The organism is Pseudomonas trivialis (genome assembly GCF_001439805.1).
Classification (GTDB): domain Bacteria; phylum Pseudomonadota; class Gammaproteobacteria; order Pseudomonadales; family Pseudomonadaceae; genus Aquipseudomonas; species Aquipseudomonas trivialis.
The window spans coordinates 227656-285326 of record NZ_JYLK01000002.1; the positions used below are offsets into that span (position 1 = coordinate 227656).

The 57671-nt window shown below is 59.8% G+C and carries 52 protein-coding genes (2 of these 52 only partly in view); 32 read left to right on the top strand and 20 right to left on the bottom strand.

All coding sequences use genetic code 11. The annotated features are described in order from the left end of the window. From TU79_RS04430 to rplM, 11 genes are all read right to left on the bottom strand, one after another. On the bottom strand, positions 1-987 hold the 5' portion of the coding sequence (locus tag TU79_RS04430) for an MFS transporter (protein ID WP_057006891.1). The gene continues 378 nt to the left of window position 1, outside the view; the window shows 987 of its 1365 coding nt (coding positions 1-987); it begins with the start codon at positions 985-987; its stop codon lies beyond the left edge, outside the window. A 179-nt stretch (positions 988-1166) separates the two neighbouring features. After that, the gene (locus TU79_RS04435; RefSeq protein WP_057006892.1) at positions 1167-2612 is read right to left on the bottom strand and encodes an aldehyde dehydrogenase family protein; all 1446 of its coding nucleotides are present in this window, start codon (positions 2610-2612) and stop codon (positions 1167-1169) included. A 54-nt stretch (positions 2613-2666) separates the two neighbouring features. Then, positions 2667-3578, bottom strand: a complete 912-nt coding sequence (gene kdgD / locus TU79_RS04440; RefSeq protein ID WP_057006893.1) for a 5-dehydro-4-deoxyglucarate dehydratase — start codon at positions 3576-3578, stop codon at positions 2667-2669. Positions 3579-3781: 203 nt separating this feature from the next. Next, on the bottom strand, positions 3782-4531 hold the full coding sequence (locus TU79_RS04445) for a FadR/GntR family transcriptional regulator (RefSeq protein ID WP_004372242.1): 750 nt from the start codon (positions 4529-4531) through the stop codon (positions 3782-3784). A gap of 158 nt (positions 4532-4689) precedes the next feature. After that, the gene (locus tag TU79_RS04450; protein WP_057006894.1) at positions 4690-5109 is read right to left on the bottom strand and encodes a ClpXP protease specificity-enhancing factor; all 420 of its coding nucleotides are present in this window, start codon (positions 5107-5109) and stop codon (positions 4690-4692) included. A gap of 17 nt (positions 5110-5126) precedes the next feature. Then, the gene (locus TU79_RS04455) at positions 5127-5744 is read right to left on the bottom strand and encodes a glutathione S-transferase N-terminal domain-containing protein (RefSeq protein ID WP_057006895.1); all 618 of its coding nucleotides are present in this window, start codon (positions 5742-5744) and stop codon (positions 5127-5129) included. A 149-nt stretch (positions 5745-5893) separates the two neighbouring features. Continuing rightward, the gene (locus TU79_RS04460; RefSeq protein WP_057006896.1) at positions 5894-6673 is read right to left on the bottom strand and encodes a cytochrome c1; all 780 of its coding nucleotides are present in this window, start codon (positions 6671-6673) and stop codon (positions 5894-5896) included. After that, a complete protein-coding gene (locus tag TU79_RS04465; protein ID WP_057006897.1) occupies positions 6673-7884 on the bottom strand; it encodes a cytochrome b in 1212 nt (403 codons plus the stop codon). Before TU79_RS04465 ends, TU79_RS04460 begins: the two co-directional genes overlap by 1 nt. After that, positions 7884-8477 (bottom strand): ubiquinol-cytochrome c reductase iron-sulfur subunit, encoded by a 594-nt coding sequence (gene petA / locus TU79_RS04470; protein WP_057006898.1) that lies wholly within the window; start codon positions 8475-8477, stop codon positions 7884-7886. The genes TU79_RS04465 and petA overlap by 1 nt, the downstream gene beginning before the upstream one ends. Before the next feature lie 268 nt (positions 8478-8745). Continuing rightward, a complete protein-coding gene (rpsI, locus tag TU79_RS04475) occupies positions 8746-9138 on the bottom strand; it encodes a 30S ribosomal protein S9 (RefSeq protein ID WP_057006899.1) in 393 nt (130 codons plus the stop codon). 14 nt (positions 9139-9152) lie between these two features. Further along, on the bottom strand, positions 9153-9581 hold the full coding sequence (gene rplM, locus TU79_RS04480; protein WP_003171742.1) for a 50S ribosomal protein L13: 429 nt from the start codon (positions 9579-9581) through the stop codon (positions 9153-9155). Between the two features lie 249 nt (positions 9582-9830). Here rplM and TU79_RS04485 point away from each other — a divergent pair, with 249 nt between their 5' ends. Together TU79_RS04485 and TU79_RS04490 are read left to right on the top strand one after the other, a co-directional pair. After that, entirely contained in the window at positions 9831-10871 is a 1041-nt protein-coding gene (locus TU79_RS04485) for an NADP(H)-dependent aldo-keto reductase (RefSeq protein ID WP_057006900.1), read from the top strand. 241 nt (positions 10872-11112) lie between these two features. Next, a complete protein-coding gene (locus tag TU79_RS04490; RefSeq protein WP_173670284.1) occupies positions 11113-12033 on the top strand; it encodes a GlxA family transcriptional regulator in 921 nt (306 codons plus the stop codon). Positions 12034-12110: 77 nt separating this feature from the next. On the opposite strand, the gene zapE is transcribed toward TU79_RS04490, so the two are convergent. From zapE to TU79_RS04505, 3 genes are all read right to left on the bottom strand, one after another. Further along, positions 12111-13205: a cell division protein ZapE gene (gene zapE / locus TU79_RS04495; RefSeq protein WP_057006902.1), complete on the bottom strand. Its 1095-nt coding sequence runs from the start codon at positions 13203-13205 to the stop codon at positions 12111-12113. A 79-nt stretch (positions 13206-13284) separates the two neighbouring features. After that, positions 13285-14637: a tryptophan--tRNA ligase gene (locus tag TU79_RS04500; RefSeq protein ID WP_057006903.1), complete on the bottom strand. Its 1353-nt coding sequence runs from the start codon at positions 14635-14637 to the stop codon at positions 13285-13287. A 24-nt stretch (positions 14638-14661) separates the two neighbouring features. Beyond that, the gene (locus TU79_RS04505; RefSeq protein WP_057007061.1) at positions 14662-15291 is read right to left on the bottom strand and encodes an alpha/beta hydrolase; all 630 of its coding nucleotides are present in this window, start codon (positions 15289-15291) and stop codon (positions 14662-14664) included. Between the two features lie 147 nt (positions 15292-15438). On the opposite strand from TU79_RS04505, the gene TU79_RS04510 reads away from it, so the two are divergent. Beyond that, positions 15439-15876: a Z-ring associated ZapG family protein gene (locus TU79_RS04510; RefSeq protein WP_004372274.1), complete on the top strand. Its 438-nt coding sequence runs from the start codon at positions 15439-15441 to the stop codon at positions 15874-15876. A 197-nt stretch (positions 15877-16073) separates the two neighbouring features. Here the strand turns inward: TU79_RS04510 and TU79_RS04515 are convergent, their stop codons facing one another. The 3 genes from TU79_RS04515 to TU79_RS04525 all read right to left on the bottom strand — a co-directional run bounded on the left by TU79_RS04515 (position 16074) and on the right by TU79_RS04525 (position 19712). Further along, positions 16074-17798, bottom strand: a complete 1725-nt coding sequence (locus TU79_RS04515) for an ABC transporter ATP-binding protein/permease (protein WP_057006904.1) — start codon at positions 17796-17798, stop codon at positions 16074-16076. 98 nt (positions 17799-17896) lie between these two features. Continuing rightward, a complete protein-coding gene (locus TU79_RS04520; protein ID WP_004372278.1) occupies positions 17897-18457 on the bottom strand; it encodes a response regulator transcription factor in 561 nt (186 codons plus the stop codon). Next, positions 18450-19712 carry an ATP-binding protein gene (locus TU79_RS04525; RefSeq protein WP_057006905.1) on the bottom strand — a complete coding sequence of 421 codons (1263 nt, stop codon included), beginning with the start codon at positions 19710-19712 and terminating at the stop codon, positions 18450-18452. The genes TU79_RS04520 and TU79_RS04525 overlap by 8 nt, the downstream gene beginning before the upstream one ends. 203 nt (positions 19713-19915) lie before the next feature. Here TU79_RS04525 and TU79_RS04530 point away from each other — a divergent pair, with 203 nt between their 5' ends. The 23 genes from TU79_RS04530 (at position 19916) to TU79_RS04645 (ending at position 47180) form a co-directional block, all read left to right on the top strand. After that, on the top strand, positions 19916-20626 hold the full coding sequence (locus TU79_RS04530; protein ID WP_057006906.1) for an SIMPL domain-containing protein: 711 nt from the start codon (positions 19916-19918) through the stop codon (positions 20624-20626). A gap of 193 nt (positions 20627-20819) precedes the next feature. Beyond that, positions 20820-23720, top strand: coding sequence for a dermonecrotic toxin domain-containing protein (locus TU79_RS04535; protein WP_057006907.1), 2901 nt, complete (start codon positions 20820-20822; stop codon positions 23718-23720). A 109-nt stretch (positions 23721-23829) separates the two neighbouring features. Further along, complete coding sequence (locus tag TU79_RS04540; protein WP_057006908.1) at positions 23830-25431, top strand: ABC transporter substrate-binding protein; 1602 nt, start codon at positions 23830-23832, stop codon at positions 25429-25431. 258 nt (positions 25432-25689) lie between these two features. Further along, entirely contained in the window at positions 25690-27318 is a 1629-nt protein-coding gene (locus tag TU79_RS04545) for an ABC transporter substrate-binding protein (RefSeq protein WP_057006909.1), read from the top strand. Between the two features lie 305 nt (positions 27319-27623). After that, positions 27624-29228, top strand: coding sequence for an ABC transporter substrate-binding protein (locus tag TU79_RS04550; protein WP_057006910.1), 1605 nt, complete (start codon positions 27624-27626; stop codon positions 29226-29228). Positions 29229-29399: 171 nt separating this feature from the next. Further along, positions 29400-30815: an OprD family outer membrane porin gene (locus TU79_RS04555; RefSeq protein ID WP_057006911.1), complete on the top strand. Its 1416-nt coding sequence runs from the start codon at positions 29400-29402 to the stop codon at positions 30813-30815. 79 nt (positions 30816-30894) lie between these two features. Continuing rightward, positions 30895-32490, top strand: coding sequence for an ABC transporter substrate-binding protein (locus tag TU79_RS04560; RefSeq protein WP_057006912.1), 1596 nt, complete (start codon positions 30895-30897; stop codon positions 32488-32490). 76 nt (positions 32491-32566) lie between these two features. Then, positions 32567-33577: an ABC transporter permease subunit gene (locus tag TU79_RS04565; RefSeq protein ID WP_003171721.1), complete on the top strand. Its 1011-nt coding sequence runs from the start codon at positions 32567-32569 to the stop codon at positions 33575-33577. 10 nt (positions 33578-33587) lie between these two features. Further along, on the top strand, positions 33588-34499 hold the full coding sequence (locus tag TU79_RS04570; protein WP_004372295.1) for an ABC transporter permease subunit: 912 nt from the start codon (positions 33588-33590) through the stop codon (positions 34497-34499). Between the two features lie 10 nt (positions 34500-34509). Then, positions 34510-35478 carry an ABC transporter ATP-binding protein gene (locus TU79_RS04575; RefSeq protein WP_057006913.1) on the top strand — a complete coding sequence of 323 codons (969 nt, stop codon included), beginning with the start codon at positions 34510-34512 and terminating at the stop codon, positions 35476-35478. After that, positions 35478-36449, top strand: a complete 972-nt coding sequence (locus TU79_RS04580; protein ID WP_057006914.1) for a peptide ABC transporter ATP-binding protein — start codon at positions 35478-35480, stop codon at positions 36447-36449. Before TU79_RS04575 ends, TU79_RS04580 begins: the two co-directional genes overlap by 1 nt. 268 nt (positions 36450-36717) lie before the next feature. Then, complete coding sequence (locus tag TU79_RS04585; RefSeq protein WP_057006915.1) at positions 36718-37692, top strand: glycoside hydrolase family 68 protein; 975 nt, start codon at positions 36718-36720, stop codon at positions 37690-37692. 104 nt (positions 37693-37796) lie between these two features. Further along, complete coding sequence (locus TU79_RS25025; protein ID WP_082638362.1) at positions 37797-38588, top strand: energy transducer TonB; 792 nt, start codon at positions 37797-37799, stop codon at positions 38586-38588. Between the two features lie 9 nt (positions 38589-38597). Beyond that, positions 38598-39287 (top strand): MotA/TolQ/ExbB proton channel family protein, encoded by a 690-nt coding sequence (locus tag TU79_RS04600; RefSeq protein ID WP_057006918.1) that lies wholly within the window; start codon positions 38598-38600, stop codon positions 39285-39287. A gap of 1 nt (position 39288) precedes the next feature. Continuing rightward, positions 39289-39693 carry an ExbD/TolR family protein gene (locus TU79_RS04605; protein WP_057006919.1) on the top strand — a complete coding sequence of 135 codons (405 nt, stop codon included), beginning with the start codon at positions 39289-39291 and terminating at the stop codon, positions 39691-39693. 66 nt (positions 39694-39759) lie between these two features. Further along, entirely contained in the window at positions 39760-41067 is a 1308-nt protein-coding gene (locus tag TU79_RS04610) for an extracellular solute-binding protein (RefSeq protein ID WP_069665387.1), read from the top strand. Next, a complete protein-coding gene (locus TU79_RS04615; RefSeq protein WP_057006920.1) occupies positions 41064-41960 on the top strand; it encodes a carbohydrate ABC transporter permease in 897 nt (298 codons plus the stop codon). The genes TU79_RS04610 and TU79_RS04615 overlap by 4 nt, the downstream gene beginning before the upstream one ends. Continuing rightward, entirely contained in the window at positions 41953-42846 is an 894-nt protein-coding gene (locus TU79_RS04620; protein WP_057006921.1) for an ABC transporter permease subunit, read from the top strand. Before TU79_RS04615 ends, TU79_RS04620 begins: the two co-directional genes overlap by 8 nt. Then, a complete protein-coding gene (locus tag TU79_RS04625; protein WP_057006922.1) occupies positions 42843-43964 on the top strand; it encodes an ABC transporter ATP-binding protein in 1122 nt (373 codons plus the stop codon). Before TU79_RS04620 ends, TU79_RS04625 begins: the two co-directional genes overlap by 4 nt. Beyond that, positions 43961-44722, top strand: a complete 762-nt coding sequence (locus tag TU79_RS04630) for a glycerophosphodiester phosphodiesterase family protein (protein WP_057006923.1) — start codon at positions 43961-43963, stop codon at positions 44720-44722. Before TU79_RS04625 ends, TU79_RS04630 begins: the two co-directional genes overlap by 4 nt. A 17-nt stretch (positions 44723-44739) precedes the next feature. After that, positions 44740-45492, top strand: coding sequence for an inositol monophosphatase family protein (locus TU79_RS04635; RefSeq protein WP_231986893.1), 753 nt, complete (start codon positions 44740-44742; stop codon positions 45490-45492). A 19-nt stretch (positions 45493-45511) separates the two neighbouring features. Then, on the top strand, positions 45512-45796 hold the full coding sequence (locus tag TU79_RS04640; RefSeq protein ID WP_057006925.1) for a hypothetical protein: 285 nt from the start codon (positions 45512-45514) through the stop codon (positions 45794-45796). 259 nt (positions 45797-46055) lie between these two features. Continuing rightward, positions 46056-47180, top strand: a complete 1125-nt coding sequence (locus tag TU79_RS04645) for an ROK family transcriptional regulator (protein ID WP_057006926.1) — start codon at positions 46056-46058, stop codon at positions 47178-47180. 166 nt (positions 47181-47346) lie between these two features. On the opposite strand, the gene TU79_RS04650 is transcribed toward TU79_RS04645, so the two are convergent. From TU79_RS04650 to TU79_RS04660, 3 genes are all read right to left on the bottom strand, one after another. Further along, a complete protein-coding gene (locus tag TU79_RS04650; protein ID WP_082638352.1) occupies positions 47347-49632 on the bottom strand; it encodes a TonB-dependent receptor domain-containing protein in 2286 nt (761 codons plus the stop codon). Positions 49633-49925: 293 nt separating this feature from the next. Further along, a complete protein-coding gene (locus tag TU79_RS04655) occupies positions 49926-50171 on the bottom strand; it encodes a hypothetical protein (RefSeq protein WP_057006927.1) in 246 nt (81 codons plus the stop codon). A 136-nt stretch (positions 50172-50307) separates the two neighbouring features. Then, positions 50308-51891 (bottom strand): peptide chain release factor 3, encoded by a 1584-nt coding sequence (locus tag TU79_RS04660; RefSeq protein WP_057006928.1) that lies wholly within the window; start codon positions 51889-51891, stop codon positions 50308-50310. A gap of 293 nt (positions 51892-52184) precedes the next feature. Between TU79_RS04660 and TU79_RS04665 the strand changes: the two genes are divergently transcribed. The 6 genes from TU79_RS04665 to TU79_RS04690 all read left to right on the top strand — a co-directional run. Continuing rightward, on the top strand, positions 52185-52937 hold the full coding sequence (locus TU79_RS04665; RefSeq protein WP_234454787.1) for an ABC transporter permease: 753 nt from the start codon (positions 52185-52187) through the stop codon (positions 52935-52937). 20 nt (positions 52938-52957) lie between these two features. Next, the gene (locus TU79_RS04670) at positions 52958-53851 is read left to right on the top strand and encodes a glycine betaine ABC transporter substrate-binding protein (protein WP_057006929.1); all 894 of its coding nucleotides are present in this window, start codon (positions 52958-52960) and stop codon (positions 53849-53851) included. A gap of 12 nt (positions 53852-53863) precedes the next feature. After that, positions 53864-54517: an ABC transporter permease gene (locus TU79_RS04675; RefSeq protein ID WP_057006930.1), complete on the top strand. Its 654-nt coding sequence runs from the start codon at positions 53864-53866 to the stop codon at positions 54515-54517. Further along, positions 54514-55671, top strand: a complete 1158-nt coding sequence (locus tag TU79_RS04680; protein WP_057006931.1) for an osmoprotectant ABC transporter ATP-binding protein OsmV — start codon at positions 54514-54516, stop codon at positions 55669-55671. Before TU79_RS04675 ends, TU79_RS04680 begins: the two co-directional genes overlap by 4 nt. Before the next feature lie 471 nt (positions 55672-56142). Continuing rightward, positions 56143-57306 (top strand): type III PLP-dependent enzyme, encoded by a 1164-nt coding sequence (locus TU79_RS04685; protein ID WP_032861941.1) that lies wholly within the window; start codon positions 56143-56145, stop codon positions 57304-57306. Between the two features lie 127 nt (positions 57307-57433). Beyond that, positions 57434-57671, top strand: the 5' portion of a protein-coding gene (locus TU79_RS04690; protein ID WP_057007063.1) for a PepSY domain-containing protein. It continues 2288 nt past the right edge of the window; only the first 238 of its 2526 coding nucleotides appear in the window; it begins with the start codon at positions 57434-57436; its stop codon lies beyond the right edge, outside the window.

Below are 57671 nucleotides of genomic sequence, written 5' to 3' on the forward strand. Positions count from 1 at the left end.
GGAAATCAGCAGGCCGCCAATGATCGGCGCCTTGCGTGCGAAGGTCAGCGAATGCCCCTTGCGCAGCAGGTAGTCGGAAATCACCCCGCCCAGCACACCGCCGATAAAGCCGCAGATGGCCGGCAACGAGGCGATGAAACCGGCCTTGAGGATGGTCATGCCACGGTCCTGCACCAGGTACACCGGAAACCAGGTCAGGAAGAAGTAGGTGATGCCGTTGATGCAGTACTGGCCCAGGTACACGCCGAGCATCATGCGGTTGGTCAGCAACTGGCGGATGTAATCCCACTTCGGGCCGTCGGTTTTCTTGCCCTTGCCCTTGTCCTGATCCATGTCGACCATCGCGCCATTGGCCGCAATGTAATCGAGCTCGGCAGCGTTGATCATCGGGTGCTGGCGCGGGCTGTGGATCACTTTCAGCCAGACCAGCGAGAAGACGATGCCGATCACGCCCATCACGATAAACACGTGCTGCCAGCCGAAGCTGTAGACGATCCAGCCCATCAGCGGCGCGAACAGCACCGTGGCAAAGTACTGCGCCGAGTTGAAAATCGCCGACGCCGTGCCGCGCTCGGCCGTGGGAAACCACGCCGCGACGATACGGGCATTGCCGGGGAACGACGGTGCTTCGGCCAAGCCCACCATGAAGCGCAGCATGAACAGCGCGACCACGGCGGTGGAGATACCGAATTCACCGACATAGCCTTGCAGCACGGTGAACAGCGACCAGGTAAAGATGCTCAGCGCATAGACTTTCTTCGAGCCGAACCGGTCGAGCAACCAGCCACCGGGTATTTGTCCGGCCACGTAGGCCCAACCGAATGCAGAGAAGATATAACCGAGGGTGACCGCGTCGATACCGAGGTCTTTTTGCAGGCTGGAGCCGGCGATGGCGATGGTGGCCCGGTCGGCGTAGTTGATCGTGGTCACCAAAAACAGCATGAACAGGATCAAATAGCGGACATGGGTCGGCTTGGTCGCTTGCATGTAGAAGTACTCCCACTAATTATTTTTTTTGCGGGTAATCAAGTTGTGCTGCGGACACGGCCTCATGTAGGAGCTGGCTTGCCCGCGATACAGGCACTGCGGTGTGTCAGGCACACACCGGTGATGCTATCGCAGGCAAGTCAGCTCCCACACAAAGCAGGCGCCACAGGTGTTGCGTATTACGAACCGATGTAGCTGGTCTTGACCACGGTGTAGAACTCTTGCGCATAGCGGCCCTGCTCGCGCGAACCATAGGATGAGCCTTTACGGCCACCGAACGGCACGTGATAGTCCACGCCGGCGGTGGGCAGGTTGACCATCACCATCCCGGCCTGGGAGTGGCGCTTGAAGTGGTTGGCGTATTTCAGGGACGTGGTGGCAATGCCCGCCGACAAACCGAACTCGGTGTCGTTGGCCATCGCCAGCGCTGCCTCGTAGTCCGCCACACGTACCACGTTGGCGACTGGGCCGAAGATTTCTTCACGGCTGATGCGCATGGCGGCTTCGCTGTCGGCAAACAGCGTCGGCGCCAGGTAGTAGCCTTCAGTGTCGCAGGTCACCAGGCCGCCACCGCTCACCAGCCGCGCACCTTCGCTTTGGCCGATGTCGATGTATTTCAAGTCCTGGTCCAACTGGGCCTGGGACACTACCGGGCCGATGTCGGTGCCGCTGTTGAGGGCGTGGCCGACCTTGATCGATTTCATGCGCTCAGCCATCGCCGCGACGAACTGGTCGTGAATACCGGCGGTGACGATCAGGCGGCTGGACGCGGTGCAACGCTGGCCGGTGGAGTAGAACGCGCTCTGCACGGACAGCTCGACGGCCTGCTTGAGGTCGGCGTCATCGAGAATGATCTGCGGGTTTTTGCCGCCCATTTCCAATTGCACCTTGGCCTGGCGCGACACGCAACTGACGGCGATCTGGCGCCCGACACCCACGGAGCCGGTGAAGCTGATGCCATCGACTTTCGGGCTGTTGACCAGCACGTCACCGACCACGCGACCGCTGCCCATCACCAGGTTGAACACACCGGCAGGGAAGCCCGCGCGCGAGATGATCTCGGCCAGGGCCCAGGCGCAGCCGGGTACCAGTTCAGCCGGCTTGATCACCACGCAGTTGCCATAGGCCAGGGCCGGGGCGATTTTCCAGGCGGGGATGGCAATCGGGAAATTCCACGGGGTGATCAGGCCGACCACGCCCAGGGCTTCGCGAGTCACTTCAACGTTGACGCCCGGGCGTACCGAGGGCACGTAGTCGCCGGACAGGCGCAGGCATTCACCAGCAAAAAATTTGAAGATATTGCCGGCGCGGGTCACTTCACCGATGGCCTCGGGCAGGGTCTTGCCCTCTTCCCGGGCCAGCAGGGTACCGAGTTCTTCACGGCGCGCGAGGATTTCGCTGCCGACCTTGTCCAGCGCGTCATGGCGAGCCTGGATGCCGGAGGTGGACCAGGCCGGGAACGCAGCGCGGGCAGCGTCGATAGCGGCGTTGACCTGAGCGACATCGGCCTTGGCGTATTCACCAATGACATCGGACAACTCCGACGGGTTGAGGTTGATGCAGTAGTCGGCACCGGCTACCCATTGGCCATTGATGTAGTTTTCAAAACGCTTTGCTTGGGACACGAATCTTCTCCTGACGCAAAAGGCCGCTGATTGCTCAGCGGCCTTGTTGATAAGTTATTGCGGGCCTTGCTTGTCGATCAGCGCGGCCAGGGCTTCGTATTCTTCCGGCAGCAGGTCGGTCAGCGGCGTGCGCACCGGGCCTGCGTCGTAGCCGGCGATTTTCGCACCCGCCTTGACGATGCTCACGGCGTAGCCGGCCTTGCGGTTACGGATATCAAGGTACGGCAGGAAGAAGTCGTCGATGATTTTGCCAACGGTGGCGTGATCGTCCCTGGCAATCGCATGGTAGAAGTCCATCGCGGTTTTCGGGATGAAGTTGAACACCGCCGAGGAGTACACCGGCACGCCCAAAGCCTTGTAGGCCGCGGCGTAAACCTCGGCAGTCGGCAGGCCGCCGAGGTAGCTGAAACGGTCGCCCAGACGACGGCGGATCGACACCATCAACTCGATGTCACCCAGGCCGTCCTTGTAGCCGATCAGGTTCGGGCAGCGCTCGGCCAGGCGTTCCAGCAGCGGCGCAGTCAGGCGGCAGACGTTGCGGTTGTACACCACAACACCAATCTTGACCGATTTGCACACGGCTTCAACGTGGGCGGCAACCCCGTCCTGGCTGGCTTCGGTGAGGTAATGCGGCAGCAGCAGCAGGCCTTTGGCACCGAGGCGCTCGGCCTCTTGGGCGTATTCGATGGCTTGGCGCGTCGCACCGCCCACACCGGCGAGAATCGGCACGCTGGAGGCGCAGGTATCGACGGCGGTTTTCACCACCTGGGAGTATTCGCTGGCGGCCAGGGAGAAAAACTCACCGGTGCCGCCGGCTGCGAACAGCGCGGTGGCGCCGTAGGGGGCCAACCACTCGAGACGCTTGATGTAGCCCGCCTGGTGGAAATCACCCTGGGCGTTGAAATCGGTCACCGGGAAAGACAGCAGACCGTGGGAGAGGATGGACTTCAGTTCTTGTGGATTCATTATTCGAACACCCTGGGCGAAGACTTTCTGTCGAAAGGTTATTGTTGGTTGTAATGATGTCGTACGTCATCGTACAACTATAAAAGGATTCGTCAACTGCAATTCATCGCAACAGATGTGCTACGGGATTTTCCAGACCATGGAAATCAATGTGGGAGGGGGACAAGCCCCCTCCCACATGTTGACCGAGTGCAGCCTTCGGTTTAGTTGCGCTGCGCCTCTGCCTCTTCATGGGCATGACGCAGGCGTTCGCGGCTGTTGGTCAGGTGCAGGCGCATCGCGGCGCGTGCTGCGTCCGAATCCTGGCGGGCGATGGCGTCGTAGATTTCTTCGTGTTCGCGGCTCAGGCGGACCATGTAATGCTGCTGGTCGTCATGGGCCAGACGCGCCGAATTCAGGCGGGTTCGCGGAATGATGCTGGTGCCCAGGTGGGTCATGATGTCGGTGAAATAACGGTTGCCGGTGGACAGGGCGATTTCCAGGTGAAACGCAAAGTCCGAGGCCACCGCATCGCCGGCGTGGGCGGCGCTTTCGTTGAGCGCGTCGAGGGCGGCGCGCATGGCCGCCAGTTGCTCATCGCTACGGCGCAAGGCCGCCAGGCCCGCCGACTCCACTTCTAGGCTGATACGCAACTCGAGGATCGCCAGTACGTCACGCAAGGTCACCACGGTGGCCGGGTCAATGCGAAAGCCGCTGGGGCTTGGCGTATCCAGCACAAAGGTGCCGATGCCGTGGCGAGTCTCCACCTGCCCCGCCGCCTGCAGGCGCGAGATAGCTTCGCGCACCACCGTGCGGCTGACCCCATGGGCGTCCATGATCGCCGACTCGGTGGGCAACTTGTCACCACGCTTGAGCTGGCCGTCACGGATCTGCTCGGACAACACCGTGACCAATTCCTGGGCAAGGCTGCGGCGCTTGCGGGGAAGACGAGGGGCGGTGCTGGCGTTTTCCATGATGAATCATCTTTCTCGGTGAGCTTGAGCACGCATCATAGCCCATGGCGGTTGTACGATCACCGTCCAGGCGCGACTTTCACCCCTGTGCTGCGCGCAAAAAAATGCCCCGACACAGGCCGGGGCATTGATTCACAGCGTCCGCAAGGACAAACCGTTTACTTCACCACTTTCAAGCTCGGCCGGCCGCTGGGGCGCGGCGGCTCCGAATCCGGTGGCGGCAGATCATTACCGCCCTTGCCTTCGATGGACGGCTCGTCCTCGAAAGGCGATTCCAGATCGAAGACCATGCCCTGGCCATTTTCCCGGGCGTAAATGCCGAGGATGGCGCCAATCGGCACGAACAGCGTATGCGGCACACCGCCGAAACGCCCTTCGAAACTGACGGCTTCGTTGTCCATGTGCAGGTGGCGCACGGCACTGGGTGATACGTTCAGCACAATTTGTCCGTCACTGGCAAACCCCTGCGGCACATCCACCTTGGGGAATTCGGAATTGACCAGCATGTGCGGGGTGAAATCGTTGTCCACAATCCACTCGTAGAGCGCGCGGACCAAATAGGGTCGACTGGAGTTCATCAACGGCTCCTTAGGCCTTAGCGCATGTCGCGTTCGACACCAGACAGACTCGCCTGGAAAGCCTCACGCGCAAATTGGCGCTCCATGTAATCAAGCAACGGCTTGGCCGGCCGTGGCAGTTCAATGCCCAGAACCGGCAAGCGCCAGAGTATGGGTAATAGGCAGCAATCCACCAAACTTTGTTCCTCACTGAGGAAAAAAGGTTTATCCGCGAACAACGGCGAAACGCCTGTCAGGCTCTCGCGCAACTCCTTGCGCGCCACGACACGGGCTGCCTCTTTGCTGCGCGAATCGAGGATCACATCCACCAGCCCGCACCAATCGCGCTGGATCCGATGAATCAGCAGCCGGCTGTTGGCACGCGCCACCGGATACACCGGCAGCAAAGGCGGATGCGGGTAACGCTCATCCAGGTATTCCATCACCACGGTCGACTCCCACAACGCCAGGTCACGATCGACCAGGGTGGGCAAGCTGCCGTAAGGGTTCACTTCGATCAGCTTCGGCGGATGACGACCCGCTTCCACACTGATGATCTCGGCGCTGACACCCTTCTCTGCGAGCACGATGCGTACTCGGTGGGAATAGTGGTCGGCGGGGTCGGAGTAACAGGCCAACCGGTTGGTCACGCCCATGGCGGTCCTCCTCGCTTGTTGAAATTATCGAAAGCTCAAAAACGAGCGCGCCCAGGAGGCTTCTCTGCAGCACCCGGTTCAACCAGGTCGCCGTGTAGTCAGAGAAGTCGCTGGGCGCGCAAGATTAACAGCAATTGCTTACGGTTGGATCAATGCACATCCTTCCAGTATTCACGTTTGAGCAGATAGGCGAATACAAGGAAGAAAGCCAGGTAAAGCAAGACGTACGTACCGATGCGCTGATGCTGCAATTTGACCGGGTTGGCCGAGTAGGCCAGGAAGGTCACCAGGTTTCTGACCTTCTCGTCAAACTGCTCTTCGCTCAACGTACCGGTGTTGGGCACGATGGTCAGTTGATCACACGCTTGATGGGTCAGCGGCGTGCCGGTCAACGGATCAAATTGCTTCTTGCCGTCTTCAACGACCTGAACCTGCTTGCATCCTACCACCTGGCGGCCCTGCAGGCCGACCAGAACGTTCGGCATGCCCACATTCGGGAAAACCTTGTTGTTCACGCCCCATGGCCGGGCCGGGTCTTCGTAGAACGACGTGAGGTAGCCGTACAGCCAATCGGTGCCACGAACCCGGGCCACCAGCGTCAGGTCGGGCGGTACTGCGCCGAACCAGGCCTTGGCGTCCGCAGGCTGCATGCCAATGTCCATGGGGTCGCCGATTTTGGCGCCGGTGAACACCAGCTTCTCCAGCATCAGCGCGTGAGGGATGCCCAGGTCGTCCGCCACGCGCTCATAGCGCTGGTACTTGGCGCTGTGGCAGCCCATGCAATAGTTGACGAAGGTGCGCGCGCCGTCCTGCATGGCAGCCTTGTCGGACACGTCGATGTCGACGTGCTCCAGCGGCGCGTCATGCTCGGCGGCGCAGGACAGGAGTGGCAGCGCCGCCAGCATCAATGCCACGAACAGTTTTTTCATTAGCCCGTCACCCTTTCCGGTACCGGCCTGGTCTTCTCGAACCGGGTATAGAACGGCATCAGCATGAAGTAAGCGAAGTACAGGAAGGTGCAGACCTGCGACAGCACTGTGCGCCCAGGCGTCGGCGCCAGTAGCCCGAGCACGCCCAGGGTCACGAACGAAATACAGAACAGCCACAGCCAGATCCTGCTCAGCCAGCCCTTGTAGCGCATGGACTTGACCGGGCTGCGGTCGAGCCAGGGCAGCACGAACAGCAACGCAATGGCTGCGCCCATGGCGATCACGCCCATGAGTTTGTCGGGGATGGCGCGCAGGATCGCGTAAAACGGCGTGAAGTACCAGATCGGACCAATGTGCTCGGGTGTCTTGAAAGGGTTGGCGGGCTCGAAGTTGGGTTTCTCCAGGAAATACCCGCCCATTTCCGGGAAAAAGAACACGATCGAGCAGAACACGAATAGAAATACCACCACGCCGACAAGGTCTTTCACGGTGTAGTAAGGGTGGAACGGAATACCATCCAGCGGGATGCCGTGCTCATCCTTGTGCTGCTTGATGTCCACACCATCCGGGTTGTTGGACCCCACTTCGTGCAGCGCCAGGATGTGCAGCACCACCAGGCCCAGGATCACGATCGGCAGGGCCACTACGTGCAAGGCGAAGAAACGGTTCAGGGTGATGCCGGAGACCAGGTAGTCGCCACGGATCCACTGGGCCAGGTCGTTGCCGATCACCGGAATTGCGCCGAACAGCGAGATGATCACCTGAGCGCCCCAGTACGACATCTGCCCCCATGGCAGCAGATAGCCCATGAAGGCTTCCGCCATGAGCGCCAGGTAGATCAGCATGCCGAACACCCACACCAGCTCGCGGGGCTTCTGATAGGAACCGTAGAGCAGGCCACGAAACATGTGCAGGTAGATGACGATGAAAAACATCGACGCGCCTACGGCATGCAGCGTTCGAAGGATTGCTCCGTGGTTGACGTCACGCATGATGCCCTCGACGGAGGCGAACGCCTCTTCGGCGGTGGGCGTGTAGCTCATGGTCAGCCAGACGCCGGTGATGATCTGGTTGAACAGCACCAGCAAGGCCAGGGAGCCGAAGAAGTAAAAGAAGTTGAAGTTCTTCGGCACGTAGTACTTGCTTAGGTGGCCTTCCCACATTTTGGTGGCGGGAAAGCGCGCATCGATCCAGTCCATGAACTTGCTCATCACCCATTTTCCTTGTCGAGGCCAATGACAATCAGGTCGTCCGTTTCGTAGGAATGCGGCGGCACGGGCAAGTTCAGCGGCGCGGGCTGGGATTTGTAGACGCGCCCGGCGAGGTCGTAGCGGGAACCGTGGCACGGACAGAAGTAGCCGCCAATCCAGTCCTTGCCCAGGTCGACCGGTGCTACTTCAGGGCGAAAGGTCGGTGAGCAGCCCAGGTGAGTACACAGACCGACCAGCAGCAGAATCTCGGGCTTGATCGAACGCACTTCATTCCTGGCGTAAGGGGGCTGGTCGGAGTTCTCGGAGCCGGGGTCAGACAGACGGCCTTCGAGGTTTTTCAGGTTCCTGAGGATTTCCTCGGTACGGCGCACAATGAACACCGGCTGGCCGCGCCACTCGGCAATCATCTGCTGCCCCGGCTCGATCTTGCTGACATTCACCTTCACCGGCGCGCCCGCAGCTTTCGCCTTGGCACTGGGAGACCATGACCCCACGAACGGGACCGCAGCCCCCACCGCTCCCGCAGCACCCACCACGGAGGTGGCTGCTACCAGGAAGCGACGCCGGCCTGCATTCACGCCGTCATTGCTCATTCAGTCCTCTCCCCATCGGCTCTATAGCCTGCTAAATCAGGCGCTCGCTCAGCGTTGAATCTCTGCCTGTAAAAAAATGTCGTCGGATGCTGGTTAAAAGCCACGCAGTGAAAAGGGAGTTACCCTGAGCCTGACCATCAGCCTTTGAAGTATAAGGGCTCTACAGACGTCGCAGGTTGTCTCGGTGGAAAATGCGCATAAATCCCGGGCAATAAAAAACGCCCAGCTCCGTGAGGAGACTGGGCGTTTTTGTGGAACGTAAAGCGAATTAACGCTTCGAGTACTGCGGACGCTTACGCGCTTTACGCAGACCGACTTTCTTACGTTCAACTTCACGGGCATCGCGAGTCACGAAGCCAGCTTTGCGCAGAGCGCCACGCAGGGTTTCGTCGTACTGCATCAGAGCGCGAGTGATACCGTGGCGGATTGCGCCAGCCTGACCACTTACACCGCCACCGACAACAGTGACGTAGATGTCGAACTTTTCAACGGTCTCGGTCAGTTCCAGCGGCTGACGAACTACCATGCGGGCAGTTTCGCGACCGAAGAAATTTTCCAGAGTGCGGTTGTTGATCGAGATGTTACCAGTGCCCGGACGCAGGAAAACGCGTGCGGTTGCGGTTTTGCGACGGCCAGTGCCGTAATTTTGAGTCGCCGACATAATGAACTATTCCGTTAAAACTTCAGTTCTTGGGGCTGCTGAGCAGCATGAGGGTGTACAGCGCCCGCATAGACTTTCAGCTTGCGAAACATATCGCGACCCAGTGGGCCCTTCGGCAGCATGCCTTTGACCGCGATTTCGATCGGGGCTTCAGGCTTCTTGGAGATCAGGCCTTCAAAGTTGGAAGACTTGATACCGCCTGGGAAACCGGAGTGACGGTAGTACATTTTGTCTTGCGCTTTGTTGCCGGTAACACGTACCTGCTCAGCGTTGATGATCACGATGTAGTCACCGGTATCAACGTGAGGGGTGTACTCAGGCTTGTGCTTGCCACGCAGACGGCTGGCGACTTCAGTGGCCAGACGACCCAGGGTCTGACCAGCGGCGTCGACGACAAACCAGTCGCGCTGAACTGTTTCCGGTTTTGCAGTAAAAGTTGTCATTCTTTAATAGCCTCAGGGGCCGCCCTGTAAATTAGACGGCGGATCTTACTGAATAGTGCGTACTTTGACAAGTCAAAGGCAGCCGGATACAGACGCTATCGGGGGCTCGGGTCGGCGCGTCCGTTCAACGGCAAGATTCTTCGGCAGACGGCGCATCACTTCCACTGCAGAAAGAGGTGGGCAATTATGCAGATTGCGAAAAAAAATTCAACCTGCTTTTATGATTGTTTTCCCTGCAAGGAGTACCCGATGGATTATCGACAGCTGGGCCGTACGGATCTGAACGTGAGCGCGATAGCCTTGGGCACCATGACCTGGGGTGAGCAGAACAGCGAGGCAGAGGCTTTCGCACAGATCGAGCGGGCCAAGGCGGCCGGGATCAACTTCCTCGATACCGCCGAAATGTACCCGGTGCCGCCCAAGGCCGACACCTATGCCACCACCGAGCGGTATATCGGCAACTACTTCCAAAGCCGCGGCGACCGGGCCGACTGGATCCTCGCCAGCAAGATCGCCGGCCCCGGCAACGGTATCGACTATATCCGTGACCGTAACCTCAAACACAACCGCACCCACATCGTGCAGGCGCTGGACGCCAGCCTCAAGCGCCTGCAAACCGACTGGATCGACCTGTATCAACTGCACTGGCCGGAGCGCAACACCAACTTCTTCGGCAAGCTGAGCTACCAGCACGAGGATCAGCCGGACCTCACCCCGCTGGAGGAAACCCTCGAAGCGCTGGACGAGCAGGTCAAGGCCGGCAAGATCCGCCACATCGGCCTGTCCAACGAAACCCCCTGGGGCACCATGAAATTCCTCGCCCTGGCCGAAGCCCGTGGCTGGCCGCGCGCGGTGTCGATCCAGAACCCCTACAACCTGCTCAACCGCAGCTTTGAAGTGGGCCTGGCGGAAGTCGCCATTCGCGAACAGTGCGGCCTGCTGGCCTACTCGCCGCTGGCGTTCGGCATGCTCAGCGGCAAATACGAAGGCGGCGCGCGCCCGGCCAAGGCTCGCCTGACCGAATACAGCCGCTTCAGCCGCTATTTCAATCCGCAGTCGGAAGCCGCGTGCAGTCGCTATGTGGCGTTGGCGCGGGAGCACGGCCTGGACCCGGCCCAAATGGCCCTGGCGTTCGTCACGCAGCAGCCGTTCGTGACCAGCAATATCATCGGCGCTACAAGCCTTGCGCAACTGGACAGCAACATTGCCAGTGCCGAGCTGAAGCTGTCGAAGGAGGTACTGGAAGGAATTGAAGCGATTCAGAAAGAGCACCCCAACCCTGCACCTTGATTGATCTGTAGACCGCCATCGCAAGCAAGCCCCTCTCCACACGTGATGTGTGAACGCGCAGGGAACCTGCTTTCGATGGCGTCACGGGGCACTGGACACACACGACGAAAAATAAGACGATCCAGCCGTCTGGTGACCACTTTCCCCTATAAGAATAAATGAAATCATGTCCAACCAAGCCTCCACGCCGTTGCGGCGCGTCAGCATCCTGGCCATTGACCGGGTGTTCGCGTCCACGCTCATGCAAGCCAAGGATTTCTTTCACCTCGCCAGCCTGCGCTACGGCAAACAGCAGGGCCTGGGCCTGACCCCGGGCTTCGAAACCCGCCTGGTCAGCCCCGACGGCCAACCGGTGCGCAGCTTCAGCGACGTGATCATGCCGGTGGACGGCGGCCTGGAAGACGCCGACATCATCGTGTTGCCGGCCTTTTGGGATGACTTCCAGACCCTGTGCACCCGCTACCCGCAAGTGCTGCCATGGCTGCGCGAACAACACGCCCGCGGCGCCGTACTCTGCGGCGAAGCCACCGGGGTATTCTGGCTGGCCGAAGCCGGCCTGCTCGATGGCAAGGAGGCGACCACCTATTGGCGCTTCTTCACGGCCTTCAGCGAGCGCTTCCCCCAGGTGCACCTCAATCAGGACAAGCACCTGACCGACGCCGACAACCTGTATTGCGCCGGCGGCACCACCTCGGCCTGCGACCTCTACATCTACCTGATCGAACGTTTCTGCGGCGCCAATATCGCCCAGGCGGTGGCCCGCGACATCCTCTATGAGGTGCAGCGCAGTTATTCGCCGGGACGCATCGGCTTTGGCGGGCAGAAGCTGCACCAGGACGTGATCATCCTGCAGATCCAGCACTGGCTCGAAGAGCATTTCGCCGACAAGTTTCGCTTCGAAGACGTGGCCCGCGAGCACGGCATGAGCATTCGCAATTTCATGCGCCGCTTCCAGACCGCCACCGGCGACAAGCCGCTGCACTACCTGCAGCGCCTGCGTATCGAGACGGCCAAGGGCCTGCTCTCGGGCAGCCGCAAGAGCATCAAGACCATCAGCTATGAGGTGGGGTATGACGATGCGAGTTTCTTTGCGCGGTTGTTCAGGCAGCACACCGAACTGTCACCGAACCAATACCGCCAGCAGTTCCAGCAAGCGGCTTAACCGGGGATATACACAAAACCAATGTGGGAGGGGGCAAGCCCCCTCCCACATTAAAACTCCACAGCGCTGGAAACTGCTTACGGCTTGTGCCCGCGCGACAGAAACTCGTGGGACTGCATCTCCAGCAAACGACTCAAGGTGCGCTGGAACTCGAAGTTCAAGCGTCCGCCGGTATACAGGTCCTTGAGCTCGACTTCCGCCGAGATGATCAGCTTGACGTTACGGTCATAGAACTCATCGACCATGTTGATGAACCGCCGTGCAATATCGTCAGTGGTCACACTCATCTGCTCCACGCCGCTGAGGATCACCGCGTGGAAGATCTTGCCCAGTTCGATGTAGTCGTTCTGGCTGCGCGGGCCGTCGCACAGTTGACGGAATTCGAACCAGGCCACGTCGTCGCAGGTACGCAAGGCGATGATTTCGCGGTTCTCGATCATCAGCTTGTCGTTTTCCACCGCCTGGGTGCATTCCGGCGTCAGCGCGCGGAAGCTTTTCTTCAGACTTTCCTGGGCCGCCTCGTTCAACGGGAAGTGGAACAGCTCCGCCTGTTCGAGATGGCGCAGGCGGTAATCGACGCCGCTGTCGACGTTGACGATCTCGGTGTTCTGCTTGATCAACGCAATCGCAGGCAGGAAGCGCGCACGCTGCAGGCCGTCCTTGTACAAGCCGTCTGGCACAATGTTCGAGGTGGCGACCAGGGTCACGCCGTTCTTGAACAGCTCTTCCATCAAGGTGCCGAGGATCATCGCGTCGGTGATGTCGGAGACGAAGAACTCATCGAAACAAATCACCTTGGCTTCGTCGGAAAAGCGCTTGGCGATGATGGTCAGCGGGTTTTTCTCGCCCGGCAGGGTTTTCATCTCTTCGTGCACGCGCTTCATGAAGCGGTGAAAGTGCGTGCGCACCTTTTCCTTGAACGGCAGCGCTTCGAAGAAGGTGTCCACCAGGTAGGTCTTGCCCCGGCCGACGCCGCCCCAGAAGTACAGGCCCTTGACCGGCGTCTGGTCTTTCTTGCCAAACAGCTTGCTGAACATCCCGGGCTTGTTCTGCGAAGCCGCGACGAGGTCGTCGTACAAGCGCTGCAAATGACGCACGGCGTTTTCCTGCGCCGCGTCATGGAAGAATTCAGGGCGTTTCAGATCAGCTTGATATCGTTCTAGGGGCGTCATAATTTCGTTAGCAAGGCAACAAAAACGGGCCGTCACTGTAACGACGGCCCTGGATAATGGCAATCAACCCTTGGTCGGGTTAATCCTCGAGGGGGGTCAACGCAATGCGCAAGGCGGCGATGGCGGCATCGCGCGACGCTTCGTCGGCGAACTCGGCACTGTCGGCCACCGGGTTGCCGTCCAGCCATACGCTGAAGGCCAGGCCTTCGTGGCGCAGGTCCAGCGCTTCGCCGCTTTGCAGTTGTTTGGTCACCGCGCCCGCCGCTTTGCCATCGGCGAAACTGCGCGACAGCAGCAGTTGCTCGCCATCGGCGGCCAGGAGACGAAAGCGAAAACTGTCGTCTTCGCGAAAGCTCACAAAACGCGCGGTTTTCGCGGCTTTCTTTTTCGTGGCGACCGGCGCCGCAGCCTGTTCGACGAACGAACGCAGGCCAACCGCCTCGCGCAGTTCAGCCAGAAACGGTGCGACCAAGGCGCGGGCTTTCTTCGCGCCCACCAGCAGCAAGTCTTCCATGTCCGACGGGCGCGACATCAGCGTGTGATAACGCTCGCGGGCTTCGCCAAGCTGGCCGTCGAGCAGTTGGAACAGGCGGTTCTTCGCCTCGCCCCAGCCCAGGCCCTCTAATAACTCAGCGCGGAACTGTTCTTCCTCGGCCTTGCTGGCAAACGCCTGGTACAGGGTGAACAGGTGTGAATTGTCCGGGGCCTTGGCTTCGCCCGGTGCGCGGGAATCGGTGACGATGCGCGAGATCGCGTCCTTCATGTCCCTGGCGCTGGTGAACAAGGGGATAGTGTTGTCGTAGCTCTTGGACATCTTGCGGCCATCCAGGCCCGGCAAGGTGGCGACGCTTTCTTCGATCAGCGCCTCGGGCATGGTGAAAAACTCCTTGCCCTTACCGAACAGGTGGTTGAAACGCTGGCCGATATCCCGGGCCATTTCCACGTGCTGGATCTGATCGCGACCGACCGGCACCTTGTGCGCGTTGAACATCAGGATGTCCGCTGCCATCAGCACCGGGTAGCTGTACAGGCCCATGCTGATGCCCGCATCCGGGTCTTCGCCGGCCTCCACGTTCTTGTCCACCGAAGCCTTGTAGGCATGCGCGCGGTTGAGCAGGCCCTTGGCCGCCACGCAGGTCAGCAGCCAGGTCAGCTCGGGGATTTCCGGGATGTCGGACTGGCGATAGAACGTCACCCGGTTCACATCCAGGCCACCGGCCAGCCAGGTCGCGGCGATTTCCATGCGCGAGCGCTGGATGCGCTGCGGGTCATCGCACTTGATCAGGGCGTGGTAGTCGGCCAGGAAGTAGAAGGAGTCGGCATTGGCGTCCTGGCTGGCGAGGATCGCCGGGCGAATCGCACCGGCGTAGTTGCCCAGGTGCGGCGTGCCGGTGGTGGTAATGCCGGTGAGGATACGGGTACGAGTCGTCATGGGTAATCGCTTGTCAGACTGCTGTCAATTCGAGAGGCGCGGCAGCACCAGATCCTTCAGATCGGTGAGCTTGCCATGAAAAAAGTGCCCGCATTCTGCCACTTTCAGCAGCTCATGGGGGCGATTCAAGGCGACGGACCAGTCGTAGACGAGTTGCGGGTCGACCACTTCGTCGGTTTCCGGCTGGATCACGGTCAGCGGGCAGCCCAGCGGCAGCACATCGGTATCGCGCAGGCGCATCACCGCAGCCGCGACCATGAACAAATGCGCGAGGTGTTCGCCCCTGGCTTCCAGGCGCCCGCCGAGGCTGGCGGCCACATAACCGCCGAACGAAAACCCCAGCAGGGTGATCGGCAGGTCGGGGTGTTTTTCTCGCAGCCAGGTGGCGGCCGCCTCGGCATCGTCGACTTCACCGGCGGCCATGTCATGGGTGCCAGCACTGGCGCCGACGCCACGGTAATTAAAACGCAGCGTAATCAAACCGGCATCGCGCGCGGTGCGCTGCAGGGTCGAAACGACTTTATTGAGCATGGTCCCGCCCTGCACCGGGTTGGGATGGCAGATCAGCGCCAGGCCGCGTGGCTCGGGGTGATCCAGGTACAGGGCTTCCAATTGGCCCACCGGGCCATCGATCAAAACGGGGGTTTCACGCATGAGCAAGAGATGAACTCCGTGACCTCTCAAAGGGTCGACTCGTCTAGCTAAAAGTCTGTGCATGGCATCATTGCGAGCTTAATCGCGGTATACAGCGCAGGTCCGAGCCGTTAACGTAAAGCAAAGCCGTTTATAGAGGAAGGACTCGTGGAACACTCGCTCTTAGTTTGGTTGTTGCCGACTCTTGCCCTGGTTGCCGGTGTCGCCATTGGATTCCTGGTTGCTCGCCTGCTGCCGAATGCCGCGCCTAACCGCACGCAGCGTCAGTTGGATGACATTCAGGAACGTTTTGACAGTTATCAGAACGAGGTTGTTACCCACTTCAACAGCACCGCGACCCTGGTCAAGAAACTCACCCAGAGCTACCAGGATGTACAGGACCATCTCGCCGATGGCGCCAACCGTCTGGCCCTGGATGACATCACCCGCCAGCGCCTGCTGGCCGCGCTGCATTCCGATGCACCGCAAGCGCCACGGGAACGCCTGACCCCACCTCGGGAAAACCAGGAGCCACCACGGGACTACGCGCCAAAAACGCCGAACGCCCCCGGCATGCTGGATGAGCATTACGGCTTGAAGAAGTAAGTCTTTTCAGGCACGACAAAAAGCCCGGCTGATCGATGATCAGCCGGGCTTTTTGTTTGAGACTCACGTCTCCAAAACAACAAACATCAAATGTGGGAGGGGGCTTGCTCCCGATAGCAATGCATCAGTCAGCTCACCTGTAACTGACACACCGCTATCGAGAGCAAGCCCCCTCCCACACTGACCGCATCCAGGGTTCAGGAAACGGATTGCTCCTGCAACCAGCCACCCTCAATCCGCACATGCCGCCCATGGAAGCGCTTGAGGCTGCTGCGATGGCCGACGCTGACGATGCTCAGCCCCGGCAGCTCATCGATCAAGGCTTGATACAGGCTGGCCTCATCCTCCTCATCCATGGCCGACGTCGCCTCGTCCATGTACAGCCACTGCGGCGCGAACAACAAGGCGCGGGCAAAGGCCAGACGCTGCTGCTCGCCGGGCGAAAGCATGCGCTGCCAGTGGTTGGCCTCGTCCAGGCGCGCAACCAGTTGCGGCAGGCGGCAGGTTTCCAGCACCTGTGCATAACGTTCGGCCGTGTAGGCGCTGTCGTCCTGTGGATAACTCAACACCGCCTTCAACGTGCCGATCGGCAGGTAAGGCTTTTGCGGCAGGAACAGATAACGTGCCGCCGGCAGGCGGATGCTGCCGTGCCCCGCCGGCCACAAGCGGCCCATGGCACGCAGCAGGGTGCTCTTGCCGCTGCCGGAGCGACCGCTGAGCATCAGGCGCTGGCCCGGCTCGACAATCATGTTCGCATCGGTGAGCAAGTGACGGCCATCCGCCAGGTTCATGCCCAGGCCTTGCACCATCAGGCGGTCGCCGTCGGCATTCACCTCGATAGCGGCCGGACGCTGCTCGTTTTCCGTCATGGCTTGCTGGAAGCTCAACAAACGGTCACTGGTGGCGCGCCAGGCGGCAAGGTCGGTATAGGCACTGATAAACCAGCTGAAGTTGCCCTGCACGTTGCCGAACGCCGAGTTGATCTGCATCAGCTCGCCCAGCTCGATCTTGCCGGCGAAGTAACGCGGGGCCGCCACGATAAACGCGAACACGATAGCGATTTGCTCGTAACCGGCGGTGAAAAAGGTCAGGCGCTTGGACACTTTCATGATGTCCCAGTAGTTGTGCCACACACGGCCGAAACGCGTCTTCAGGCGCTCGTTCTCGTTGGGTTCGCCGTTGTACAGGGCGATGCTCTCGGCATTCTCGCGCACCCGCACCATGGAGAAACGCAGGTCAGCCTCGAAGCGTTGCTGCTGGTTGCTCAAGCCGATCAGGCGACGCCCGATCAGATGGGTCAGCCAACTGCCGACCCCGGCATACACCAGTGCACACCAGAACATGTAACCCGGAATGGTGATGCCGAACACTTCGATGCTGCCCGACACGCCCCACAGGATCACGGAGAACGACACCAGGCTGACGACGTTGCGCAGCAGCCCCAGGCCGAGGCCCAGGGTGTTGGTGGTGAAACTGTTGAGGTCTTCGGAAATCCGCTGGTCGGGGTTGTCGGTGTAACCGCCCTGCTCCAACTGGTAATAATTCTTGTGGGCCAGCCAGCGCGCGAAGTGTTTTTCGGTCAGCCAGGCGCGCCAGCGGATGGTCAGCATCTGCGTCAGGTACAAGCGGTAGACCGCCCCAAGGATGGCCACTGTCGCGATCCCGCAAAAATAGCCGATCAGTTGCCAGAACGCGGCGGTGTCCTTCTTCTCCAGTGCGTTGTAGAAATCCTTGTACCAGTGGTTGATCCACACGGAGATCGCCACGCTGAACAGTGACAGCGCAATCACTGCCGCCAGCAGCAACCAGGCCCTGCCCTTCTCCTCACTGCGCCAGTACGGCGTGATCATCGCCCAGGTTCGACGGAAGAATTGCCCATGCACGGCGTCATTGACCGCGGAATACTCTGCGTTCTGGTTCATCGTTCAGGCTCTGTAGGAAAAATGGCAGGCGTTTGAACCGATCATAAGGGATCGGTTCAGGGCTCCGTGCGGCCTGAGACGGGTCGTTCAGCTTAGGTTCAGCGGCGCACCGGACGCTTTTGCAGCTTGCGTTGCAAGGTGCGGCGGTGCATGCCGAGGGCGCGGGCGGTGGCCGAGATATTGCCTTCGTGTTCGGTCAGCACGCGCTGGATGTGCTCCCATTGCAGGCGGTCCACCGACATCGGGTTTTCCGGCACCAGAGTGTCGAGGTCGGCGTGCTCGGAGAGCAGCGCGGCCAGCACGTCGTCGGCGTCGGCGGGCTTGCACAGGTAGTTGCAGGCGCCGCGCTTGATGGCTTCGACGGCGGTGGCGATGCTCGAATATCCGGTGAGGATCACCACGCGCATTTCCGGGTCCAGTTCCAGCAGCTTGGGCAACAGCACCAGGCCCGAATCGCCGTCCATTTTCAGGTCAAGCGCGGCGTAGTCCGGCAGGTCGGCCTGGGCGATGCTCAAACCTTCTTCGGCGGAGCCGGCGGTGCTCACGCGAAAGCCGCGACGGCTCATGGCGCGCGCCATCACGCGGGTAAAGGTGGCGTCGTCATCCACCAGCAACAGGTGCGGCAGCTCTTCGCCTTCGACCTGGATCTCGTCACTCATCGCTATCTCCTCGTGCGGCACGGGGCAGGCGCAGCTCGGTGAGCGTGCCACCTTCCTCATGACTGTAGAGTTTCACTGAGCCGCCCGCGCGGGTCACGCTGGCCTTGCTCAAAAACAGGCCGAGGCCAAAGCCTTTGCCCTTGGTGGTAAAGAAGGGTTTGCCGATCTGCTCGGCAATGGCCAGCGGCACGCCGGCGCCGTGGTCACGGATGCTGATGGTGACGTGTTCGGCGTCCCAGTCCAACTGTACGCCCAGGCCTTCAGGGCAGGCATCGGCGGCATTGTTCAACAGGTTGAGCAGCGCCTGGGTCAGGTCAGGGGGCGGCGCCATGCGCGGCACGCTGCCCTGGCCCAGCAGGGTGAACCGGTAGCTGGCTTCGGGGCGCATCAGGTGCCAGCGGTTCAGCGCCTCATCGATCCACTGGGTCACGTCCTGCATCTGCACCGCCAGGCGGCGGTTGGCTTCGGCGGCGCGCACCAGTTGCTGCAAGGTCAGCTTGCACTGCTTGACCTGTTCCTGCAGCACGCCGAGGTCCTCCTGCAAGGCCGGGTCATGATGGTCCTGGGTCATTTCCTTGAGCAATACGCTCATGGTCGCCAGCGGCGTACCCAGTTCATGGGCCGCGCCGGCGGCCTGAGTGGCAACGGCCAGCAATTGCTGGTCGCGCAGCCCCTCTTCACGGCGAATGGCGCGCAGTTCTTCCTGGCGGCGCAGCTCTTCGGCCATGCGTGCGGCAAAAAAAGTGATGACCGCCGCCGACAGCGCAAAGCTCAGCCACATCCCATAGATCTGCAGGTTTTCCCGCGCAATGGGGAAGGTTTGCAACGGATAGAACTGGGCCAGCAGCAGCGTGTAAAGGGTCAGTGCGATCCCCGACAGCACCACCGAATAGCGCCATGGCAAGGTCACGGCGGCGATGGTCAGCGGCACCAGGTAAAAGGAAACGAACGGGTTGGTGGAACCGCCGGAGAAATAAAGCAACACACTGTGGATAAACAGGTCACAGGCCAACTGCAGCGCATACTCCAACTCGGTGACCGGCCAGGTGGTGCGTAACCGGATCACGGTAAACACGCACAACACCGTGGAGAACCCCAGCGTCACGCCCAGCGGCAGCCAGGGCAGCGGCAGCAGGTCGAACCAGTAGGCGAGCCCGACCGAACCGGCCTGTGCGGCCAATACCAGGGTGCGGATAAACGTCAGACGCCAGAGGTTCTGGCGGGTGGCGGAGGTCAGTTTTACGGCGGCGAGCATGGGCTCTCCCGATGAGCGCTGCAGGCGGATCGGCAGGAGTATAAACGAAGCAGCAGCGCAGACATGGCGCGTGTGGCTCTTTGACGCAGGCCGCACAGACCGCCGTTCGTCGGCATGCGCCGCATGTAGGTAATGTGTAAACCCGAAGAACCCGACACCAACGTCTACAGTCATACCCAACACCACTGTCCCAAGGAGCTTCCATGTCTCGTTTCACTCGCAGCGCAGCCCTGCTCACCCTCGGCGCCAGCACCCTGGCCAGCCTGCCGGCGCTGGCCGCCGACGAACTGCATTACAACCAGATTTCCCTGCGCGCCGAAGTCAGCCAGGAAGTCGCCCGCGACAAGATGATCGTCACCCTCTACACCGAATCGCAGAACAGCGATCCGGCCAAGCTTGCCGCCGAAATCACCAACACCATGAACACGGCGCTCGGCCAGGCCCGCGAAGTCAAGGCCGTGACCCTGCGCCAGGGCAGCCGCAACAGCTACCCGATCTACGACGACAAGAACCAGAAGATCACCGGCTGGCGCGAACGCGCCGAATTGCGCCTGGAAAGCGCGGACTTCCCGGCGCTGTCCAAGCTCACCGGCGAGCTGCTGAACACCCTGAAAATGCAGAACATGGACTTCGCCATCGCCGACACCACGCGCAAGGCCAGCGAAGACGCGTTGCTCAAGGATGCGGTGACCGCGTTCAAGGCCCGTGCGCAACTGGCGACCGATGCCTTGGGCGGCAAGGGCTACAAGATCGTCAACCTCAACTTCAACACCAACGGCTACCCGATGCCCTATGCCCGTGGCGCAATGATGATGAAGGCGGCCATGGCCGATTCAGCGCCCACACCCGAGGTGGAGGCGGGTACCAGCCAAGTCAATATGAGCGCCGATGGGGTGATTGAAGTCCTGCAATAACCGCTACTCGTCATGGAAAGCCGGCGCAGCCTTTGTAGGCATGCGCCTTTTTTTGCTTCAGTTTTTCTACCAGTCTTGTCATATGCGGTCGCATTTCGCGTGGAATTTTCTTTGCAGTGATCGTTACACACAGAGTGCCGCAGCTAACAGGGAGTGCTGAGTTGGCCTCTATTTACTTGACGAGCACTTGCTTATGCAGACAAGCCTGAATTATCCCACCCTATTTCCGTCGTTCGACAGTGCCGGCTCATTTACCAAATCGGCGACCACTCCCACCGCTTCCACGTCACAACCGCTTCCAGCAGCAACGGCTGCAACGGCCTCCCCTGCCGAGGTAGAACTGCTTGACGCTTACATTGAAGCGGTGCAAAACAAAATTTTGCGCAACCAGCCCTCGCTTGTGAATGTTCCTGTGCAAAGCCAGTTGGGCCAGTGGCTCGACCTGTATCGAGCGCAATTGGAGCACCCAGTGCTGCAAGGCTGGTTCCATGAGCAAAACATTGACCAAAGATTCCCGCTGCAACTCAACCCCCGCACGGGCGACTTGACCGCCGTGGTCGATGGAAAAAAGAAAACTTTCTCGCGCATGGAGGAGACTGGCTGGGGGCTGATAAGCGGCCCGCTACTGGCCGCAGCCAACGTGATCGCACCCGCCAACCTCGACCAGCTACAAGTACGCTTTCACGATGACCAGATAGCCGTCAGCGCAGACGTGGTTGCCAATTTCCAGGGCGTCCCGCTGCCGCAGACCCTGGCTGAGGCCAGAGCGCAGATCCGGCGGCTGGACGACCAGAAAGCGTTCGACACTCTTCAGGACAACGATCACGTACGCCCCGCCAGCGGCCGCTCAGCACAAGCACTGGCATTGCAAAAAACCAACGCTCACCGGTTTTACAGCGCTGCGCCCGAGATGCTGGCGTATAGGCGCCTGGCCGTCGATGTCGCCCAAGCCCTGCCTGATGTAAGGGCCGAGGCAAAAAAATGGGCTGAAGATCTGATCTTCAAGCTGACCGGCCAAAAGGTGGATGCCGACACCCTCTATCTGAACCGTTTCGTCAATTCACAAAGCGCGACCAGCGCGACAGGCTGGGAACACTTGTCTGAGGAACCCCGTTCCTCGTTGCGTCTGCCGGATGCGCTGCTGAAAAACTTCTCAGAGCATGATGGCGTCCCGGGCAACCTGGATCTTGAAGCAGGCCTGTATATCGACGGCCCTGGAAAAAGCCAGAAAGGTGGCTATGGTGCGCACAACCAGTTCCCCCTGGCGCCTTCGGATCTTATGCACTCCAGCTGGAAAACAAACTTTCAGTCCAAGATGACCGAGAAAATCAACAACTTCTGGAACACGCACACCGAGAACTACGAGACCGTCATCAAAGGTGAATTCGTGTACCAGGCGCGCAAACAGTTGAAGGCCGCTCAGGCCAGGTCGCCTGCCGAACGAGCGTTACTGCCCCCCGAACATCAGTTCACCCGCAACGACTACCGTCTGGTAATGAGCGCCGCCTCAAATCTGACACTTGATGAATTCAGGTCAGTCAGTATTGAACAGCTCAAGGCCAAAGCACCGCTCAGTGGCACGGCGCAGGTACGCCCGCTTTCAATCACAGGCTTGGCATCCAGCGACATTCTGGTTTTCAGCGATCCGGCCAGTGATCGTCGAGTAATCAGCGTGCCTGGGAATAATCCGGCATACCTAACGTTCGATTCCGATGAAAAAGTGAATCAGTGGGCGGTTGACCAGCTCAAGAATCCAGCGAAGAGGGAAGCATTGCTGGCTCACTTTCCACTGGCCTATCGACAGGAACAGGACGCCGGCTTTCTTGCGCAAGCCGCAAAAGTTCTTGTACCCACACTGTGGTTCGCCCCCATTGCTGAAAAGAAAGAAGGTCTTGAGACTCTTGCAGATAAATTGGCAGCAGGTGATGTAAAGGGCCCAGTGGTTGACAGCAACCAAACGAAAATCGAAGGGGACGTATTTTCTAACCTGGCCACGGCGGCCAAAGAGCGTATGACCAACGATGCGGATGTTGTCATCAAGTCCAACGGCGAGGTTATTCGAGACACGTGGTTGAATGACATCACCGTCGCCGCGAGCCTGCTGGGCAAACTGGCTCCGCTTGCCGCGCCGCTTGCGGCGGCGGCGGTGGCCGCCGGTTTAACCGAGCTTTCGCTGGGGGCGGAGAAAGCGTCCTCCGGCGACACTGAGGCAGAACGCCGGCAGGGAGGGTCCAGGGCCTTCGATGGATTGCTCAACGTCTTGTTTGCCGCGGGCGGCTTCAGCGGTGAGGCGGAAGACCCCTTCAAGGGACGCTCTATCGAGTCGACAAACGACATCGATTGGGCAGGGTTGTCGGGAAAGCCTGAAAAATCCTCAACAACCATTGGAAAAATATCCCCATCCTCTTCGCTCACAGTTGGAGATATACCGATTTCAGACTTGAAGACCAGCGTAAACTTGCCTCCCCTTGAAGAGCTGCTTTCGACGCCCGAGAACTCCGTTATCCTCAACGGAGAGATAGAGAAACTAAGCAAACTCGACGACAAGCTTTACACCTTTGTAGACCGGAACAAGAAAGGCACAGTCGACCGCTTGAACATACTTGTGCACGGCAGACTCGATCCTGCTGCCGGCATATCGAAAGTCGCGTACAACCGCAAACTCAATACCCCACAAGAGTTGCTCAATACCCTCCACAGCGAAGGGATTCATCCTGAAAACTTTGATAATGTACGCCTTCTATCATGTGACTCCGCCAGCGGCGGCGAGGCGTCGTTTGCCAGTGAATTCCAGAAACTGATTGGGCGCCCGGTCAAGGGCTACAATGGCACTCTCAGCGCCAACATTGCACCGGAAACCATTAAAGCAGGGATTGACAAAGTCTATAATCTTTATGCTGATCATATGACGCGGACGGGCACCAACCTCACTCCAGCCATCAAAAGTCAGCTCAGTTTGGCGGCGGAACAACGCGTTTTCGACGAAATGGCGAAAATATCAAAATTCAAAGCCAATAAGCGTAATCCTTATTGGAACCCGTTCAAATGGTGGGCGTTCAGCTATAAACCCGTCACATTCCCTGCCACCCCTTGACACGGTGCTTCAATTTAACCCCTACCTGACGTATCTAAACGGCGGTAACCTCGGTGACCGCCGTTCTCGTTCACGCAGCTTTTATATGCCTGCCATCCAAGGGGTCTCCATGGAAAGAATCGTCATCAAACCACTGCTTCTCGCCGCAGGCCTGCTCGCCTTTATGCCGATGGCCCAGGCGGCCACCACCCTGGTTTATTGCTCCGAAGCCAGCCCCGCCGGTTTTGACCCCAGCCAGTACACCAGCGGCACCGACTTCGACGCCTCGGCCGAAACCGTGTTCAACCGCCTGACTCAGTTCAAGCGCGGCGGCACCGAAGTAGAACCCGGCCTTTCAACCAACTGGGATATCTCCAAAGACGGCCTGGCCTACACCTTCCATCTGCGCGATGGCGTCAAGTTCCACACCACCGAGTTCTTCACGCCTACCCGCGACTTCAATGCGGACGACGTGCTGTTCACCTTCAATCGTCTGCTCGACGCCGACAGTCCGTTTCGCAAGGCCTACCCGTCCGAGTCGCCTTACTTCACCGACATGGGTTTGAACACCACGATCAAAAGCGTCGAGAAAGTCGACGACCACACCGTGCGCTTCAACCTCAACAACGTCGACGCCTCGTTCGTGCAGAACCTGGCCATGAGCTTCGCCTCGATCCAGTCCGCCGAATACGCCGCGCAATTGCTCAAGCAAGGCAAGGCCGAAGACATCAACCAGAAGCCGGTCGGCACCGGGCCGTTTGTGTTCAAGCGCTACCAGAAGGATTCGCAGATTCGCTACGCAGCCAATAAAGAGTATTGGAAGCCCGAGGATGTGAAGCTCGACAACCTGGTATTCGCGATCACCCCGGATGCGGCCGCGCGCCTGCAAAAGCTCAAGGCCGGTGAATGCCAGGTCAGCGGTTACCCGCGCCCACAGGACATTGAAGTGATCAAGCAGGACCCGAACCTGCGCGTGTTGCAGCAGGCCGGTTTCAACCTGGGCTTCCTGGCCTACAACGTGACCCACCCACCCCTGGATCAGCTCAAGGTGCGCCAGGCGCTGGACATGGCCATCGACAAGCCGGCGATCATCAAGGCTGTTTACCAGGGCGCCGGACAATTGGCGCAGAACGCCCTGCCACCGGCGCAGTGGTCCTATGACCCGAAGATCAAGGACGCCCCCTACGATCCGACCAGGGCCAAGGCGCTACTCAAAGAAGCAGGTATCTCCCCAGGCACCACGATCAACCTGTGGGCAATGACCGTTCAGCGTGCATCCAACCCGAACGCGCGCATGTCCGCGCAGATGATTCAGCAGGACTGGGCCAAGGTCGGCATCAAGGCCAATATCGTCAGCTATGAGTGGGGCGAATACATCAAGCGCGCCAAAAATGGCGAACACGACGCCATGATCTATGGCTGGACCGGCGACAATGGCGACCCGGATAACTGGCTGGGCGTGCTCTACAGTTGTGCCGCCGTCAAGGGCAGCAACTACGCCAAATGGTGTAACCCGGCCTACGACACGCTGGTGCAGCAGGCCAAAGTCAGCAACAACCGCGAACAGCGCATCAAGTGGTATCAGCAGGCGCAGAAAATCCTTAAGGAACAAGTGCCTATAACGCCTATTGCGAACTCGACGGTTTTCCAGCCACTGCGCAAGGAGGTGCAGGACTTCAAGATCAGTCCGTTTGGGCTGACACCGTTCTATGGCGTGAGTCTGGAGAAGTAACACAACCGCCCCAACCGGGTGCGCCAAACGCCTCGGCCGGGCGTTTCTGGTGCGCCCGATGCACCGAAAAAACGCTCTAAATATATGCATTTATGTCAAAACTTTCATAAATGCGACATTCCTGTACGTTCGTACCACACTTTGAGCCTTGCAGCGGTTCAGCGTCTTGCAATGGGTATGGCGCCTGCATAAGTATCCGCAGGCCGACTCACGAGGTCGCCCTCACCACCAAAAATGACAACAAATCATGAGGCCAACATGCTCAAACACGCAGTCCTTCCGTTATTAGTGAGCGCGGGCCTAATGGCCGCCGCCCCTGCAGCCCTTGCGGCAACTAACCTGGTGTTCTGCTCCGAAGGGAGCCCGGCCGGTTTCGATCCAGGCCAGTACACCACCGGAACAGACTTCGATGCTTCGGCCGAAACCATGTTCAACCGTCTGAGCCAGTTCGAACGTGGCGGCACCGCCGTGGTTCCTGGCCTGGCCACCAGCTGGGACGTGTCCCCGGATGGCCTGACGTACACCTTCCACCTGCGCGAAGGCGTCAAGTTCCACACCACCCCGTACTTCAAGCCGACTCGTGAATTCTCGGCTGACGACGTACTGTTCACCTTCAACCGGATGATCAATAAAGACGATCCTTTCCGTAAGGCCTACCCCACCGAGTTCCCGTACTTCACGGACATGGGGATGGACACCAACATCAAGAACATCGAGAAGGTCGACGACCACACCGTCAAGTTCACCCTTGGCACCGTGGACGCCGCGTTCATCCAGAACCTGGCCATGAGCTTCGCCTCGATCCAGTCCGCCGAATACGCTGCGCAACTGTTGAAGGAAGGCAAGCCTGCCGACATCAACCAGAAGCCAATCGGTACCGGCCCGTTCGTGTTCAAGAGCTACCAGAAAGATTCGAACATCCGCTACACCGGCAACAAGGACTACTGGAAACCGGATGACGTGAAGATCGACAACCTGATCTTCGCCATCACCACCGACCCGTCGGTGCGTATCCAGAAACTCAAGAAAAACGAATGCCAGATCACCCTGTTCCCGCGTCCGGCCGACCTCAAGGCGCTGGGCGAGGACAAGGACCTGAAATTGCCGCACCAGGCCGGTTTCAACCTGGGCTACATCGCCTACAACGTCATGCCGGTACTCAAGGGCCAGACCGCGGCCAACCCGCTGTCCGACCTGCGCGTACGTGAAGCACTGGACATGTCGGTGAACAAGCAGCAGATCATCGACTCCGTGTACCAGGGCGCCGGCCAGTTGGCCGTCAACGCCATGCCGCCGACCCAGTGGTCCTACGACACCACCATCAAGGACACCAAATACGACCCGGCCAAGGCCAAGGAATTGCTCAAGCAGGCCGGCGTCAAGGAAGGCACCGAGATCACCCTGTGGGCCATGCCCGTACAACGGCCGTACAACCCCAACGCCAAGCTGATGGCCGAGATGCTGCAGAACGACTGGAAACAGATCGGCCTGAAGGTCAACATCGTCAGCTACGAGTGGGGCGAGTACATCAAGCGCTCCAAAGGCGGCGAGAACCAGGCCATGATCATTGGCTGGAGCGGCGACAATGGGGACCCGGACAACTGGCTGAACGTGCTGTTCGGTTGCGATTCCCTGGCCGGCAACAACTTCTCCAAGTGGTGTGACAAGAAATTCGACGGCATCGTAAAAGAAGCCAAGGCTACCTCGGATGTCGCCAAACGCACCGAGCTGTACAAGCAGGCGCAACATATCCTCAAAGATGCAGTACCGATGACACCCATCGCGCACTCGACGGTGTATCAACCCATGCGCAACACCGTGCAGGACTTCAAGATCAGCCCGTTTGGCTTGAACTCCTTCTACGGCGTCAGCGTAAGCGGCAAGTAAACAGCACTGGCGGCGACGTTTCATAACGTCGCCGTTATTGTTTCTGCCTGGACAGTAGGCAAAAGACTACATACGCATCCGCTGCGTCCTACAGCAACGGACTGCGAAATGTGAATCCACTGCCTACACGGTCCATCCGTTTTTGCGCATTTACTGCGAAGTCCGCGACCCCTAACGTCGTACGACAGCAGAGATGCCACGTTCGGAAAGGCACTTGCTGTGTGTGGGATCAGTAATGTCTCCCTGGCAGGACGCCAGTGTGATTGCTTGCTGATCGATAACTACAAACAAGGATTGGGATCGTCATGCGCCATACCACCGTTCTATCCGCGATTTTCGGCACCAGCCTGCTGGCTGTGGCCACGCTGGGCCAGGCCGCCGACAAGAAGAGCCTGGTGTTCTGCTCCGAGGGCAGCCCGGCAGGCTTCGACACTGCGCAATACACCACCGCCACCGACAACGATGCGGCCGAGCCGCTGTACAACCGTCTGGTCGAGTTTGAAAAGGGTGAGACCAATGTGGTGCCGGGCCTGGCGACCAAGTGGGATATTTCCGAAGACGGTCTGACCTACACCTTTCACCTGCGTGAAGGGGTGAAGTTCCACAGCAACAAGGAATTCAAGCCGACGCGGGACTTCAATGCCGACGACGTGCTGTTCACTTTCAACCGCATGCTTGACCCCGAACACCCGTTCCGCAAGGCCTACCCCACCGAGTTTCCCTACTTCAACGGGATGAGCCTGAACAAAAACATCGCCAAGGTCGAGAAAACCGGCCCGTACACCGTGGTAATGACCCTGAACACGGTGGACGCCGCGTTCGTACAGAACATTGCCATGAGCTTTGCCGCGATCCTGTCGGCTGAATACGCCGAGCAGTTGCAGAAGGACGGCAAGCCCAGCGATATCAACCAGAAGCCGATTGGCACCGGGCCGTTCGTGTTCCAGCGCTACCAGAAGGATTCACAGATCCGTTATGTGGCCAACAAGCAGTATTGGGACCCGAGCCGGGTCAAGCTTGACCAGTTGATCTTCGCCATCAACACCGATGCGTCCGTGCGTGTGCAGAAGCTCAAGGCCGGCGAATGCCAGATCACCCTGCACCCACGTCCGGCCGACGTCGACGCGCTCAAGGCCGATCCGAACCTGCAGTTGCTGACCAAGCCCGGCTTCAACCTGGGCTACATCGCCTACAACGTGCGCCACAAGCCGTTCGACCAACTCGAAGTGCGCCAGGCGCTGGACATGGCGGTGAACAAGCAGAGCATTCTCAACGCCGTGTACCAGGGCGCGGGGCAACTGGCGGTCAACGCCATGCCGCCGACGCAGTGGTCCTACGACGACAGCATCAAGGACGCCGCCTACAACCCGGAAAAAGCCAGGGAATTGCTCAAGGCCGCCGGCGTGAAGGAAGGCACCGAGATCACCTTGTGGGCGATGCCGGTGCAACGTCCGTACAACCCCAACGCCAAGCTGATGGCCGAAATGCTGCAAAACGATTGGGCCAGGATCGGCCTGAAAGTGAAGATCGTCAGCTACGAGTGGGGGGAATACATCAAGCGCACCAAGAACGGTGAGCATGATGTGAGCCTGATCGGCTGGACCGGTGACAATGGTGATCCGGACAACTGGCTGGGCACGCTCTACAGCTGCGACGCCATCGGCGGGAACAACTACTCCATGTGGTGTGACCCGGCGTACGACAAACTGATCAAGCAAGCCAAGGTCGTGACCGACCGCGAACAACGGACTGTTCTGTACAAACAGGCGCAGCAACTGCTTAAAAGCCAGGTGCCGATCACGCCAGTCGCCCACTCGACGGTCAACCAGCCGTTAAGCGCCAAAGTCGAAGGTTTCAAAGTGAGCCCCTTCGGCCGCAACGTGTTCTCGGGCGTCAGTATCAACCCATAAGAAACTAACCGGATTGCAGAGAGCGAATCGGGCTCTCGCGCAAACGTGCGGCTTTTTGTAGGGAAATTTCCTACAGCAAACGTTTGCAATCGCTTGAACGAGTTACACACCCAATAGCCGGTTCACCTAAAAAGACCGGCATAAAAAAAGAGAACCAAAGGAGCTCCACCCATGAAACTGAGCAACAAAGCGCTTCTGGCCCTGGCCATCAGCAGCATCACGGCAACCGCTTTCGCTGACCCGATCAGCCAGGACTTCGTGCCGACCACGCTGGCCGGCACCAGTGCCCAAAGCGAAGCCAAGGGCTTTATCGACGGCCAAAGCCTGGGCGGTACCACGCGTAACTGGTACTCCAATGAAATGAAGTTCCGCGGCCAGAAGTTCAGCTATTACAAAAATGCCGCCGATGAAACCGCCAAAGCAAAAACCAACGTTTCGCGCCGCTACAACTGGGCTCAGGGCACCATTCTCAACTACACCTCGGGCTTCACCCAAGGCACCGTTGGCGTCAGCACCGAAGTGGCAGCCTACAACTACATCGCGCTGATCGATGATCAGAAAGACATCGCTGGCGGCTCCAACCGCACGCTGGCGCACAAATATGGTGATGCTGTCGGCCAGTGGAGCAAACTGGGCCTGGCCAACGTCAAATTCCGCGTGTCGAACACCACCTTGACCGCCGGCCGCCAGAACTTCAGCAGCGGCATCATGGACACCATCGGCAACCGTGCGCTGCCTTCGAGCTTCGAAGGTGTGAGCTTCAACAGCGAAGAGTTCAGCAACCTGTCGTTCCAGGGCGGCATGTTTGACCGCGTTTCGCCACGTACCGAACAGAGCCTGTCGAAATTCCGCAGCGAATACAGCAGCAGCGGCGTTGAGACCGACAAGGTCTACACCCTGGGCTTCAACTATCAGCCGCTTAAAAGCCTGAAAACCAGCGTCTTCGCTGCCAACGTCAAAGACTTCTGGAACCAGTACTACTTCGGCGCCACCCACGAACTGGGTGATGCGCAGACGCTGAGCCTGACCACCGGCCTGAACTACTACAAGACCGTGGATGAAGGCAAAAAATTGATGGGCGACATCGACAACGATACTTACTCGTTGTCGCTGGGCCTGACCCACCAGGCCCACAGCCTGACCTTCTCGTACCAGCAAGTGAACGGTAACGAGTACTTCGATTACCTGCACGAAACCAATGGCATCTACCTGGCCAACTCCCTGACCTCCGACTTCAACGGTCCGAACGAGAAGTCCTTCCAGGTTGCCTACGGCATCAACATGGCCGAATACGGCGTGCCAGGCCTGAAGTTCAACATCTACACCGCTCGCGGCTGGGGCATCGACGGTACTCACTACCGCGGCGATAACGGCGTCAAGGACTTCGCTTACAACGGCATCCAGTCCCAGGACGGCGAGCACCACCAGGAATACGGCATTGGCAGCTCCTACGCCATCCAGAGCGGCCCTCTGAAAGCCACCACCGTTCGCGCCACCTACGTGACTCACCGCGCCAGCGAAAACCAGTCTGACGGTAACCTGCGTGAATTCCGTCTGGTCACCACCATCCCGTTCAACATCCTTTAATTAGCACCAGGTATACGGCGGGCTCCCAGGAGCCCGCCGTATACGTTTGTCTGGTCCCATCGATTGCAGAGGGCTCTGAATGAAAATGCTCCCGCTACAAGCCGCCATTGCTGCTGCGCTGTTGAGCGTTGCGATCGGCGTTTCGGCCAAACCGCTGGTGGTCTGCACCGAAGCCAGCCCGGAAGGTTTTGACCCGGTGCTGTACACCACCGCCGTGACCGCTGACGCTGCCGCTGAAACCATGTTCAACCGCCTGGTGGACTTCAAGCCCGGCACTACCGAGATCGTGCCCGCGCTCGCCAAGTCCTGGGAAATCAGTGAGGATGGCCTGACCTACACGTTCCATCTGCGCGACGACGTCAAGTTCCACACCACCGACTACTTCAAACCCACGCGCAATCTGAATGCCGATGACGTGCTTTGGAGCTTCCAGCGTCAGCTGGACTCGAAACACCCATGGCACAACAAGTCCAACGTGGGCTACCCGTACTTTGAAAGCATGGGCTTTAAGGATCTGCTCAAGAGCGTGGAGAAGACCGACGACCACACTGTGGTCTTCACGCTGACGCGCCCTGAAGCACCGTTCCTGGCCGATGTTGCGATGCCGTTCACCGCCATCCACTCCGCCGAATACGCCGACAAGCTGCTGGCTGCCGGCAAGACCGACGAGCTCAACAGCAAACCAATCGGCACCGGACCTTTCATCTTCACCCGCTACCAGAAAGACGCCCAGGTGCGCTTCAAGGCCAACCCGGAGTACTTTCGCGGCAAGCCTCCAGCCGACCCGTTGATCCTGGCCATTGCGGTCGACAACAACGTGCGCCTGCAAAAGCTCAAGGCCAACGAGTGCCAGATCGCGCTGTATCCCAAGCCCGATGACCTGCCCAGCATCAAGAACGACCCGAACCTGAAGGTCGCTGAACTGGCGGCAATGACCACCGCCTACACCGCCCTGAACACCACCCACAAGTACATGAGCGACGCACGGGTGCGCCACGCGATCAACATTGCGTTCGACAAGTCCGGCTACAACACCTCGCTGTATGGCAAGGGCAACGCCGTCGACGCCACCGGCCCGTACCCGCCGACCCTGCTGGGCTTCAGCGACAAGCTGAAAAACCCGCCGCGTGACCTCGACAAGGCCCGCGCCCTGCTCAAGGAAGCCGGCGTACCGGAAGGCACTGAGTTCACCCTGTTCACCCGTAACGGCGGCGGCCCGACCAACCCGAACCCGATGCTCGGCGCCCAGCGCATGCAGGCAGATCTGGCGCAGATTGGCCTGAAGGTGAATATCAAAGTTATGGAATGGGGCGAAATGCTCAAGCGTGCTAAAAACGGCGAGCACGACATGGTTTCCGCCGGCTGGGCCGGTGACAACGGTGACCCGGATAACTTCCTCACGCCTAACTTGAGTTGCGATGCAGCGAAAAACGGCGAAAACTACGCCCGCTGGTGTAACAAAGAGTTTCAGGACTTGATCGACAAGGCGCGCGCCATCGCTGAACCCGCTCAGCGCGCCGCACTCTATGAACAAGCCATGGACGTTTTTGACAAGGATCAACCCTGGATTCCCATGGCCTACCCGAAAATGTTCACCGCCATGCGTAAGAACGTCGAGGGTTATATCCAAAGCCCTCTGACCACAAATAACTTCGCCACCACCCAGGTGAAGTAAATAAGAGAAACGCTCGGCACCGTCGACATTGACGGTGCCGAACCTGCCTAACCGGCTGATTGAGGTAAACGACAAGATGTTTAGTTTTATTGCCCGCCGACTGGGGTTATTGATCCCCACGTTCTTCGGCATCACGTTGCTGACGTTTGCGTTGATTCGCATGATCCCCGGCGACCCCGTAGAAGTCATGATGGGCGAACGCCGCGTCGACCCCGAGATGCACGCACAGGCAATGGAACGCCTTGGCCTTAACAAGCCCCTGTATGCGCAATACCTTGACTATGTCGGCAAGCTCGCCCAGGGCGACCTTGGCGAATCGCTGCGCACGCGCACCAGCGTGTGGACCGAGTTCACCGCCCTCTTTCCCGCGACCCTGGAACTGTCCATGGCCGCCCTGTTGTTCGCCGGCATCCTGGGCCTTCTGGCCGGGGTGATCGCGGCACTCAAGCGAGGATCCCTGTTCGACCACGGGGTGATGGGCATCTCCCTGGCGGGATATTCGATGCCAATCTTCTGGTGGGGCCTGATCCTGATCATGTTCTTCTCGGTGAGCCTGGGCTGGACCCCGGTGTCCGGGCGTATCGACCTGCTCTACGACATCGAGCCGCGCACCGGCTTCATGCTGATCGACACGCTGCTGGCTGACGAGCCGGACGCGTTCTGGGACGCGCTGCACCACCTGATCCTGCCGGCCATCGTGCTCGGCACCATCCCACTGGCGGTGATCGCGCGGATGACCCGTTCGTCCATGCTCGAAGTGCTGCGTGAGGACTACATCCGTACCGCCAAGGCCAAGGGCCTGTCGCCGGCGCGCGTGGTGTTCGTCCACGGCCTGCGCAACGCGCTGATTCCGGTGCTTACCGTGGTCGGCCTGCAAGTCGGCACCCTGCTGGCCGGTGCGGTCCTGACCGAAACCATCTTCTCGTGGCCCGGCATCGGCAAATGGCTGATCGAAGCCATTGGCGCGCGGGACTACCCGGTGGTGCAAAACGGCATCCTGCTGATCGCCTGCCTGGTGATCCTGGTGAACTTCGTGGTGGATATCCTCTACGGCTTCGCCAACCCACGCATCCGTCACCAGCGCTGAGATCATGACCATGACCACACCTACACAAGCGTCGGCAGTCGATCAAAGCCTGCTGTACCCGTCCCCGTACAAAGAATTCTGGCAAGCCTTCTCCAAGAACAAAGGCGCGGTTGCCGGCCTTGCGTTCATGTTGCTGATCGTGTTCTGCGCGATCTTCGCCCCGTGGGTTGCACCGCATAACCCCAGCGAGCAATACCGCGACTTCCTGCTGACCCCACCGTCGTGGCTCGAAGGTGGACAGATCCAGTTTCTGCTCGGCACCGACGAGCTGGGCCGCGATCTGCTCTCGCGCCTGATCCAGGGCTCGCGCCTGTCGCTGCTGATCGGCTTGTCGTCGGTGGTGATGTCGCTGATCCCGGGCATTCTGCTGGGCCTGTTCGCCGGGTTCTTCCCGCGTTTGCTTGGCCCGACCATCATGCGTTTGATGGACATCATGCTGGCCCTGCCTTCACTGCTGCTGGCCGTTGCCATCGTCGCGATCCTCGGCCCTGGCCTGATCAACACCGTGATCGCCATCGCCATCGTCTCGCTGCCGTCCTACGTGCGTCTGACCCGTGCTGCGGTGATGGGCGAACTGAACCGCGACTACGTGACCGCCGCGCGCCTGGCCGGTGCCGGCCTGCCGCGCCTGATGTTCATCACCGTGCTGCCCAACTGCATGGCGCCGCTGATCGTGCAGGCCACGCTGAGCTTCTCCTCGGCGATCCTCGACGCCGCCGCCCTGGGCTTCCTCGGCCTTGGCGTACAACCGCCAACGCCTGAGTGGGGCACCATGCTGGCCTCGGCCCGTGACTACATCGAACGCGCCTGGTGGGTCGTGAGCCTGCCGGGTCTGACCATTTTGCTCAGCGTGCTGGCAATCAACTTGATGGGCGACGGCCTGCGCGATGCGCTGGACCCGAAACTCAAGAACGCCGCCTGAGGAGATTCCCATGTCACTGTTAGAAATCAAGAATCTCAATGTGCGCTTCGGCGACTCGACCGCCGTGCCGGTGGTCGACGGCCTCGACATTTCCGTCGACAAAGGCGAAGTACTGGCCATCGTTGGCGAGTCGGGCTCGGGTAAATCCGTGACCATGATGGCGCTGATGGGCCTGATCGAGCATCCCGGCATTGTCACCGCCGATGCGCTGACCTTCGACGGCAAGGACATGCTCAAGCTGAGCAACCGCCAGCGCCGCCAGATCGTCGGCAAAGACCTGGCGATGGTGTTCCAGGACCCGATGACCGCGCTGAACCCCAGCTACACCGTGGGTTTTCAGATTGAAGAAGTGCTGCGCCTGCACCTGAAAATGTCCGGCAAGCAAGCGCGCAAACGTGCCATCGAGCTGTTGGAAAAAGTCGAGATCCCGGGCGCCGCCAGCCGCATGGACGCCTACCCGCACCAACTGTCCGGCGGCATGAGTCAGCGTGTGGCCATTGCCATGGCGATTGCCGGCGAACCGAAACTGCTGATCGCCGATGAACCGACCACCGCGCTGGACGTGACCATCCAGGCACAGATCATGGAACTGCTGCTGGCCCTGCAGAAAGAACAGAACATGGGCCTGGTGCTGATCACCCACGACCTCGCGGTGGTGGCCGAAACCGCCCAGCGCGTCTGCGTGATGTATGCCGGCCAGGCCGTGGAAGTCGGCCAGGTGCCGCAACTGTTCGACATCCCGGCGCACCCCTACAGCGAAGCGCTGCTCAAGGCGATCCCCGAGCACAGCCTCGGCGCCACACGCCTGGCTACCCTGCCGGGCATCGTGCCGGGCCGCTACGACCGTCCGCAGGGTTGCCTGCTGTCGCCACGCTGCCCGTACGTGCAGGAAAACTGCCGCACCCAGCGCCCGGCGCTCGACCCTAAAACCAACAGCCTGGCGCGCTGCTTCTACCCCTTGAACCAGGAGGTGGCGTAATGGCCGTCGTTCTTACCGCCCGCGACCTGACCCGTCACTACGAAGTGTCCCGTGGCCCGTTCAAGGGCCATGCCCTGGTACGCGCGCTCAATGGTGTGTCGTTCGAACTGGAAGCCGGCAAAACCCTCGCCGTGGTAGGCGAGTCGGGTTGCGGCAAGTCCACCCTGGCCCGTGCCCTGACGCTGATCGAAGAGCCTTCTTCGGGCTCGCTGAAAATCGCCGGCCAGGAAGTCGCCGGCGCCGACAAGGCCCAGCGCAAGCAACTGCGCAAAGACGTGCAGATGGTGTTCCAGAGCCCGTACGCCTCGTTGAACCCGCGCCAGAAAGTCGGTGATCAGCTCGGCGAGCCGCTGTTGATCAACACCAACCTGTCCGCCGCCGAACGCCGCGAGAAAGTGCAGGCGATGATGAAGCAAGTGGGCCTGCGCCCCGAGCATTATCAGCGCTACCCGCACATGTTCTCCGGCGGCCAGCGCCAGCGTATCGCCCTGGCCCGCGCCATGATGCTGCAACCCAAAGTGCTGGTGGCCGATGAACCGACCTCGGCACTCGACGTATCGATCCAGGCCCAGGTGCTCAACCTGTTCATGGATTTGCAGCAGGAATTCAACACCGCCTACGTGTTCATCTCCCACAACCTGGCGGTGGTTCAGCACGTTGCCGACGACGTGATGGTGATGTACCTCGGTCGCCCGGTTGAGGTCGGCCCCAAGGAAAACATCTACGCGCGCCCGCTGCACCCGTACACCCAGGCGCTGCTGTCAGCCACCCCGACGATCCATCCGGACCCGAACAAGCCGAAGATCAAGATCGTCGGTGAATTGCCCAACCCATTGAACCCGCCACCAGGCTGCGCGTTTCATAAGCGCTGCCCGTATGCGACGGCGCGTTGCAGCAGCGAGGAGCCGCAGTTGCGGGCGCTGGATAACCGGCAGGTGGCTTGCCACTACGCGGAGCAATTCGTCGCTTGAAACCCTGAGAAGATCGTTCCCACGCGTAGGAACGATCAAAGCTTCCCGTAGGAGCGAGCTTGCTCGCTCCTACACGGGGCTGCGGTGGTAACCCGTTTTACAGCCCTTCCCGTCAGGTTGCGCATCAGCCTGGTGGGAGGGGCTTTCTTTTGCCTGCGTTATGCGTCGCCATCGTCGTGCATTCAAGCACCCTTACACCGCCACAAAACCGAAACATTACCGCGCCACAATACCACTCATAAAGAGTAGTAATATTTTGGAGTGGTTGATGGCGTTATTTTTGGCTGAGCATTGGGTGTGGGATTTCTGGTTCGTTCAGAACGGTAACTACACCCATCTATTCTACTTATCGGCCCCTCGTAGCCTGGACGACCCCAACCTGCGCCATTGGAATGTACGGATCGGACATGCGCGGTCGGTGGATCTGCGCAACTGGGAGATCCTGCCCAACGCGCTTTGGCCGGCCGCCACGCCCAGCTGGGACGATTACACCACCTGGACGGGCTGCGTGGTTCGCGCTGAAGCAGGGCACTGGATGATGTTCTATACCGGTACCAGCAAGGCCGAAGGCGGTTGCGTACAGCGTATCGGCATCGCGTATTCCGATGACCTGATCGTGTGGCGCCGCCCCACCGAAACGCCGCTTCTGCAGGCCGACCTGCGTTACTACGAGTCACTGGATCTGAACATCTGGCATGAGCAGGCCTTCCGTGATCCGTGGGTATTCCCCGATCCGAAGGGCGATGGCTGGCACATGTTTTTCACCGCGCGTGAGCCACAGGGCGAGCGCAATGCGCGTGGCGTCATCGGGCACGCGCGCTCTCCTGACCTTCGGCATTGGGAGCAAGGTCCGCCGATCTTCCGCTCCAAACGGTATGGGCACATGGAGGTGCCCCAGACGATGGAATACAAGGGGCGCTGGTATTGCGTGTTTTGCGTCGCGCATACCCACATTGACCCGGTCCACGCCGAGCGCCACATGAAAGGCAAACAAGGCGGCATCCATTACCTGATGGCCGAGCACCCGCTGGGCCCCTGGCATCTGCCGGAAGAAGATTTTCTGCAGGGTGACGCGCATTGCAGCCTGTACGCAGGGAAGCTGCTGGTCGATGGCCGGGGCAACCTTTGTCTGATGGCTTTTCGTAACCATGATGAAAGCGGTGCATTCATCGGTGAAATCACCGATCCGATGCCGCTCACGGTGCTGGAGGACGGTCGCCTGCGCCTGTCCCCCGCTCGCTAAGGCTTGGATCGGCAGCTACGTCATAATTAATACACATTAAGCGTAGTAATATGTTTTCGGCCTCCGATAGTGGCTACGCACGGTGTTCACAGATGGGTATTGCCATGCTTTCGCATTTTTTATCGCGCCGCCCGCCGTTGCTTCGAGGCAGGCCTGCCACGGGTGCACTATTGTCGCCAGCGGTATTTGCTGCGCTGCCGATGCCCGATGCCAACCGCCCTGCCGTCAGATGGCAGGTGTATGTGATGGGGGGGGTAGCGGCCGTGGGGATTCACCTCGCGCTGTTGGCCTGGTTGCAAACCGATCGACCGTCCAAACCCTTGGAGGTGCCCACCAAGCCGCTCGCCATTGCGATGCAGATGGTTACGCCACCGTCGCCTCCAGCGCCCGTGCAGGCGCCCAAGCCAGAGCCGACGCCGCCACCGCCGCCACCGCCGCCACCGCCGGTAGCGAAGCCGAGTCCGGCGCCCAAGGCGGTTGCCAAGGCGACGCCCAGACCTGCCGAGCCAAAACAAGTCGTCGCCCCCGCGCCGCCACGTGATACGCCCACAAAACCGTTCACGCCCAGCGCCAATGCAACCCCAGCGCCCAACCCCCCGGCGCCGTTACCGGTCACCGGCCCTGTGGGTCGAGCGGGCTACCTGAATAACCCGGCTCCGACGTATCCGCCGGCGGCGGCGCGAAGACACCAGGAAGGTACCGCCCAATTGCGCGTGCACGTTATGCCCAATGGGCGACCAGACACCGTGGAGATCGCGTCCAGTAGCGGTTCTCCTGCGCTGGACGAGGCGGCATTGGCCGCCGTTCGCCAGTGGACTTTCATTCCCGCCAAACGGGGCGATACGGCCATTGATGGCTGGGTCACCGTGCCGCTTGAGTTCAAACTATCTCGTTGAGGTTTTGCCATGAACGATTATTCAACTCTGATTCACCAGGCATCCATGGGCATTCTGGTGCTTTTCTCGCTGGTCACCTGGGCCGTGCTGATCGCCAAATGGATTCAACTGGTAAAACTGCGCCGCCAGAACCAACGTTACGCCGAACGCTTCTGGTCGACCGCCAACTTCAATACCTCCGTGACCGCCCAAGAGCACCAAGGGCAGTTGGCGCGTTTGGCCAACGCCACGCACCTGGCGCTCAGCAAAGGCCGCGAAGGGCCTTGCCCGGTCGACGGTTGGAGCCGGCAGGAAGTGCTTGAGCGCTCCCTGCAGAAGCAGATTCACGGCGAACGCCATTTGATGGAACACGGAATGATCGTGCTGGCCTCGATTGGCAGTACCGCACCCTTTATCGGGTTGTTCGGCACCGTGTTTGGGATCATCCATGCGCTGCAAGCGATCAGCACCGCCAAGTCAGCCAGCATCGCTGTTGTCGCGGGCCCGATCGGCGACGCGCTCATCGCCACGGGCATCGGTATTGCGGTCGCGGTGCCTGCGGTATTGGCCTACAACTTCCTCGGTCGTCGCTTGAAATTGATGATTGCCGATCTCGAGAGCTTCGCCCTTAACCTCATGAACCGCGCGCAACGTCATGGCTTTGAGCTCGGCGACGGGCACGCCACCGAGACCCAGCGCCAACTGAGCGGAGCAGCCTGAAATGGCCTTCACCACGAGCAATGACGAGAGCACCATCAGCGATATCAACATCACGCCCTTGGTCGATGTGATGCTGGTACTGCTCGTTGTATTCATCGTAACGGCGCCATTGTTGAACAACGCGATCCCGCTGAATCTGCCCCAGACTGTTGCCACGCAGGCGCTGGACGATAGCAAGCCGGTGGCGATCAGTATCGACGCGGCGGGCGGCGTGTTCATCGATGACAAAGCAGAGCCGCTTGATGAGTTGGAGCAAGCGTTGGTTGACCTCAAAACCAGGGACCCCGAGGTTTCGCTGACGTTACGTGCCGACACCCTGACGGGGTACGGCCGCGTTGCTCAGGTGCTGGCGCTCGTGCAGAAGGCAGAGATCACTCGGCTGTCGGTGATTACGCAAAGCCAGTAAGGCGAAAGCTGCATGAGCCGCACACCTTACTGACGCTAACCAGTACTCACTTCAGCGGTATAAACAATGCGTTTCAGATCACTTTTATCGGCGGCCATCGTTTGGGTCACGGGTGCCGGCCAAGCCTACGCCGCCGATGCTGATGTCGAATTCTGGTATGGCCACTCGGGCGCGGCCGGCGCGGCGATCCAGGACATTTGCGAGCGCTTCAACTCGACTCACCCGCAGTCGCTGCCAATGCGTTGCATTGCTCAGGGCTCCTATGAGCAGAACCTGCAAAAGACCGTGGCCGCCTACCGCTCGGGCAAGGCCCCGGCGCTGGTTGAAATCTATGATGTCGCCACGCCGGAAATGCTCGATAGCGGAGCAGTTCTGGGCCTGGATGGGTTCCTGCAATCACAGCACAAGGTGTCTGACGATCCGTTGTTACCCGCCGTCGCCGCCTACTACAGCAATGCCGACGGCAACGTCTGGGCACAGCCATTTGCAACGTCCACTGCAGTGCTCTACAGCCACGCCGATCAGCTCGCGGCAGCCGGGATAACTCAAGCCCCAGAGACTTGGGAAGCCTTTGGCACGGCCTTGGTTGCCCTCAAGGCGCATGGCAGCAAATGCCCCGCAGTGACGGATTTAGGCCCCTGGGTCTGGCTCGAACAAAGCAGCGCCGTCATGGGCGCGCCATTGCTGAGCAAGGACGCAACGCACTGGGCATTCGACCAAGGCCTGCACCTGCGACTTATGGAAGAGGTCGAGCAGTGGATGGCTGAAGGCTTGCTGATCGATCAGGCGGCCACCCGAAGCGGCGGTCAGGAGTTGGCGTTCACCGCCGGGGACTGCGCGCTGCTGCTGGGTTCGACCGGCGCGTCCAAGCTGATCTACAGCGTTAATCCCAGTGACGTGAAAGCCAACCTTTTACCGGTGTTCGCCGGTCAGCAACGTGCGGCTTCGCTCCCGGGCGGTGCGGCGTTGTGGGTGTTGCGCGGGCAGAGCGATGCGCAATACCAGACAGTCGCCGAGTTTTTGATGTTTCTGCGTGATGTGTCGATACAAACGTTGTTTAGCGACGCAACCGGTTATTTGCCCGTGACGCAGGGCGCGGCCACGGCGTACCTGGCGCAATTACCTGCCGACAGTGCAACCGTGGTGGGTCTTAACGCCATGACACAAGGTGACCGAACAACGGCGTTTGAGGTACGTCCGGGGTTTATCACCTTGCTGCGGCTCGCCTGGCAACAGGCGGTATGGAGCGCACTCGCCGGGCAGAAACCGATGGCCGATGCGTTGCATCAGGCGGCGCGCAAGGGTGACTCATTGCTGCGGGTGTTCGAGAACACCTACGGCCCCCGCGAGACGGATAAAGGCGTCAATCCATGAGCCACAACGCGCAGTTCTCCCAGCGCTTCCTGCCCTTGTTCCTCGCATTGCCCCAATTGCTGGCGGTTCTGCTGTTCTTCTATTGGCCGACCGTGCAGGCGTTCTGGTGGTCGTTTCATTACGTGCAGCCGTTTGGCGGCAGCGAAATCTTTGCGGGGCTCGCCAACTACGTCAGGGTCCTTCACGACCCAAGCGTACTCTCATCGCTGGGCACAACCTTGGTCTTCAGCCTGTGCAGCACGCTGCTTGCATTGAGCCTGGCGCTGGCGCTGGCCGCCTGCCTGCAACTGAAAGTTCGCGGGTACAAGATTTTCGGCAACGTGCTGATCTGGCCTTATGCGGTCTCGGGGGCGACCCTTGGAATTATCTTCCAGGTGCTGGCCAATCCGATCTTCGGCCCGCTGGCGTGGATCAATCACCTGGTCCCCGAAGCCTGGGCGCCGTCCGCCAAAGGATGGCAGGCGATGACGCTATTGGTGTTTGCCTACGCCTGGTGCCAGTTGCCCTTCAACATCGTAATGATCGTCGCGAGCCTGCAGTCAGTGCCAGAGGATTGCCTGGCGGCGGCGGCACTCGATGGCGCGACGCCATGGCAGCGGTTGCGTGACATCCAATTGCCGATGGTCGCGCCCTATCTGTTTTTCGTGTTCGTGGTCGGGTTGCTGGACAGCCTGTCCAACAGCTTTGGCCTGGTCGACCGGCTGACGCACGGCGGGCCAGGCAATGCCACTGAAATCCTGGCGTTCAAGATCTATCAGGATGGATTTGTCGGCATCGATCTGGCCGGTTCTTCGACCCTGTCGGTGCTCATGCTGGTGGTGGTCGTCGTGCTCAGTGTCACTCAGTATCGATACCTGTCTTGGCGCAATCGCCGGAGAGAACACCATGGTTGAACGTCACCCGCTCTCGACGGCGCTGGCCTACGTCCTTCTGCTTCTGGGCGCGCTGTTTGCGCTCGGTCCGCTGTATCTGGCGCTTTGCGCAGCGTCGGTCAGCAATGAACAGATTCTTGCCCACGGAATGCCTTGGCTGCCAGGCAACCAACTGTTCGTCAACGTTGGCGAGGTCCTGCACAAGCTCGATGTGGTCACGTTGATGGGCAACAGCCTGATCGTGACGGGCCTGGTGGTGATCGGCAAATTGGCGCTCTCGGCACTGACCGCATTTGCAGTGGTGTATTTCAGGACGCCGTTCAAATCGCTGATCTTTGTAGCGGTCCTCGGCACACTGCTGTTACCGCTGGAGATCAGGATTATCCCGACCTACGCAGTGGCGGGCGACCTCCTGGGGCCACTGCGCTCGCTGCTCGACCTGCTGGGCATAGGGGCGATCCCAGTGCCGCATATCAACGTGCTGGACACCTATCCCGGGCTCGCTCTGCCACTGATCGCGTCGGCGACAGGCACCTTTTTGTTCCGGCAGTTTTATCAGACGCTGCCGTCCGACCTGGTAGAGGCCGCACGCATGGATGGCGCCAGCCCCTGGCGATTTTTCGTCGACATTCTGCTGCCGCTGTCGAAAACCAATTTCGCCGCATTGGGCACCCTGGTGTTCATTTCGGCGTGGAAGGACTACCTGTGGCCCTTGGTGGCCACCAATCGCACCAACATGCGCACGCTGGTACTGGGGGCCGCCAACTTTGCGCCCGCTGATGCCACTCAACTTCCGCAGTGGTCGCTGCTGATGGCCGCCACTTTGCTCAGTCTGATTCCACCCATTCTGGTCATCGCTGTGATGCAGCGCTGGTTCGTGAAGGGGCTTGTAGGGGTAGGTAAATGACTCGGTCCACATGCGACAACGCAGCGCCAAACATTCGTGTCAGTGGGCTGTCCAGGCGTTACACCAAGCACGGCCCGGCCATCATCGATGCGCTGGACGTGGAATTCCCCGCCGGGGAGTTCAGCGTCATCCTCGGCCCATCGGGGTGCGGCAAGTCAACATTGTTGCGTCTGGTCGCTGGCCTGGACAGCCCCGATGCGGGCAGCATCCATATCGGCGGTGTCGACGTTACACGGCGCCCGCCCAGCGAGCGCCATTGCGCCATGGTCTTTCAAAACTACGCGCTGTATCCGCACATGACCGTCGAAGACAACATCGGCTATGGGCTCAAACTCGCCGGGGTCGGCCGGGAAGAACGCTCAGCGCGGGTCCAGGCGATCGCCAGCACACTGGGGCTGCACGCCTTGCTGGGAAGAAAGCCCGGGCAGTTGTCCGGTGGCCAGCGTCAGCGCGTAGCCATTGGTCGAGCGCTGGTGCGCAAGCCTCCGGTGCTGCTCTTCGATGAACCGCTGTGCAACCTCGACAGCGGCCTTCGCCAGGAGATGCGCACAGAGTTGCGGCGCATCCATCAGGACACCGGCGCCACAGTGCTCTACGTGACGCATGACCAGACCGAAGCAATGACCCTGGCTGATCGGGTCGTTGTGCTCAACAAGGGCCGTGTCGAACAGATCGACACGCCCCATGCGCTCTACAAACGTCCGCACTCTATCGTTGTTGCGCGTTTTTTTGGCTCGACGCCGATGAACCTTATCGAGGTGATGTGCAGCCCTGAAGGCGTGTTGACCCTAGGCGACGGCCAAGTGCTGCCGTTCAAGGTACAGGCCGCCATGGCGACGTCTGGCCCGTTGTTCCTGGGCATTCGTGCCGAGAACCTGAAAGTCGCCAGCCCCGGCGTGAGTGCCACCGTTCACGCCATCGAGGAGCTGGGTAGCCATCGTGTCATTCATTGCCGGGTTGCGGGGCAGCCGGTACTGGTCAGTCAATCCGACTCGCAGCCGTGCTCCGTTGGCTCCACCCTCAACCTGTGGTTCCCAGCCGACGAGGCCTTGCTGTTCGATGGGGCCTCCGGGCAACGCATCTCTTCATCCCTAGTTCAGGATAACGTTTCGCTATGAAAGCTAAATCACCCGTCGTTCAAAGCAAGTTGATTGCGCATCGTGGCGCGAGTGCCTTCGCACCGGAAAATACGCTGGAGGCCATCGAACTCGCGGCGCGGATGGGTGCGCAGTGGGTCGAGATCGATGTCAAGCTCACCCGTGATGGCGCCCTGGTGGTCATCCATGACGACACCCTGGATCGCACCACCTCCGGGCAGGGCGCGGTGGTCCTCAATACACTCGAGCACATTCGATCGCTGGATGCTGGCCGATGGTTTTCCAGCACTTACGCGGGCGTTGCCGTGCCCACCTTTGATGAAGTGGTCGACACCGTGATTCGTCTGGGGCTGGGCCTGCAGGTCGAGCTCAAGCCGACCACCGGTGATGACCTGGAGACCGCCGAAGCGGCCATCCCTTTACTGCGTCAGAGGTGGCCGCGAGACCATCACAAGCTGTTCGTGTCGAGCTTTTCGACCCGTGCGCTCGGCAAGGCGCGAGCGCTGTGGGAAGAGGTTCCGCTGTGCCTGGCCAGCCTGGTCGCACCGGCCGATCCGGCCAAGCTGCTGGCGGAATATGACTGCCAGATCCTGCATGTGGTCGACCCCTTTCTGAATGAAAGCCATCTGAACCGCCTGCGCGACAGCGCGGTCGAATTTGCAGTGGCGACGGTCAATGACCCACATCGCGCACGCTACCTGTTAAGCCGGGGCGCGCAGTCAGTGATCACCGATTACCCCAACTTGCTCGATATCAACGCCCGTCAGGCGGGTATGTGATGGAGCTGGAGCATCGGTTGCACGAGACTGAACGCCTGGCTGCCAGGGCTGCGAAGATTGCGCTGGGCCACTTCCAGAACCTCTCTTCGCTGGCGGTCACCGTCAAGCGTCCGCAAGATCTGGTCTCAGCGGCCGACCTGGAAGTGGAGCAGTATCTGCGCGCCCAACTCGCACTCGATTTTCCTGGCGAAGCGATCCTGGGCGAAGAAATGGGCGGTGATCTGCCGGGGCGCGGATGGGTGATCGACCCGATCGACGGCACCGCCAACTTCGTCAGCGGATCGCCTTTGTGGGGCATTTCCATTGCCTATGTGCAGGGCGACGAATCGCGGGTAGGAGTGGTGGCCTACCCCGCTTTGGGTTACACGCTGAGCGCCGCCCAGGGGTACGGACTGAGGAAGAACGGCGTGCGTGCAGCGAGACCTGAGCAGTGGGCAGGGCTGAAAGTGGCGGCGATCGGCGAAAACCTGCATTGGCGCCCGGAACTCATCGGCGCGCTGGAGTTGCAGTTCCGCCAGGCCGGCTGGGGCGTGGCGGGTTACCGCTGCGCGACTATCGGCCTGGGGTTCGCGGCACTGGGTTGCACCAGCGGCTACGTGGAACGCTACACCAGCCTGTGGGATGTCGCTGCTGGCCGTTTGCTGTGCAGCGAAGCGGGCCTGGAGATTTCGACCCAGGGCCTGGCCGTGCCAGCCGGGCTCACGATCGTGGCGGGAACCCAGGAATTCTGTGATCTAGCCCACCCAGCCCTGTCAGCCTGTCTGACGTAGCTATCAGAATGAACACGACATGAACGCTATCCCCGTCATCAGATCGTTTGCCCAGATGATCGAAGCAGCTTTGTACCAACACGCTGAAAACCGTTGGGCTGCGCCGCATCTGGCGGAGTGCGCGTCTCCTTGCGAAGGCATTGTCCTGGCAGGCACCCATTCGCTGCATGATGCCCTGGCGATGGAAGCGGGCGATGTGCTGGTCGTGGGTTCCAACCGGATGAAAAGCTACGCGCGCTCGATTGGTTTGGCGCTGGATTCACTGCTTGAAGGTGCCCATTTGGTTGCGGCAAGCCGGAAATGACCTTGTACGAGGCGGCTGCGAAATCCCTCGAACTCCCGCTCGATCAGTGTGTGCTGATTGGCAGTGGTGCTGCGGATAAAAGCCTTAACGCGGCAAAATGCACTGCGCGGGTGCCTGCCCTGGCGCGCCCCCGAGGCCATGGCGCTTCTGCGTTGGTCCCCGGGTGTAGCGTTAAAGTTTTATGAATTCAACCTCATCGGCCAGGAGAGGCTTTAGACTGCTCTGCTACCGGAAAATCTACTTACTGCATAGTTGACTCATGGACGCAGAACAACGCCTGAAGCGCGATTACCACCCCAGTCTGAACGAGCGCAAAATTCTCGATATCTTGCGGCGCAGCGGGGGTATCACCCGAGCCGCCGTGTCGGCGGAAATGGATCTCGCACAGCAATCCGTGCACCGGATCATCGAAGACCTGATCAGCAGAGGCTTCATCCGCACGGGCCAAGCCATCAAAAACGGCCGCGGTCAGCCCAGCTTGCGCCTGGAACTCGCCAACGAGGCGATCTATGTACTGGGCATCTCCATTAATACTGATTCGGCGGTCGTGTGCATCGCCGATTTTGCGTGCAATGTCCTCGAAGAGGTCACGCTGCGCACCCCGCCGCTGAGCTTGAATTCGACCCTGGATGCGCTGAGCAAAGTCATTGATCGCATGCTCCAGCGCAACGCGCTGAGCCGCGATCATCTGCTGGGTGTCGGGGTGGCGATTGCTGGCTACTTTGTCGACGAAGGGCGAGTGAACGCACCGGAACCCCTTCAGGACTGGTCGTTGATCGACTTGCGTCCGCTCCTGGAACAAGCCCTTGAGATGCCTGTCTGGTTGAAGAACAACGCCACCACCGGGGCCATCGGTGAAAGTCTCATCGGCGTCGGCGCCTGGGCGAATAACTTCATTTACCTGTCGTTCAACTATGGCTTCGGTACCGGCATCGTTATTGACGGCAAGCCGTACTTCGGCACCCATGGCAACGCTGGCGAAATCATGTTGTACACCCACGATGAAGTCGAGCGCCGACCGGCGCTGCGGTACTTGATCGATGCGTTGCACAAGCAGGATATCCAGATTGACTCTATCGAAGACCTGCGCAATCGGTTCGACAGCAACTGGCCGGGTGTCGACGAATGGGTCGAGCATGTGCGTCCGGGTCTGGATCGTTTGATCAACACCCTCACCGGATTGTTCGATCCGCAGGCCATCGTATTCGGTGGGCAGGTGCCTGCCGAACTCGGGCGTCGACTGATCGACAACGTCAGTTTCTGGGGCTCGCCGCGCTATGGAACGCCCGCCCCCAGGCCCAAGCTGTTACTCACCGAAAGCAACGGCGATGCCGCCGCCATTGGTGCTGCATTGATCCCTCTGAAAGAGCGGTTCTTCCTGTAGCCAGCCAGTCATACGCTGGCTCTTGGCCGCTGATTGCTCCACGCGGTGAAAGGTGTGGTGATCCTGGATTGACTGACCCAAAAAGCCCCCGGCGCTTGAAGCGCGACGGGGGCTTTTTTGCACTGTTATTTAGGTGGACCCATGCTTCATCAAACGTCTTGCTGAATCAGAAACGCGTTGAGAGCGTAACGAAAGCGCTGCGCGGCGTTCCCACCTGCAACAGTTGCAGGTCACCATTCGGGTCAGAGGCCGCACTGCCATCGGTATTCAGCGTAGAGATGTAGCGTTTATCGAACAAGTTGACCATGTTCAATGCAACGGACGTGTCCTTCAAACCCGCGAATGCTCCCAGGTCATACGCCATGTTCGCGTTGGCCAACCAGTAACCGGGCACGCTCTGGTCATTGGTGTAGGTAAAGTAACGTTTGGTCATGTAAGTACCTTGCAGGCCCGCGCTCCAGCGGTTCCAGTTCCAGTCCAGGCCGCTTGAGTACATGATCCTGGGGGTATCGACGACCGTTTTGCCTTTGACATTCACCGTCTGCGCATTGCTGGTGTAGTTGTCATCGTAGGTGCTGTGGTTATACGAAAGCGAGTTGGACCAACGCCAATGTTCATCAGGCATCAAAGTAAAGGCGAACTCAGCACCTCGGCTGGTTACCGAGCCTACGTTGGCCACGCCATTGGCGCAGATAAAGATCCCGGTGCAGTTGGCGATAGCGATCAGGCGATTGTCGAACTGGGTGTTATAGACGGTGGCCGAGGCAATGTAGTGCTTGGACGTGCGCCGAACACCGGCTTCAATCGTCGTGGAGGTTTCCGGCTTGAGGCCTTTGAAGCCGTTGAGTGCGTCGACCGCTGCCTGGGTATTGCTGAATGGGCTGTAGGCACCGGACGGGAAGGCAGCCATATTCTGCGAATAAGAGGCGAACACCTCATCTTCGTCGTTTAGCTTGTAGGTCGCACCAAACTGAGGAAGGAAGTGATCGCTGGCTTCCAGTGATCCGCTCGCGTATCCGACTTTTCCTTCAGCAGTCGTGGTCGTCACTGTGCTTTTGGCGCCGAATTCAAGTTTTAAACGGTCGTCCAGCAGCGTGTACGTATCACGCAAGTAGAACTGACGCGTCAGGTCGTTGTAAGACTGATCGAATATGGTGGCCGATAATCCATACCCATTGGTCGTGACGATATGGTTCTGGGGCTCACGCCCAGTGGTGTCGTAGAGATAGCGACCGACACTGTTCTTGTTGGACTGGATCCAGAATCCACCTTCGACTTCATGCTGGCCCAGGAACGCGGTGAGGGAGGTCTGAAAGCCGTTTCGATCAATGCCGTATTTGGTACTGCGCAATGCGTTCGCGGGGATTACTGAGGTGCCGGTGTTGTAGGTGAACGGATAATACGAGTTACCAAACCCAGAGTTATGGTGATGGTAAACGGTGGTATCCAGCACCAGGTTATCCGAGAGGCTGAAATTGCCCTTCAGGATATCCAGTTCGTCGTAGCGCAAGCTACTGGCGTTGTAGACACCCTCTGCGGCGCTTTTGACGCCACCACTGAAGATACCGTTAGCGGCATTCACCGCACGGGTCCAATCGGGCGTGTAATAGGTGTAGTTGTAGCCCAGTCGGTCGATCATGCTTTTGGACAGCGACATCAGGTTGGCTTCTTCATGGTCCGACTTGCTGTGGAAGAAGCTGATGCGGTTGTCGCCGAATTTATACAGAACCTTGGCGTTGATCGCGTCTGATTTCTGCGGGTTGTCATTGCCCTTCCAGGCGTTCGCGTCGTACTTCTCACCCGAGACATACGCCGACAGGCCGTTGTACTCCCCGGTGTCGACACGCATGTAGGTGCGGGTGGTGTCGTAGCTGCCCATGGTCTGCGACAACCGGCCACCGAACTCTTTATCCGGGTCGGAGGTGGTGAACTGGAGGGTACCGCCCAGATCGCTGTTGGAGGCGGTTCCCAACGAACCAATGCCTGCGGCGACAACGGTCGAACCCACGTTTTCCGGGATTACGGCGCGCGTGATGCTCAGCCCGTTGAAGTTGCCGAAGCTCATATTCCCCAGCGTTACCCCATCCAGGGTGTAGCCCAAGTGATGCATATCAAACCCGCGCAAGCTGATGCGCTGGCTACCCTCTTCACGGCCCAGAGGATCACCGGACTGGAAGTTAACGCCAGACATGCTCTGCAAGGTTTTCAGCGGGTTGGTGCCTGCGGAGTAACGTTTAACGGTTGTTTCATCGACACGCTGAACCTGACGTGTTTCTCCCTGGCCAATCACTGACACGGTGTCCAGGGTGGTCGCAGCGGTCGATGCGGGGCCGTCAGGGGCATCTGCCGCCTGAGCCATCGCACTGACAAGTCCAAGCGCACAAAAGGGCACCCAATATTTGACGCCGACCTGCAAGCCAACCGGCTTGCAGGGATTGTATTTTGTCCTCATCGACAGCCTTCCTCAGAAAATAGGAGTACCAACGTTTGCCTTGGGCGATGTTTGCGGGCGGTGGTCGGTTGCAGGGCAAGTAATCGCGTCTATTGCGCAGCCTGACGCGGCCCAGGAAGCCCGATGTCCGCTGGGGAGCATATTAATACACTCATTGTGTAGTAATTATTACCAACGCTGCGCAAGGAGCGGATGGGGGAGGAATATCGGCTGAAGTTGCGGAATGTATTCCTGTCAGGTTGCGCATCAGCCTGACTGGCATTGTGGCGGGGGGCTTTCTTTTACGGCGTTTCTCAGGTGTCGCCGTCGTCGTAGGTTTCGCTGTCTTCGCCTTCGTTGTAGGGGTTCTCTGCGTCTTCCCTGGGCGCCGGCTGGGCTTGAGGTTGCCAACTTCCGGAGTTGACTTCGTTCTGTTTTTTCTTGGTGACGGGACCGGTGCTTTTCCACTGGGGCGTGCCTGCGCCCGCCAGCGCAGGGAGAGTGGTCAGCACTAACATTGCCAGCAATGCCAGATGGATGGCGTATCGAACATTTCGCACGGTGTTCTCCTTAACAGTCGGTGGGTAAACGCTAGACCCGATGCAGGGTTATCGCCAATCCCACGACTGGTGGAGCACAAAAAAATGTGGGAGGGGGCAAGCCCCCTCCCACATTTTGTTTTGCGGCGCTTAGCCCTTAGTGGTGTTCACGCGTCGCGCGGAACTTCACATCCGGCCAGCGCTCTTCCATCAGCGCCAGATTCACCCGCGTCGGCGCAAGATAGGTCAGGTGCCCACCGCCATCCACCGCAAGGTTTTCCACAGCTTTGTTGGAAAACTCTTCCAGCTTCTTCTTGTCGCTGCACTCGATCCAGCGCGCCGAATACACGGTGATCGGCTCATACGAGCACTCAACCTTGTATTCCTCTTTCAAACGACTGGCGACCACGTCGAACTGCAGCACACCCACCGCGCCGAGGATGATGTCGTTGCTGCGCTCGGGGAAGAACACCTGGGTGGCGCCCTCTTCCGCCAACTGCTGCAAACCCTGGCGCAATTGCTTGGACTTGAGCGGGTCACGCAGGCGTACGCGACGGAACAGTTCCGGGGCGAAGTGCGGGATGCCGGTGAAACCCAGCGCTTCGCCTTCGGTGAAGGTGTCGCCGATCTGGATGGTGCCGTGGTTGTGCAGGCCGATGATGTCGCCGGCGAACGCCTCTTCCAGCTGCTCACGTTCGGAGGAGAAGAACGTCAGGGCGTCGCCGATGCGCACGTCCTTGCCGGTGCGCACGTGGCGCATCTTCATGCCTTTTTCGTACTTGCCGGAGCAGATGCGCATGAAGGCGATACGGTCGCGGTGCTTGGGGTCCATGTTTGCCTGGATCTTGAACACGAAGCCGCTGAATTTTTCTTCCACAGGCTCAACGGTGCGCTCGTTGGCAACACGGGCCAGGGGCTTCGGCGCCCAGTTCACGACAGCATCGAGCACGTGATCGACGCCGAAGTTGCCCAGCGCGGTCCCGAAGAACACCGGGGTCAATTGGCCGTCGAGGAACTCCTGCTGATTGAATTCATGACAGGCGCCCTGCACCAGTTCCAACTGGTCGACAAAACGGTCGTACTCGTCGCCCAGGTGAGCGCGGGCTTCGTCCGAGTCGAGCTTCTCGATGATCTTGGTTTCGGTGCGCTCGTGACCGTGGCCGGCGGTGTAGACAATGATGTAGTCGTCGGCCAGGTGGTACACGCCCTTGAAGTCGCGGTAGCAACCGATCGGCCAGGTGATCGGCGCAGCCTTTATCTTCAGGACGGCTTCGATTTCGTCGAGCAGCTCGATGGGGTCGCGGATATCGCGGTCGAGTTTGTTGATGAAACTGACAATGGGCGTGTCACGCAGGCGGCACACGTCCATCAGCGCGATGGTACGTGGCTCGACGCCTTTACCGCCGTCGAGCACCATCAACGCCGAGTCCACCGCCGTGAGGGTGCGGTAGGTGTCTTCGGAGAAGTCTTCGTGGCCCGGGGTGTCGAGCAGGTTGACCATGTGGTCGCGATACGGGAACTGCATGACCGACGTGGTAATGGAAATACCCCGTTGTTTTTCCATTTCCATCCAGTCGGAGGTGGCATGGCGGTCGGATTTACGCGATTTCACCGTGCCGGCCACTGCGATTGCCTTGCCCATCAGCAACAGCTTCTCGGTGATGGTGGTCTTACCGGCATCGGGGTGGGAAATAATAGCGAAAGTGCGGCGTTTCGCGACTTCGGCGGCCTGGTGGGTCATGGGAAATCGCCTGGCAGGTGAGTCAAAAAAGGGGCGCGAGTATAGCGCAAACCCCACGGGTCGGACCACCGTTCACCCGATCAGGGGTGGCTAAATGCTGCCAAGTGTGGAACCTTTTAAAAGGTGGAGACGTCCACTCCCCTGCTATCGCACTCGTAACAGGGCTGAAAAATCAGCAAGTTAGCCTGACGGGGCTGCGCTCATGGCTCGATACATACCGCGTTGCCGGTATCGACGAGCTGCTTTTCGCGAACGCTTTCGCCGACAGCCAGCAATGGCATTGCCGCCGGAGAATGTGTTCGCCGACAAAAGAAAAAAGGAGTCCGCCTGTGGCTATTCGCTATGGCAAAGGGCTGATAGGAGGCGCGGTTGTCGTCGCGCTCCTGGCCCTGCTGGTCCACTGGATCGGCATCAACACGATCGAACTGTACCGCGACGATTTGTTGTTTTACCTGCAAGCTCATCTGATTCTGGTTTTAGTCTCCATGCTGGCCGCCCTGATTGTGGGCATCCCCGCCGGTATCCTGCTGAGCCGACCCAATATGGTCGGGCGTGCAGAACGTTTCATGCAGATCTTCAACATCGGCAACACCGTCCCTCCCCTGGCCGTACTGGCCATCGCCCTCGGCGTCCTCGGCATCGGCAGCGGCCCGGCCATCTTCGCGCTGTTTCTCGCCTCCCTGCTGCCCATCGTGCGCAACACCTACGAAGGCTTGAAGAACGTTCAGGGTTCCCTCAAGGAAGCCGCCACCGGCATCGGCATGACCCCGCGTCAGGTGCTGTTTCGCGTGGAACTGCCCAACGCCGTGCCGATCATCATCGGCGGCGTGCGCGTGGCCCTGGCGATCAACGTCGGTACCGCGCCGCTGGCGTTCCTGATCGGCGCCAACAGCCTGGGCAGCCTGATTTTCCCCGGCATCGCCCTGAACAATCAGCCGCAATTGCTGCTCGGCGCCGCGTGCACCGCGCTGCTGGCGTTGCTGCTTGACGGTCTGGTAACCATGGCCAGCCGCCTCTGGCTGGAACGTGGACTGCGTCCGTCTTAAGGCTGGGTAAAGGAATTCACATGAAAAAACTGACGTTGATACTGAGCTGCATCCTGCTGTGTGCAGGCATCGCGCAAGCCGCTGAAAAACCGGTGATTCGCATCGGCGCCCGGGTGTTCACCGAACAGACCCTGCTCGCCGAAATCACCTCCCAATACCTGCGCACCAAGGGCTACGACGCTCGCGTCACCGGTGGCCTGGGCAGCAACCTGGCACGCAGTGCCCAGGAAAGCGGGCAACTGGACCTGCTGTGGGAATACACCGGTGTGTCGCTGGTGGCCTACAACCACATCGACGAGAAACTCGACAGCGCACAGTCCTACGCCCGGGTGAAAGAACTCGACGCGAAAAAAGGCCTGACCTGGCTGTCGCCGTCGCGCTTCAGCAACACCTACGCCCTGGCGCTGCCGGACAAGGTGGCCAGGGAGCACCCCGAGATCAACAACATCAGCGACCTCACCAAGGCCATGGCGGCAGATACCCGGGAACACCGCCTGGTGGCGCTGGACACCGAGTTCGCCAACCGCTCCGACGGCCTCGCCGGCATGGTCAAGCTGTACGACATGAACCTGACCCGCGAGAACACCCGGCAGATGGACGCAGGCCTGGTGTACACCGCACTGCGTAACGGCCAGGTGTTTGCAGGGCTGGTCTACACCACCGACGGTCGCCTCAATGCATTCAAATTGAAGCTGCTGGAGGACGACCTGCACTACTTCCCGGACTACACGGCCGCGCCGGTGATACGCCAGGAATACCTCGACCAGCACCCGCAGCTCGCCGCCGAGCTCAAGCCGCTGGCCGACCTGTTCGACGATGCAACCATGCGCCAGCTCAATGCGCGGGTCGACGTGGACCATGAGAGCCCGTCCGCCGTTGCCGCAGACTTCCTGCGCCAACATCCCATCAACTAACGAGGAGAAGACATGGAATTTTTAAACGCCTTTTCCCATCTTGATTGGGCCCAGGTGCTGCAACTGACCTGGCAGCACATCACCCTGGTCGGCATTGCCGTACTGCTGGCGATCTTCATTGGCGTGCCCCTGGGCGTGCTGATGACGCGCTTCCCGACGCTCGCCGGCCCCTTGCAGGCCAGCGCCACGGTGCTGCTGACCGTGCCGTCGATTGCGCTGTTCGGCCTGTTGCTGCCGTTCTACTCCAAATTCGGCCAGGGCCTGGGACCGATGCCGGCGATCACCGCCGTGTTCCTCTACTCGCTGCTGCCGATCATGCGTAACACGTACCTGGCCCTCACCGGCGTGGAACCGGGCATCCGCGAGGCCGCCAAAGGCATCGGCATGACCTTCGCCCAGCGCCTGCGCATGGTCGAGCTGCCGATTGCAGTGCCGGTGATCCTCGCCGGCGTGCGCACCGCCGTGGTGATGAATATCGGTGTCATGACCATTGCCGCCACCATCGGCGCCGGTGGTCTGGGTGTACTTATTCTGGCTTCCATCAGCCGCAGCGACATGTCGATGCTGATCGTCGGCGCCGTGCTGGTCAGTCTCCTGGCCATCTTCGCCGACCTGCTTCTGCAATGGCTGCAACGCTCGCTGACTCCAAAAGGACTGCTCAAATGATCGAACTTCAAAACCTGACCAAGACTTTTCAAAGCAACGGCAAGACTGTCTCCGCCGTGAACGACGTAAGCCTGACCGTCAACGAAGGCGAAATTTGCGTATTCCTCGGCCCTTCGGGCTGCGGCAAGAGCACCACGCTGAAAATGATCAACCGCCTGATCAAGCCCACCTCGGGCAAGATTTTGATCAATGGCGAAGACACCACCGACCTGGACGAAGTGACCCTGCGTCGCAACATCGGGTATGTGATCCAGCAGATCGGTCTGTTCCCGAACATGACCATCGAGGAAAACATCGTGGTGGTGCCCAAGCTGCTGGGCTGGGACAAACAGAAATGCCACGACCGCGCCCGCGAGTTGATGAGCATGATCAAGCTCGAACCCAAGCAGTACCTGCATCGCTACCCGCGTGAACTGTCGGGCGGCCAGCAGCAGCGCATCGGTGTGATCCGCGCGCTGGCGGCCGATGCGCCGCTGCTGCTGATGGACGAACCGTTCGGCGCGGTCGACCCGATCAACCGCGAGATGATCCAGAACGAGTTCTTCGAGATGCAACGCGCGCTGAACAAGACCGTGATCATGGTCAGCCACGACATCGACGAAGCCATCAAGCTGGGCGACAAAATCGCGATCTTCCGCGCCGGCAAGCTGCTGCAGATCGATCATCCGGACACGCTGCTGGCGCACCCGGCTGACGAGTTCGTGAGCAACTTCGTCGGCCAGGACAGCACCCTCAAGCGCCTGCTGCTGGTGAAAGCCGAAGACGCGGCGGACAACGCTCCGTCGGTGAGCCCGGAAACCCCGGTGGCCGAGGCCCTGGAACTGATGGACGAGCATGACCGCCGTTATGTGGTGGTCACCTGCGCCGAGAACAAGGCGCTGGGTTATGTACGCCGCCGCGACCTGCACCGTCAGGCCGGTACGTGCGGTCAGTACCTGCGCGAGTTCAACGCCACGGCTGCTTATGACGAGCACTTGCGCATCCTGCTGTCGCGCATGTACGAGTTCAACCGCTCGTGGCTGCCGGTGATGGACGCGGAGCGGGTGTTCCTGGGTGAGGTGACTCAGGAGTCGATTGCCGAGTACTTGAGCTCCGGCAAGTCCCGTGGGGGCAAGACCAGTATTGTCTCCCCTGCCGAGACCGCCCTGGCCTGACACAACGCGGTAAAAATGTGGGAGGGGGGCTTGCTCCCGATAGCGGTGTGTCAGTCACTTCATCTGTCACTGATCCACCGCTATCGGGAGCAAGCCCCCTCCCACATTTCCCCTTGGGTGAGTCAGGGAAATCGCCTCGATCACCACTCAGCGGGGAACATCATTCCGTCACACCGGTCGGTTACATAAGTAGCTGCACGCGGTCGCGCGACGAACGCGTGCAAAAACGCGACATTTTTAGTTGATCCCACGCCCATCAAGCCCTAAAGTTCGCGCCGAACGTCCATGCTGGAAACGATCCATCCGGCTCAAGTACTGACGACGAGACAGCAAGGCCAAGGGAAGCGTAACTCCCATGGCCTTTTTGCTTTCGGCGACATGCCTTGGGAAGTAGGCGAACCAAAGTGGGGATACGGAGGACGTTCATTTGCACCCATTGATTACTACAGTTTGCCCTTAGGAGTTCCCAGCATGTCGATCAACGTCGAAGATTATTTCGCGCGCGCCACCTTTGACAAAATGAAGGCGTTCGCCGACAAACAGGAAACCCCGTTCGTGGTGATCGACACCGCGATGATCAGCCAGGCCTACGATGACCTGCGCGCCGGTTTCGAATTCGCCAAAGTCTATTACGCCGTCAAGGCCAACCCTGCCGTCGAGATTATCGACCTGTTGAAAGACAAGGGTTCGAGCTTCGATATCGCCTCGATCTACGAGCTGGACAAGGTCATGGACCGCGGCGTCAGCGCCGACCGTATCAGCTACGGCAACACCATCAAGAAATCCAAAGACATCCGCTACTTCTACGAGAAAGGCGTGCGCCTGTTCTCCACCGACTCCGAAGCCGACCTGCGCAACATCGCCAAGGCCGCACCGGGCTCGAAAGTGTACGTGCGCATCCTCACCGAAGGCTCGACCACGGCCGACTGGCCTTTGTCGCGCAAATTCGGCTGCCAGACCGACATGGCCATGGACCTGCTGATCCTTGCCCGTGACCTGGGCCTGGTGCCTTACGGCATCTCCTTCCACGTCGGTTCGCAGCAGCGCGACATCAGCGTGTGGGACGCGGCCATCGCCAAGGTCAAGGTGATCTTCGAACGCCTGAAGGAAGAAGACGGCATCCACCTCAAGCTGATCAACATGGGCGGCGGCTTCCCGGCCAACTACATCACCCGCACCAACAGCCTGGAAACCTACGCCGAAGAAATCATCCGCTTCCTCAAGGAAGACTTCGGCGACGAATTGCCGGAAATCATCCTCGAACCCGGCCGTTCGTTGATCGCCAACGCCGGTATCCTGGTCAGTGAAGTGGTACTGGTGGCACGTAAATCGCGCACCGCCGTCGAGCGTTGGGTGTACACCGACGTGGGCAAATTCTCCGGCCTGATCGAAACCATGGACGAAGCCATCAAGTTCCCGATCTGGACCGAGAAGAAAGGCGAGATGGAAGAAGTGGTCATCGCCGGCCCCACCTGCGACAGCGCCGACATCATGTACGAAAACTACAAGTACGGCCTGCCGCTGAACCTGGCCATCGGTGATCGCCTGTACTGGCTGTCGACCGGCGCCTACACCACCAGCTACAGCGCGGTTGAATTCAACGGCTTTCCGCCATTGAAATCGTTCTACGTGTAACCGCTGCCCGATCAAAAAGCCCACGCCTTGTCGTGGGCTTTTTGCATGTAAGAAGGAATGTTTCTCGACAACCCGAGGCATAATGCGCGCCGTCAATCCCTATCCCTGCTCTGCGAGGCCGTACGACGTGTTGAAGAAACCCCTGTTCCAGTTGCACTGGTTCTTCGGCATCACGGCCGGACTGGTGCTGGCCCTGATGGGGATTACCGGGGCAGCGGTGTCGTTTCAGGATGAAATCCTCAGGGCGCTCAACCCCAGCGTATTGACGGTCAAAAAACGCGAAGCCGGCGTACTGCCACCCGCCGAACTGGTGCGCAAGCTGGAGGCCACCGAAGGCAAGACCGTGGCGATGCTGTGGGTGGAAA

What these genes read in the sequence shown, in the direction of transcription:
- kdgD (WP_057006893.1), bottom strand. Translation starts at nt 3,578, where the DNA reads ATGAATCCACAAGAACTGAAGTCCATCCTCTCCCACGGTCTGCTGTCT.
- TU79_RS04445 (WP_004372242.1), bottom strand. Translation starts at nt 4,531, where the DNA reads ATGGAAAACGCCAGCACCGCCCCTCGTCTTCCCCGCAAGCGCCGCAGC.
- TU79_RS04450 (WP_057006894.1), bottom strand. Translation starts at nt 5,109, where the DNA reads ATGAACTCCAGTCGACCCTATTTGGTCCGCGCGCTCTACGAGTGGATT.
- TU79_RS04455 (WP_057006895.1), bottom strand. Translation starts at nt 5,744, where the DNA reads ATGGGCGTGACCAACCGGTTGGCCTGTTACTCCGACCCCGCCGACCAC.
- TU79_RS04460 (WP_057006896.1), bottom strand. Translation starts at nt 6,673, where the DNA reads ATGAAAAAACTGTTCGTGGCATTGATGCTGGCGGCGCTGCCACTCCTG.
- TU79_RS04465 (WP_057006897.1), bottom strand. Translation starts at nt 7,884, where the DNA reads ATGAGCAAGTTCATGGACTGGATCGATGCGCGCTTTCCCGCCACCAAA.
- petA (WP_057006898.1), bottom strand. Translation starts at nt 8,477, where the DNA reads ATGAGCAATGACGGCGTGAATGCAGGCCGGCGTCGCTTCCTGGTAGCA.
- rpsI (WP_057006899.1), bottom strand. Translation starts at nt 9,138, where the DNA reads ATGTCGGCGACTCAAAATTACGGCACTGGCCGTCGCAAAACCGCAACC.
- rplM (WP_003171742.1), bottom strand. Translation starts at nt 9,581, where the DNA reads ATGACAACTTTTACTGCAAAACCGGAAACAGTTCAGCGCGACTGGTTT.
- TU79_RS04485 (WP_057006900.1), top strand. Translation starts at nt 9,831, where the DNA reads ATGGATTATCGACAGCTGGGCCGTACGGATCTGAACGTGAGCGCGATA.
- TU79_RS04490 (WP_173670284.1), top strand. Translation starts at nt 11,113, where the DNA reads ATGCAAGCCAAGGATTTCTTTCACCTCGCCAGCCTGCGCTACGGCAAA.
- zapE (WP_057006902.1), bottom strand. Translation starts at nt 13,205, where the DNA reads ATGACGCCCCTAGAACGATATCAAGCTGATCTGAAACGCCCTGAATTC.
- TU79_RS04500 (WP_057006903.1), bottom strand. Translation starts at nt 14,637, where the DNA reads ATGACGACTCGTACCCGTATCCTCACCGGCATTACCACCACCGGCACG.
- TU79_RS04505 (WP_057007061.1), bottom strand. Translation starts at nt 15,291, where the DNA reads ATGCGTGAAACCCCCGTTTTGATCGATGGCCCGGTGGGCCAATTGGAA.
- TU79_RS04515 (WP_057006904.1), bottom strand. Translation starts at nt 17,798, where the DNA reads ATGAACCAGAACGCAGAGTATTCCGCGGTCAATGACGCCGTGCATGGG.
- TU79_RS04520 (WP_004372278.1), bottom strand. Translation starts at nt 18,457, where the DNA reads ATGAGTGACGAGATCCAGGTCGAAGGCGAAGAGCTGCCGCACCTGTTG.
- TU79_RS04525 (WP_057006905.1), bottom strand. Translation starts at nt 19,712, where the DNA reads ATGCTCGCCGCCGTAAAACTGACCTCCGCCACCCGCCAGAACCTCTGG.
- TU79_RS04530 (WP_057006906.1), top strand. Translation starts at nt 19,916, where the DNA reads ATGTCTCGTTTCACTCGCAGCGCAGCCCTGCTCACCCTCGGCGCCAGC.
- TU79_RS04535 (WP_057006907.1), top strand. Translation starts at nt 20,820, where the DNA reads ATGCAGACAAGCCTGAATTATCCCACCCTATTTCCGTCGTTCGACAGT.
- TU79_RS04540 (WP_057006908.1), top strand. Translation starts at nt 23,830, where the DNA reads ATGGAAAGAATCGTCATCAAACCACTGCTTCTCGCCGCAGGCCTGCTC.
- TU79_RS04545 (WP_057006909.1), top strand. Translation starts at nt 25,690, where the DNA reads ATGCTCAAACACGCAGTCCTTCCGTTATTAGTGAGCGCGGGCCTAATG.
- TU79_RS04550 (WP_057006910.1), top strand. Translation starts at nt 27,624, where the DNA reads ATGCGCCATACCACCGTTCTATCCGCGATTTTCGGCACCAGCCTGCTG.
- TU79_RS04555 (WP_057006911.1), top strand. Translation starts at nt 29,400, where the DNA reads ATGAAACTGAGCAACAAAGCGCTTCTGGCCCTGGCCATCAGCAGCATC.
- TU79_RS04560 (WP_057006912.1), top strand. Translation starts at nt 30,895, where the DNA reads ATGAAAATGCTCCCGCTACAAGCCGCCATTGCTGCTGCGCTGTTGAGC.
- TU79_RS04565 (WP_003171721.1), top strand. Translation starts at nt 32,567, where the DNA reads ATGTTTAGTTTTATTGCCCGCCGACTGGGGTTATTGATCCCCACGTTC.
- TU79_RS04570 (WP_004372295.1), top strand. Translation starts at nt 33,588, where the DNA reads ATGACCACACCTACACAAGCGTCGGCAGTCGATCAAAGCCTGCTGTAC.
- TU79_RS04575 (WP_057006913.1), top strand. Translation starts at nt 34,510, where the DNA reads ATGTCACTGTTAGAAATCAAGAATCTCAATGTGCGCTTCGGCGACTCG.
- TU79_RS04580 (WP_057006914.1), top strand. Translation starts at nt 35,478, where the DNA reads ATGGCCGTCGTTCTTACCGCCCGCGACCTGACCCGTCACTACGAAGTG.
- TU79_RS04585 (WP_057006915.1), top strand. Translation starts at nt 36,718, where the DNA reads ATGGCGTTATTTTTGGCTGAGCATTGGGTGTGGGATTTCTGGTTCGTT.
- TU79_RS25025 (WP_082638362.1), top strand. Translation starts at nt 37,797, where the DNA reads ATGCTTTCGCATTTTTTATCGCGCCGCCCGCCGTTGCTTCGAGGCAGG.
- TU79_RS04600 (WP_057006918.1), top strand. Translation starts at nt 38,598, where the DNA reads ATGAACGATTATTCAACTCTGATTCACCAGGCATCCATGGGCATTCTG.
- TU79_RS04605 (WP_057006919.1), top strand. Translation starts at nt 39,289, where the DNA reads ATGGCCTTCACCACGAGCAATGACGAGAGCACCATCAGCGATATCAAC.
- TU79_RS04610 (WP_069665387.1), top strand. Translation starts at nt 39,760, where the DNA reads ATGCGTTTCAGATCACTTTTATCGGCGGCCATCGTTTGGGTCACGGGT.
- TU79_RS04615 (WP_057006920.1), top strand. Translation starts at nt 41,064, where the DNA reads ATGAGCCACAACGCGCAGTTCTCCCAGCGCTTCCTGCCCTTGTTCCTC.
- TU79_RS04620 (WP_057006921.1), top strand. Translation starts at nt 41,953, where the DNA reads ATGGTTGAACGTCACCCGCTCTCGACGGCGCTGGCCTACGTCCTTCTG.
- TU79_RS04625 (WP_057006922.1), top strand. Translation starts at nt 42,843, where the DNA reads ATGACTCGGTCCACATGCGACAACGCAGCGCCAAACATTCGTGTCAGT.
- TU79_RS04630 (WP_057006923.1), top strand. Translation starts at nt 43,961, where the DNA reads ATGAAAGCTAAATCACCCGTCGTTCAAAGCAAGTTGATTGCGCATCGT.
- TU79_RS04640 (WP_057006925.1), top strand. Translation starts at nt 45,512, where the DNA reads ATGAACGCTATCCCCGTCATCAGATCGTTTGCCCAGATGATCGAAGCA.
- TU79_RS04645 (WP_057006926.1), top strand. Translation starts at nt 46,056, where the DNA reads ATGGACGCAGAACAACGCCTGAAGCGCGATTACCACCCCAGTCTGAAC.
- TU79_RS04650 (WP_082638352.1), bottom strand. Translation starts at nt 49,632, where the DNA reads ATGAGGACAAAATACAATCCCTGCAAGCCGGTTGGCTTGCAGGTCGGC.
- TU79_RS04660 (WP_057006928.1), bottom strand. Translation starts at nt 51,891, where the DNA reads ATGACCCACCAGGCCGCCGAAGTCGCGAAACGCCGCACTTTCGCTATT.
- TU79_RS04665 (WP_234454787.1), top strand. Translation starts at nt 52,185, where the DNA reads ATGTGTTCGCCGACAAAAGAAAAAAGGAGTCCGCCTGTGGCTATTCGC.
- TU79_RS04670 (WP_057006929.1), top strand. Translation starts at nt 52,958, where the DNA reads ATGAAAAAACTGACGTTGATACTGAGCTGCATCCTGCTGTGTGCAGGC.
- TU79_RS04675 (WP_057006930.1), top strand. Translation starts at nt 53,864, where the DNA reads ATGGAATTTTTAAACGCCTTTTCCCATCTTGATTGGGCCCAGGTGCTG.
- TU79_RS04680 (WP_057006931.1), top strand. Translation starts at nt 54,514, where the DNA reads ATGATCGAACTTCAAAACCTGACCAAGACTTTTCAAAGCAACGGCAAG.
- TU79_RS04685 (WP_032861941.1), top strand. Translation starts at nt 56,143, where the DNA reads ATGTCGATCAACGTCGAAGATTATTTCGCGCGCGCCACCTTTGACAAA.